Source organism: Paraneptunicella aestuarii (genome assembly GCF_019900845.1).
Taxonomy (GTDB): domain Bacteria; phylum Pseudomonadota; class Gammaproteobacteria; order Enterobacterales; family Alteromonadaceae; genus Paraneptunicella; species Paraneptunicella aestuarii.
On sequence record NZ_CP074570.1, the window covers coordinates 403,700 to 461,370 of the forward strand.

At 42.1% G+C, this 57,671-nt stretch carries 55 protein-coding genes, 1 tRNA gene and 1 pseudogene (2 of these 57 running past the window's edge); 36 read left to right on the forward strand and 21 right to left on the reverse strand.

Features of this window, described 5'->3' with window-relative positions:
- On the forward strand, nucleotides 1-1,637 hold the 3' portion of the coding sequence (locus tag KIH87_RS01700; RefSeq protein ID WP_232359813.1) for a methyl-accepting chemotaxis protein. 55 nt of this gene lie to the left of the window's left edge; only the last 1,637 of its 1,692 coding nucleotides appear in the window; the start codon falls outside the window, past its left edge; it ends in the stop codon at nucleotides 1,635-1,637.
- Nucleotides 1,638-1,792: 155 nt separating this feature from the next.
- Here the strand turns inward: KIH87_RS01700 and KIH87_RS01705 are convergent, their stop codons facing one another.
- Nucleotides 1,793-4,312, reverse strand: coding sequence for an Ig-like domain-containing protein (locus tag KIH87_RS01705; RefSeq protein WP_232359814.1), 2,520 nt, complete (start codon nucleotides 4,310-4,312; stop codon nucleotides 1,793-1,795).
- Between the two features lie 2 nt (nucleotides 4,313-4,314).
- Nucleotides 4,315-4,833, reverse strand: a complete 519-nt coding sequence (gene yjgA / locus KIH87_RS01710; RefSeq protein WP_232359815.1) for a ribosome biogenesis factor YjgA — start codon at nucleotides 4,831-4,833, stop codon at nucleotides 4,315-4,317.
- A gap of 84 nt (nucleotides 4,834-4,917) precedes the next feature.
- Between yjgA and pmbA the strand changes: the two genes are divergently transcribed.
- Nucleotides 4,918-6,252, forward strand: coding sequence for a metalloprotease PmbA (pmbA, locus tag KIH87_RS01715; RefSeq protein WP_232359816.1), 1,335 nt, complete (start codon nucleotides 4,918-4,920; stop codon nucleotides 6,250-6,252).
- An 83-nt stretch (nucleotides 6,253-6,335) separates the two neighbouring features.
- On the opposite strand, the gene arcA is transcribed toward pmbA, so the two are convergent.
- Together arcA and KIH87_RS01725 are read right to left on the reverse strand one after the other, a co-directional pair.
- Nucleotides 6,336-7,040, reverse strand: coding sequence for a two-component system response regulator ArcA (gene arcA, locus KIH87_RS01720; RefSeq protein ID WP_232359817.1), 705 nt, complete (start codon nucleotides 7,038-7,040; stop codon nucleotides 6,336-6,338).
- A 298-nt stretch (nucleotides 7,041-7,338) separates the two neighbouring features.
- On the reverse strand, nucleotides 7,339-8,982 hold the full coding sequence (locus KIH87_RS01725; protein WP_232359818.1) for a sensor histidine kinase: 1,644 nt from the start codon (nucleotides 8,980-8,982) through the stop codon (nucleotides 7,339-7,341).
- Between the two features lie 185 nt (nucleotides 8,983-9,167).
- Between KIH87_RS01725 and KIH87_RS01730 the strand changes: the two genes are divergently transcribed.
- On the forward strand, nucleotides 9,168-9,578 hold the full coding sequence (locus KIH87_RS01730; protein ID WP_232359819.1) for a DUF3293 domain-containing protein: 411 nt from the start codon (nucleotides 9,168-9,170) through the stop codon (nucleotides 9,576-9,578).
- Nucleotides 9,579-9,652: 74 nt separating this feature from the next.
- Here KIH87_RS01730 and glgA read toward each other — a convergent pair whose 3' ends face one another.
- The 4 genes from glgA to trmB form a co-directional block, all read right to left on the reverse strand.
- On the reverse strand, nucleotides 9,653-11,086 hold the full coding sequence (gene glgA, locus KIH87_RS01735; RefSeq protein ID WP_232359820.1) for a glycogen synthase GlgA: 1,434 nt from the start codon (nucleotides 11,084-11,086) through the stop codon (nucleotides 9,653-9,655).
- Nucleotides 11,086-12,324 (reverse strand): glucose-1-phosphate adenylyltransferase, encoded by a 1,239-nt coding sequence (glgC, locus tag KIH87_RS01740; protein ID WP_232359821.1) that lies wholly within the window; start codon nucleotides 12,322-12,324, stop codon nucleotides 11,086-11,088. Before glgC ends, glgA begins: the two co-directional genes overlap by 1 nt.
- Before the next feature lie 192 nt (nucleotides 12,325-12,516).
- Nucleotides 12,517-13,572 (reverse strand): 16S rRNA (guanine(1207)-N(2))-methyltransferase RsmC, encoded by a 1,056-nt coding sequence (gene rsmC, locus KIH87_RS01745; protein ID WP_232359822.1) that lies wholly within the window; start codon nucleotides 13,570-13,572, stop codon nucleotides 12,517-12,519.
- Nucleotides 13,573-13,591: 19 nt separating this feature from the next.
- Nucleotides 13,592-14,311: a tRNA (guanosine(46)-N7)-methyltransferase TrmB gene (gene trmB, locus KIH87_RS01750; RefSeq protein ID WP_232359823.1), complete on the reverse strand. Its 720-nt coding sequence runs from the start codon at nucleotides 14,309-14,311 to the stop codon at nucleotides 13,592-13,594.
- Nucleotides 14,312-14,452: 141 nt separating this feature from the next.
- Between trmB and mutY the strand changes: the two genes are divergently transcribed.
- From mutY to KIH87_RS01765, 3 genes are all read left to right on the forward strand, one after another.
- Nucleotides 14,453-15,526 carry an A/G-specific adenine glycosylase gene (gene mutY, locus KIH87_RS01755; RefSeq protein ID WP_232359824.1) on the forward strand — a complete coding sequence of 358 codons (1,074 nt, stop codon included), beginning with the start codon at nucleotides 14,453-14,455 and terminating at the stop codon, nucleotides 15,524-15,526.
- Between the two features lie 31 nt (nucleotides 15,527-15,557).
- On the forward strand, nucleotides 15,558-15,830 hold the full coding sequence (locus KIH87_RS01760; RefSeq protein WP_232359825.1) for an oxidative damage protection protein: 273 nt from the start codon (nucleotides 15,558-15,560) through the stop codon (nucleotides 15,828-15,830).
- A gap of 166 nt (nucleotides 15,831-15,996) precedes the next feature.
- Nucleotides 15,997-16,072 (forward strand) — tRNA-Phe (locus KIH87_RS01765).
- A gap of 972 nt (nucleotides 16,073-17,044) precedes the next feature.
- Here KIH87_RS01765 and KIH87_RS01770 read toward each other — a convergent pair.
- On the reverse strand, nucleotides 17,045-18,178 hold the full coding sequence (locus tag KIH87_RS01770; protein ID WP_232359826.1) for an Abi family protein: 1,134 nt from the start codon (nucleotides 18,176-18,178) through the stop codon (nucleotides 17,045-17,047).
- 519 nt (nucleotides 18,179-18,697) lie between these two features.
- A complete protein-coding gene (locus KIH87_RS01775; protein ID WP_232359827.1) occupies nucleotides 18,698-19,324 on the reverse strand; it encodes a hypothetical protein in 627 nt (208 codons plus the stop codon).
- A 101-nt stretch (nucleotides 19,325-19,425) separates the two neighbouring features.
- On the opposite strand from KIH87_RS01775, the gene KIH87_RS01780 reads away from it, so the two are divergent.
- Nucleotides 19,426-19,743 carry a hypothetical protein gene (locus tag KIH87_RS01780; protein WP_232359828.1) on the forward strand — a complete coding sequence of 106 codons (318 nt, stop codon included), beginning with the start codon at nucleotides 19,426-19,428 and terminating at the stop codon, nucleotides 19,741-19,743.
- A gap of 5 nt (nucleotides 19,744-19,748) precedes the next feature.
- Nucleotides 19,749-20,612: a hypothetical protein gene (locus KIH87_RS01785; RefSeq protein WP_232359829.1), complete on the forward strand. Its 864-nt coding sequence runs from the start codon at nucleotides 19,749-19,751 to the stop codon at nucleotides 20,610-20,612.
- Between the two features lie 84 nt (nucleotides 20,613-20,696).
- Here KIH87_RS01785 and KIH87_RS01790 read toward each other — a convergent pair whose 3' ends face one another.
- Together KIH87_RS01790 and KIH87_RS01795 are read right to left on the reverse strand one after the other, a co-directional pair.
- Entirely contained in the window at nucleotides 20,697-21,737 is a 1,041-nt protein-coding gene (locus KIH87_RS01790) for an IS481 family transposase (protein ID WP_232359830.1), read from the reverse strand.
- Nucleotides 21,738-21,861: 124 nt separating this feature from the next.
- Complete coding sequence (locus KIH87_RS01795) at nucleotides 21,862-22,752, reverse strand: site-specific integrase (RefSeq protein ID WP_232359831.1); 891 nt, start codon at nucleotides 22,750-22,752, stop codon at nucleotides 21,862-21,864.
- A 1,118-nt stretch (nucleotides 22,753-23,870) separates the two neighbouring features.
- On the opposite strand from KIH87_RS01795, the gene KIH87_RS01800 reads away from it, so the two are divergent.
- From KIH87_RS01800 to KIH87_RS19470, 10 genes are all read left to right on the forward strand, one after another.
- Nucleotides 23,871-24,218 (forward strand): hypothetical protein, encoded by a 348-nt coding sequence (locus KIH87_RS01800; protein WP_232359832.1) that lies wholly within the window; start codon nucleotides 23,871-23,873, stop codon nucleotides 24,216-24,218.
- A 3-nt stretch (nucleotides 24,219-24,221) separates the two neighbouring features.
- Nucleotides 24,222-25,904: a conjugal transfer protein TraG N-terminal domain-containing protein gene (locus tag KIH87_RS01805; protein WP_232359833.1), complete on the forward strand. Its 1,683-nt coding sequence runs from the start codon at nucleotides 24,222-24,224 to the stop codon at nucleotides 25,902-25,904.
- A gap of 275 nt (nucleotides 25,905-26,179) precedes the next feature.
- The gene (locus tag KIH87_RS01810; protein WP_232359834.1) at nucleotides 26,180-26,614 is read left to right on the forward strand and encodes a hypothetical protein; all 435 of its coding nucleotides are present in this window, start codon (nucleotides 26,180-26,182) and stop codon (nucleotides 26,612-26,614) included.
- A gap of 13 nt (nucleotides 26,615-26,627) precedes the next feature.
- The gene (locus tag KIH87_RS01815; RefSeq protein WP_232359835.1) at nucleotides 26,628-26,993 is read left to right on the forward strand and encodes a hypothetical protein; all 366 of its coding nucleotides are present in this window, start codon (nucleotides 26,628-26,630) and stop codon (nucleotides 26,991-26,993) included.
- An 81-nt stretch (nucleotides 26,994-27,074) separates the two neighbouring features.
- Entirely contained in the window at nucleotides 27,075-27,641 is a 567-nt protein-coding gene (locus tag KIH87_RS01820; RefSeq protein WP_232359836.1) for a hypothetical protein, read from the forward strand.
- A 92-nt stretch (nucleotides 27,642-27,733) separates the two neighbouring features.
- Nucleotides 27,734-28,261, forward strand: coding sequence for a hypothetical protein (locus KIH87_RS01825; protein WP_232359837.1), 528 nt, complete (start codon nucleotides 27,734-27,736; stop codon nucleotides 28,259-28,261).
- Nucleotides 28,262-28,985: 724 nt separating this feature from the next.
- Nucleotides 28,986-29,237 (forward strand): DUF4224 domain-containing protein, encoded by a 252-nt coding sequence (locus KIH87_RS01830; protein WP_232359838.1) that lies wholly within the window; start codon nucleotides 28,986-28,988, stop codon nucleotides 29,235-29,237.
- A gap of 14 nt (nucleotides 29,238-29,251) precedes the next feature.
- Nucleotides 29,252-30,280, forward strand: a complete 1,029-nt coding sequence (locus KIH87_RS01835; RefSeq protein ID WP_232359839.1) for a tyrosine-type recombinase/integrase — start codon at nucleotides 29,252-29,254, stop codon at nucleotides 30,278-30,280.
- A 402-nt stretch (nucleotides 30,281-30,682) separates the two neighbouring features.
- Nucleotides 30,683-30,883, forward strand: a complete 201-nt coding sequence (locus KIH87_RS01840; RefSeq protein ID WP_232359840.1) for a type II toxin-antitoxin system Phd/YefM family antitoxin — start codon at nucleotides 30,683-30,685, stop codon at nucleotides 30,881-30,883.
- A complete protein-coding gene (locus tag KIH87_RS19470) occupies nucleotides 30,870-31,139 on the forward strand; it encodes a type II toxin-antitoxin system RelE family toxin (protein ID WP_408635778.1) in 270 nt (89 codons plus the stop codon). The genes KIH87_RS01840 and KIH87_RS19470 overlap by 14 nt, the downstream gene beginning before the upstream one ends.
- Here the strand turns inward: KIH87_RS19470 and KIH87_RS01845 are convergent.
- The 4 genes and pseudogenes from KIH87_RS01845 to KIH87_RS01855 all read right to left on the reverse strand — a co-directional run.
- Nucleotides 31,134-31,307, reverse strand: a pseudogene (locus tag KIH87_RS01845) (transposase); the annotation flags it as partial. The gene KIH87_RS19470 and the pseudogene KIH87_RS01845 overlap by 6 nt on opposite strands.
- 33 nt (nucleotides 31,308-31,340) lie before the next feature.
- Complete coding sequence (locus tag KIH87_RS01850; protein ID WP_232359842.1) at nucleotides 31,341-31,616, reverse strand: helix-turn-helix domain-containing protein; 276 nt, start codon at nucleotides 31,614-31,616, stop codon at nucleotides 31,341-31,343.
- Complete coding sequence (locus tag KIH87_RS19475; RefSeq protein WP_408635780.1) at nucleotides 31,600-31,734, reverse strand: type II toxin-antitoxin system RelE/ParE family toxin; 135 nt, start codon at nucleotides 31,732-31,734, stop codon at nucleotides 31,600-31,602. Before KIH87_RS19475 ends, KIH87_RS01850 begins: the two co-directional genes overlap by 17 nt.
- On the reverse strand, nucleotides 31,695-31,916 hold the full coding sequence (locus KIH87_RS01855; RefSeq protein ID WP_232359843.1) for a hypothetical protein: 222 nt from the start codon (nucleotides 31,914-31,916) through the stop codon (nucleotides 31,695-31,697). The genes KIH87_RS19475 and KIH87_RS01855 overlap by 40 nt, the downstream gene beginning before the upstream one ends.
- A 434-nt stretch (nucleotides 31,917-32,350) precedes the next feature.
- Here KIH87_RS01855 and KIH87_RS01860 point away from each other — a divergent pair, with 434 nt between their 5' ends.
- The 18 genes from KIH87_RS01860 (at nucleotide 32,351) to KIH87_RS01945 (ending at nucleotide 53,500) form a co-directional block, all read left to right on the forward strand.
- Nucleotides 32,351-33,448, forward strand: a complete 1,098-nt coding sequence (locus KIH87_RS01860) for a nucleotidyltransferase family protein (protein ID WP_232359844.1) — start codon at nucleotides 32,351-32,353, stop codon at nucleotides 33,446-33,448.
- 26 nt (nucleotides 33,449-33,474) lie between these two features.
- Nucleotides 33,475-34,173 (forward strand): acylneuraminate cytidylyltransferase family protein, encoded by a 699-nt coding sequence (locus tag KIH87_RS01865; RefSeq protein ID WP_232359845.1) that lies wholly within the window; start codon nucleotides 33,475-33,477, stop codon nucleotides 34,171-34,173.
- Nucleotides 34,163-35,470, forward strand: a complete 1,308-nt coding sequence (locus KIH87_RS01870) for an N-acetyl sugar amidotransferase (RefSeq protein ID WP_232359846.1) — start codon at nucleotides 34,163-34,165, stop codon at nucleotides 35,468-35,470. Before KIH87_RS01865 ends, KIH87_RS01870 begins: the two co-directional genes overlap by 11 nt.
- Before the next feature lie 3 nt (nucleotides 35,471-35,473).
- A complete protein-coding gene (hisF, locus tag KIH87_RS01875; RefSeq protein WP_232359847.1) occupies nucleotides 35,474-36,232 on the forward strand; it encodes an imidazole glycerol phosphate synthase subunit HisF in 759 nt (252 codons plus the stop codon).
- On the forward strand, nucleotides 36,233-36,880 hold the full coding sequence (gene hisH / locus KIH87_RS01880) for an imidazole glycerol phosphate synthase subunit HisH (RefSeq protein WP_232359848.1): 648 nt from the start codon (nucleotides 36,233-36,235) through the stop codon (nucleotides 36,878-36,880). It abuts the gene before it with no gap.
- A gap of 68 nt (nucleotides 36,881-36,948) precedes the next feature.
- Complete coding sequence (locus KIH87_RS01885) at nucleotides 36,949-38,862, forward strand: acyltransferase family protein (RefSeq protein ID WP_232359849.1); 1,914 nt, start codon at nucleotides 36,949-36,951, stop codon at nucleotides 38,860-38,862.
- A gap of 73 nt (nucleotides 38,863-38,935) precedes the next feature.
- On the forward strand, nucleotides 38,936-39,922 hold the full coding sequence (locus KIH87_RS01890) for a phytanoyl-CoA dioxygenase family protein (protein WP_232359850.1): 987 nt from the start codon (nucleotides 38,936-38,938) through the stop codon (nucleotides 39,920-39,922).
- Nucleotides 39,923-39,969: 47 nt separating this feature from the next.
- Nucleotides 39,970-41,298, forward strand: a complete 1,329-nt coding sequence (locus KIH87_RS01895; RefSeq protein ID WP_232359851.1) for a flippase — start codon at nucleotides 39,970-39,972, stop codon at nucleotides 41,296-41,298.
- A gap of 94 nt (nucleotides 41,299-41,392) precedes the next feature.
- Nucleotides 41,393-42,160, forward strand: coding sequence for a sulfotransferase family 2 domain-containing protein (locus tag KIH87_RS01900; RefSeq protein ID WP_232359852.1), 768 nt, complete (start codon nucleotides 41,393-41,395; stop codon nucleotides 42,158-42,160).
- A gap of 27 nt (nucleotides 42,161-42,187) precedes the next feature.
- Nucleotides 42,188-43,759, forward strand: a complete 1,572-nt coding sequence (locus KIH87_RS01905) for a hypothetical protein (protein WP_232359853.1) — start codon at nucleotides 42,188-42,190, stop codon at nucleotides 43,757-43,759.
- The gene (locus KIH87_RS01910; RefSeq protein ID WP_232359854.1) at nucleotides 43,716-44,597 is read left to right on the forward strand and encodes a hypothetical protein; all 882 of its coding nucleotides are present in this window, start codon (nucleotides 43,716-43,718) and stop codon (nucleotides 44,595-44,597) included. Before KIH87_RS01905 ends, KIH87_RS01910 begins: the two co-directional genes overlap by 44 nt.
- A gap of 44 nt (nucleotides 44,598-44,641) precedes the next feature.
- Nucleotides 44,642-45,619 carry an NAD-dependent epimerase/dehydratase family protein gene (locus KIH87_RS01915; RefSeq protein WP_232359855.1) on the forward strand — a complete coding sequence of 326 codons (978 nt, stop codon included), beginning with the start codon at nucleotides 44,642-44,644 and terminating at the stop codon, nucleotides 45,617-45,619.
- A 32-nt stretch (nucleotides 45,620-45,651) separates the two neighbouring features.
- A complete protein-coding gene (gene neuC, locus KIH87_RS01920; RefSeq protein WP_232359856.1) occupies nucleotides 45,652-46,806 on the forward strand; it encodes a UDP-N-acetylglucosamine 2-epimerase in 1,155 nt (384 codons plus the stop codon).
- A 31-nt stretch (nucleotides 46,807-46,837) separates the two neighbouring features.
- On the forward strand, nucleotides 46,838-47,911 hold the full coding sequence (neuB, locus tag KIH87_RS01925; RefSeq protein ID WP_232359857.1) for an N-acetylneuraminate synthase: 1,074 nt from the start codon (nucleotides 46,838-46,840) through the stop codon (nucleotides 47,909-47,911).
- Nucleotides 47,912-47,933: 22 nt separating this feature from the next.
- Nucleotides 47,934-49,949, forward strand: coding sequence for an acyltransferase family protein (locus KIH87_RS01930; protein ID WP_232359858.1), 2,016 nt, complete (start codon nucleotides 47,934-47,936; stop codon nucleotides 49,947-49,949).
- A 109-nt stretch (nucleotides 49,950-50,058) separates the two neighbouring features.
- On the forward strand, nucleotides 50,059-50,763 hold the full coding sequence (locus KIH87_RS01935) for a hypothetical protein (RefSeq protein WP_232359859.1): 705 nt from the start codon (nucleotides 50,059-50,061) through the stop codon (nucleotides 50,761-50,763).
- Nucleotides 50,764-50,872: 109 nt separating this feature from the next.
- Complete coding sequence (locus KIH87_RS01940; RefSeq protein WP_408635781.1) at nucleotides 50,873-52,777, forward strand: M1 family metallopeptidase; 1,905 nt, start codon at nucleotides 50,873-50,875, stop codon at nucleotides 52,775-52,777.
- A gap of 138 nt (nucleotides 52,778-52,915) precedes the next feature.
- Nucleotides 52,916-53,500, forward strand: a complete 585-nt coding sequence (locus tag KIH87_RS01945) for a hypothetical protein (protein WP_232359860.1) — start codon at nucleotides 52,916-52,918, stop codon at nucleotides 53,498-53,500.
- Nucleotides 53,501-53,509: 9 nt separating this feature from the next.
- Here the strand turns inward: KIH87_RS01945 and KIH87_RS01950 are convergent, their stop codons facing one another.
- The 5 genes in view from KIH87_RS01950 to pqqB are tightly spaced (at most 43 nt apart) and all read right to left on the reverse strand, a layout consistent with a single transcriptional unit that may run on beyond the window.
- Complete coding sequence (locus KIH87_RS01950; RefSeq protein WP_232359861.1) at nucleotides 53,510-55,087, reverse strand: insulinase family protein; 1,578 nt, start codon at nucleotides 55,085-55,087, stop codon at nucleotides 53,510-53,512.
- A gap of 43 nt (nucleotides 55,088-55,130) precedes the next feature.
- A complete protein-coding gene (gene pqqE / locus KIH87_RS01955; RefSeq protein ID WP_232359862.1) occupies nucleotides 55,131-56,285 on the reverse strand; it encodes a pyrroloquinoline quinone biosynthesis protein PqqE in 1,155 nt (384 codons plus the stop codon).
- Complete coding sequence (gene pqqD, locus KIH87_RS01960; RefSeq protein ID WP_232359863.1) at nucleotides 56,278-56,562, reverse strand: pyrroloquinoline quinone biosynthesis peptide chaperone PqqD; 285 nt, start codon at nucleotides 56,560-56,562, stop codon at nucleotides 56,278-56,280. Before pqqD ends, pqqE begins: the two co-directional genes overlap by 8 nt.
- A 15-nt stretch (nucleotides 56,563-56,577) precedes the next feature.
- On the reverse strand, nucleotides 56,578-57,342 hold the full coding sequence (gene pqqC, locus KIH87_RS01965; protein ID WP_232359864.1) for a pyrroloquinoline-quinone synthase PqqC: 765 nt from the start codon (nucleotides 57,340-57,342) through the stop codon (nucleotides 56,578-56,580).
- A gap of 35 nt (nucleotides 57,343-57,377) precedes the next feature.
- On the reverse strand, nucleotides 57,378-57,671 hold the end of the coding sequence (gene pqqB / locus KIH87_RS01970; protein WP_232359865.1) for a pyrroloquinoline quinone biosynthesis protein PqqB. 678 nt of this gene lie beyond the right edge of the window; only the last 294 of its 972 coding nucleotides appear in the window; its start codon lies off the right edge, out of view — the gene reads right to left on this strand; it ends in the stop codon at nucleotides 57,378-57,380.

Sequence of the window (57,671 nt, forward strand, 5' to 3'; positions counted from 1 at the left end):
TCATAGCTGTGTCAGCTGGTGGTCTGGTTGGATTTGTTCTGGATGATTCTCCCGGATGGATGGTCGGTGTTGTTAGTGTGATACTCGGCTTATGTATTAGCTTAATACCTATCTATAGCCGCTTCCTGAAGCCTTTATCTGAAGTTGCACCAGTGATGTTACAAGGGTTTCAAGACTTTAAACCTTATAGTCAGGACAAAGAACGGTCTGCTGGCGTTTATGCGCCAATGATGGCATCTGCTCGAAATTGCCTGAGTAGTTTTTCTACGGCAGCTCAAAATCTTGTGAAGGATGGAGACACTCTGTCTGTTGGCGCGGCCAAGGTGTCCCATTTCGTTGATGGTTTAAAGGTGACTATTAATGATCAGGTCAGAATGGTGACTCAAATCGCCGCAGCGGCAGAGGAAATTAATCAGACTTCAGATCATGTTGGCGTGAGCGCTAAAGAAGCCATGCAGGCTGCCAGTGATACACGCGAGAACTGTGCCAAGGGGCAGGAAGTGTTAAGGCGTACCATTAGTGAAATCAATAAAGTCAGCGACAACGTAGCTGTTACTTCTGAACAGATTGCTTCATTGAAGAAGATGTCTGAACAAATTCAGGGTATTACCCAAGTTGTAAACAATGTTGCAGAGCAAACTAACTTATTGGCTCTGAACGCAGCCATTGAAGCCGCTCGTGCCGGAGAGCATGGAAGAGGTTTTGCGGTCGTAGCTGATGAAGTCAGGCAGCTGGCAACCAAGACTACGGCAGCGACCAGTGATATTAGCCATATGCTGGATGAAATGGAAAAAGGCACCCTGAGTTCTGTAAAAATTATGCAAGAACTGTCGGGGAATGTTAACCAGGCAGTGTCTACCACCAATGAAATCAATAGTACCTTTGAGAGTATTATCGATAAGGCGGGGCAGTCAGAATATAAGATTCAACATATTGCTGAATCGTTGGAGTCGCATATTGCTGCCACCAGCGAAATTTCCAGTTCTATTCATCATATTCAGGAAACGTTAGAAGAAACCGAAAAAAAGGCACAGGTTTCAAAAGATCAGGCTGCGTTTTTGGCCAAAGTAGCTGAAAACATATACGAATACCTATCCCCTTTTAATCTGGATACGGTTCATGATCGTATGAAAGGCATTTTGTTCGATTTATCCAGAGCCTTCGAGCGCGAATTTAACCGCGCGATTGCCAATGGTGAAATTACCGAGCAAAAGCTATTTGACCAAAATTACAAACGGATCCCCAATACGGATCCACCCAAGTATCACAGTGCCTACGATGATTATACCGACAGAGTTTTCCCCGGTATCCAGGAAAAGGCTTTAGCGGATTTTCCCGATTTAATTTACGCGGCGGCGTTGGCAAGAGATGGCTATTCTCCTACGCACAATAAGAAGTTTTCTCAGCCATTAACGGGCGATTACGAGAAAGACATGATTAATAACCGCACCAAACGTATTTTTAAAGATCCGTTTGCTGTGCGGGTTTGTCAAAGCACAAAGCCGTTTTTGCTGATTACCTATACGCGAGATACAGGGCAAACATTCCATGACTTGTCTGCACCTATTTATTTGAACAATAAGCATTGGGGAGCCATTCGGATTGGCTATGCAGCGCGTGAAGATAAGATGAAGTAGTGCATACTCGCATCAACCTTCTCCTTCAAGGGGAGGGGCTAATTTCTCTATTCGCCATGCTGGTGAATGTCAGCCTCTCCCCAAGCGCTGAAAAATACAAAAAGCCCTGAAATAAGTTCAGGGCTTAAGTGATAGTGTTTCTATCCGTGAGGGGACTAGGGATCCAAAGTGACCTTAAAACTCACTTCTGTTTGATTTCCTCTTGGGGTTTGGATGCGATATCGGTACTGCACCTCACCCGGGGTTGTATTGGTAATATTATCCAGAGTCGTTGTACTTCCAGGGACTCTTGAATCTTCGCGACGTGTAGAGTTAGATACCCTGTCAATAATCAGTTCAACGTTACCTGTTTGAGTGTTAATAATGCCTACTTCTGTACCAGAGGGCATGACTTGCTCTGCGGTATCATAGTAAACCAGTGTAAGATCGGAGGTTTCGCCATTTGCGAGCGTTAACTTGTTTGGTGAATTAATATCGGGATCATTATCAAAGACCACATTATTAATGTTACCAACATCACCGTTATACACTCTCCAATAAGCCGATGAGCTACTCATCACTATCACTAGAGATTTACGCACATGTAAGGTTGTGCCTTCTTCCTGACCGCAAAGTGTAGCTGATTGACACTGAGGCCCATTAAACAAACCGTCGGCTTCGTTGAATGTGAGGTCACTGTTGTAGTCAATAAAGAGTTCCGATGGATCTTTTACGCCGTTTTCATTATCGTCACGCCAGGCTTCTGAATGATCCACAAAACCTGTTTGAGCTGGTGTTGATACGGCTAATCCATTGTCGTTTCCATCCGAGATGGGGCCGCCATCATTGTCGTCAAAGATATTGTTACCATTGGAGTCAATGAGCGTTTCATGCCCTATGGCTGTTGCCAAAATAGTGATGCGGTGATCACTGGGGCGAGGGTTTGAAGATGTCCAGGTAACGCTACATGTACCGGTATTTGGTAATGTGGGGTCAATATCCCCATTGGCATCTTCTCCTGTAACACAGCTAGGTTCTATCGTTCCACCTTCGGTTGTAAAGCTGACGGTTGTGCCGTTAGGTACGGGGTTGTTAAAGCTGTCCGCTAATCTGGCTACAATGATTGCTGTTGTGCCATCAACATTGAAGGCTTCTGCGTTTAATAGAGAGGAAGATAAGCTGAAACTGTTTTGATCGGGCAGACCTGTGTTGACAGATAACAAATCTGACTGCGTGCGGATAATTTCTCCGTCAGCGCCCTCGGTACTCGCCGTTACTCGCACTGCAGTTGGTACGTTACCAGCACTGACTCGAGTGCTTACCTGACCCTGTGAATTCGTTAAACCTGAGAGGGGCTCAATACTTAATCCACCGGTACTGGTGTTTAAAGCGAAACTGACTTCCTGCTGTGCTAACGGATTCCCAAGTTCACCATTTACCTGAAAGGTTAGAGTAGATATTGATTGGCTGTTTTGCCCGCCAGTGCCTTGCAAAACAATTTCACTAGGTGCGGCGGAAACAAATGAAATTGAACCTATTCCTTCTGGCTGAATGGTAAGGGCGCGGTTGATGGTGAAAGTGGTGTTGTTGATCACAACTGAGGCAATAACCTGGTCGGAATTGCCGGTACTACCTGCACAGCTAATGTCTTCATAAGTGGCAGATGCGACACCGTTGATGGTTGTCACAACGGCATCAATGGTTGCTTGTCCACTGCTGACACAATTGGAGGTGAAACTAACAGGGGTGGGTGTTTGAATTCGTTGCCCGGTTTCATTAACCAATGCAACTGAAAAGCCTGCTGTCGCGCCTGCGCTGATAATGACATTACCGTCGCTGTTTTCAGCCGTTGAACCAATGCTGCCTTCAACAAACTGTCCATTGTTATTGATATAGCCAAACAAGGTTTCGCCTTCATCAACAATGGTGTCTGCTGCTTGAATTTCAAAATTAATGGCATCGCTAATTGATAGGTTGTTCACTGTCACATTAGCTTGTGCGGTAAAGGCTCCTAAGTCTGTCGAGGCTGTTTCCAAGGTGACTTGAGTAATACCATTAGCGTTGGTTAACCCTGAGTCTGGTGTTAAGGTTGGGCCGTTTCCTGATACTGAAAAGCTAACAATAGAATCCATTACAGGTTCGTTGTTAGAGTTCAGGAGCTTGGCCTGTAGCTGCACTTCTTCGCCTGCTTTAAAACGACTTACAGGCTCGCCATTTTTATAAATATTGATATCTAATTGGGGATTTGGGTCTTCTGTAAAGGGCAGGGAGATATATTCATAGCTTGCGCTGTCTGTCAGCTCACCATAGGTCGCGGTTAAGGTTGTTGCCCCAATCTCCAAATTGGGATTGGTGATCCTGACTTCTGCAATGCCACTGCTATTCGTTAATGCGGTAGCAGTGGATAAGCCTCCTAATTGAGAAGCTGTCGCAAAATTGACCACTTCATTGTTCAGTGCTGCGTTGTCACTGGTGAGTGTGGCTCTAACACATAGGCTCTCATCTGCGTCGAAGCTGGCTGTGACCACTTCTTGGCACTGACTGTTTAAAATATTCAGTTCAAGCGCAACAACGGGGGGAGTATCACCACCACCATTAAAAGGATCCGAACCATTTGCTCCCGAGGTTCCACCACCACATCCGGTCAGGCTGAAAATGCCTAGTGCGCCGAATAATAAGACTGACAGTCTTTTCATTGTTATTCCTTATCTAATTCCGATCGTAAATATTTAAACAACTCTCTTGCTGCTGTAGGCGGTTTTCCCTGCTCTTGTTCTTTCTTGGCCTGACGTAAAAACTGTCTAAGCTTTTGTCTTTCCAGACCAGGGTGCTCTTCAAGTGTAGCTTGAATGGCCGAATCACCTTCAGATAAAAGTTTATCTCGCAGAATTTCCAATTTGTGAAAACGCACATTGGCAAGTTGATGATGGTTCTTCAATTTGTTTAATGCGTCATTGATTGGATCTAAATCGCGGCTACGAAGTAACTTGCCAATAAATTGCAGTTGGCGACGATAGCCTTCTTTTTTCTTATTGATATCGCGCGCTAAAATAATCGCCTTGCTTAATTCTTCATCAAGAGGAATTTTCGCTAACGCTGCACTACCCAGGTTAACCAGTTCTTCCCCAATCTTCTGAATAGCGTGCATTTCTCGTTTTAGTTGGCTCTTGCTTTTTAACTCTTCGTTAAGTTCGTCGTGTTCTTCATCGAAACTCATAGTAATTCAACATCCACCTTTTAGGTTTTAATGATAAGATTGTAACCATAGCCAGTGCCTTATAATAGCGAGAAACATAGATTTATGCAGGTGGACAAACAAATACCGGAAATCCAGAGCATTGTTGCTGAAGTTTTAGCCATGGCGAAAGCAAAAGGGGCGACTCAGGCTGAAGCGAGTATGAGCAAAGTGCAGGGAATTTCTGTCAGTACACGTATGCAAGAAGTAGAAACCATCGAATTTAACAATGATGGTGGATTAGGCATCAGTGTTTATGTGGGATCCCGAAAAGGGAGTGCATCTACGGCCGATTTGAGCAAAGACGGCTTGGCTTTGACGGTCGAAAAAGCCATTCAAATTGCCAAGTATACCAATGAAGACAAGTATACCGGTTTGGCTGATGCCGAAATGATGATAGAAAATCCAATTGATCTGGAACTTTACTATCCTCAGGAAATGGACACACAACAAGGTGTGCAGTTAGCGATTGCGGCAGAGCAAGCGGCTTTTGAAGTTGACCCTGACCGAATTAAGAACTCTGACGGTAGTTCTTACAATATGAACGTAGGTGCTCGGGTTTATGGTAATAGTCATGGTGTTAACGTAGGTTTTCCGAGTAGTCGATATAGTCTTAATTGTGTGATGATCGCTCAGGAAAACGGTGAAATGCAGCGTGACTATGCCTATACCGTTGCGCGTGATTTTGCGGGTTTGAAAACGCCAGCCGAAGTGGGTGTTGAGTCAGCCAAAAATGCTTTGAGTCGATTGGGTGGTCGCAAGTTAAACACAATGAATGTACCGGTTCTGTTTCATCGTGAGTTGGCATCCAGCCTGTTTGGGCATTTTATCAGCGCCATTAGCGGTGGCAGCTTATACCGTAAATCTTCTTTTTTGATGGATAGCTTGGGAACAAAAGTGTTGCCTGACTGGATGAACATCTATGAGCGACCGTTGATCAAAAAAGGTTTGGCGAGTAGTTCGTTCGACAATGAAGGCGTGCGCACAGAGGACATGGATATTGTCACTGGTGGTATTTTGAATCATTACTTGTTAACCAGCTATTCTGGTCGCCGTTTGGGTATGCAAACCAATGGGCATGCTGGTGGTATTCATAACTGGTTGATTCAAGACACCGGACAGAGTGACGAAGAGTTATTGCGCATGATGGACAAAGGTGTACTGGTGACTGAGCTCATGGGACACGGTGTTAATACGGTCACGGGTGATTACTCTCGTGGCGCAGCTGGCTTCTGGGTTGAGAACGGACAGATTCAGTATCCGGTTCATGAAATTACGATAGCCGGGAACTTGAAGGATATGCTTTTAGATATTCAAGCCATTGGCGCTGTTCCTGAAACCAGAGGCAGTGTTCAGACGGGGTCTATTTTGCTTGGTAATATGGCGATTGCCGGAAATTAGTAGAAATTTAAGTCCATAAAAAAGGAGCACTTAATGTGCTCCTTTTTAGTGTCTAGAATCGATTTTTCAGATCGTCGAATCAATTAATCGACTGATCCGCAAAAACGGTAGCCTTCACCGTGAATGGTTACAATCAAATCTGTACCAGAAGGGTGAGATTCGAAATGTTTACGTATACGGCGAATAGTGACGTCTACGGTTCTGTCGTTAGAGCGTAATTCACGTCCAGTCATTTCCTGGATTAACTGTTCTCTGGTCAGGATCTTGCCTGGGTTGCTCAAGAAAAGGTGTAACGCTCTAAATTCGCTACGCGGCAAGCGGAACTCTGTACCTGATGGAGAAATCAGGCTACGGCTGTCTCCATCCAACACCCAGCCGTTAAAGCTGACTTTGCTGGGAAGATCTTCATCATCGTTGCTATGTAATGTGCGCGACAGCAAGTTGCGAGCACGAATGGTTAATTCTCTTGGATTGAAAGGCTTGGTTAGATAATCGTCGGCACCAATTTCTAATCCCAAAATACGATCAACGTCGTTATCACGGCCTGTCAGGAATATGAGCCCGACGCTTTTCTTGTCTCTGACTTCACGCGCAAGGATAAGCCCGTTTTTACCAGGCAGATTAATATCCATAATGACGAGGCTAATATTATGATTCTCGAAAATGTCGTGCATTTCTTCGCCATTCTCGGCTTCATGTACTGTATAGCCTTCTGCTTCAAACAGGCTACGTAATGTGGTACGTGTTACAACCTCATCTTCCACAATGAGCACGTTTGGAGTTTGCATAATACTCACCTTTCTTCTCGTCTATTATTGGTGTCTACAATCTTTACTGTGGTTATCTTGCTACTTTTGCTTGCAACTATGTAGCGATATAACTTTTTAAGCTGACATTGGCTTCCCTGGTCGGCTTTTTGCCTGAATTATCTTAAGAGTAGGCGACTCGTTTAAGTAATCCAAAAAATTTTGCTAATTCAACCACCTGATATGAGGTAATACTGTGAAATTTCAAGCGTTCACTCAGGTTAAATGATTTGAATTTCGTTATAGCAAATTCCAGCTTCTTTTGCGCGGCTTTCTGCTTTTATATCCGGTTCAGTTTCTTTTCCGGCTCCACGACATGGATCGGGAACGTAATAACAAACTCAACCCCTTCGCCTTCTTCACTATTGATAGTAATTGTGCCGTTAAGAGCCTGAGTGACCAAATTGTACACCAGGTGCATTCCCAAGCCACTACCGCCTTGTCCGCGCTTGGTTGTAACAAACGGGTCAAATATGCGTTTGCGTATTGTCTCCGAAATGCCTCTGCCATCATCTTTATAGTTAATTTGCAGCTCATGATTTTCATTCAGAGCAACGGTGATATTGATATTACCTTGCTCGATGTCTTCAAAGCCATGTATGACCGAGTTCATAATCAGGTTGATTAAGATCTGATTTAGTGGCCCGGCTTTCGTTTCGATGGGTTTATCCAAGGCGCATTCAAAATGAATTTGATGTTTGAGCATCTTAAGCCTTGGTTTGAGAGAGAGTAATACTTCATCCATTAATTGTGGAAACAGGAATACTCGGTCTATCTCTGATGATTGATCGACAGCAACCTGTTTGAAGCTGGATATCAGTTCTGCTGAGCGGTTTAAATTGCGATAAATGATATTGAGGTTTTCTTCACCCTCGGTAATGAACTTCTCCAGGCTGCTTGCCTTTAGTGATTTGTTCTCAAAGTCTTCTTTAATTTTTGCTAACCTGTCCAACATCATGGTAGATGCCGTAACGCCAAGACCAATTGGCGTATTTACTTCATGCGCAACACCAGCAACCATATCGCCCAAAGATGCCATTTTCTCGTTTTCGACCATTTGGCGTTGGAACTGATGCAGTTTCTCTAGCGTTTGAATGAGTTCCTGGTTGGCTTCTTTCAGCGCTTGAGTACGTTGATTAACAGTTTCTTCCAGATTGGTCGCTAAATTACGATACTCTTCTTCTGCCTCTTTTTGAGCCTGAATGTGATCCTGAATTCGGCCAATCATGATATTGAAAGCCCGGATCAGAATATCTAACTCTCTTACCTGGGTTTTCTTGGCTCGCTGTGAATAGTCCTTGCGTTGCGCGATGATGTGAACAACTTGTACAAGGTTTTCTATTGGATCTGTGACCATGCGCTGTAAGCGCAAGGTGATAAAGAGACAGATGGTTAATACTGTGGCAATAACCAACAGCATGATAATGGCTGAATTAATTTGCAGATTATGTAGTGATTCGCCTGACATTCGAACATAGATGTAAGCGATAACATTACCTTCATCTGTGATAGGACGTATGACTTCAATGGTATTGTTTTCATCCATGACAGGATTGTGGAGTTCTTGAACTCGTTCGTACATCGCCTGTATTGGAGGTTGCCCCGCACGGTTATAACTGGCAAAAAAGCTGATTTCGCCATTGTCTTCAACGTAGTAAATATGGGCATTAAGAACGTAGTGAGCGGCGTTTAAAACGTTGAGTTTTTCTGTTTCAGCAATCTTATCGCCATTGAGTACACCTTGCCGAGCGTTTATGCCTAACATGACAGTAAGGGTGGTGGCTCTTTCCAGAAGGTGTTGTTTATAGGTAGTCATTTGAGAATAAAAGAAAATGCCGGATGTTAAAATCAAGGCAAGCGAAGCTATACCCATCACAACCCAGACGAATAATCTTTTAATGGAGAAAGAACGCATTTTAGACATGGGTTCTATCTACTACCCCTTTCATTTTGGCCTTCGGCGATTAACAGTGCAAAGCAGACATATTGATATAATCTGGAACAAAATGAAACAGAGTAAGATAAATAAGTGAATTTAATAATGTATTACCTACTTGAAATTTATCGTCAGGAACTATCGTTTAAAGAGTTTAGGTTAAATATCCAAAAATGACCGATTCAGAACTTTGGAAAATCTATCAGAAAATCGTTTTTTATTGGCATGAGGCAGAGCTGACAGATGGCGCTTTTGCCATTATTACCGCGTTTAATCCGCATGGTAAGCAATTAACCGAAGATGAGAATAAATCTGCTCATGAGAAGCTGAAACAACAATTGTTGAGAAACACCGGGTTGGTTTGTGAGATCTCGGGTTGTAGCCGCGATTTAAGTTATCAGGAACTCAGCTTTGCGATACAGGTATCCAGAGAAAAGGCAATGCAGCTGGCTAAGCAATGGCAGCAAAATGGATTTTATTATGTGACACAAGAGGGGCGATTATGGCTGGTTCCTTGTCTTTTGAATGGCATGGCAGAAACGGATATGGGATGGTTTAAAGACTATTTGGTGACGTTGCCCTAAGCTACAACCCTAATGAAAAAGGCAATCTATCAAACAAGAACAATTAGTTTTATTTGATAGATTACCAACATGGTTTAAGCAGACAGCGCTAATTGATACAGTTCACTATATTGCTTTGCTGCTTCCAGCCATGTGAATTTAGTATGCATAGCTCGTTGCTGCATAGCTCTAAATTTCTCAGGGCTTTCATATCGGTACAACAAAGCTCGATAGACGCCGTTTAACAAAGAACTGCTATCAGGATGCTCAAAAATAAAGCCAGTGGCTTGATCGGGGTTATCTTGAGGATCGATTACCGTATCTTTCAGACCGCCAACGCCACGCACAATTGGGATTGTGCCATAAGCCAGACTATACATCTGATTCAAACCACAGGGCTCAAACAGGGATGGCATCATGAAGAAATCACTGCCGGCTTCTACCGAGTGCGCAAGCTTGTCACTAAAGCCTTCTTTGAAAGCGAGCTTGTCTGGAAACTGTTGAGCACATTGTTTCAATGCATCAGAAATAGAGGGATCGCCGGTACCTACAATGATGACCTGAACTTTGTGCTGCAATAAATTCCATAGGGCAGGCACCAGATAACCAAACCCTTTCTGTTCGGTTAAGCGGCAAACCAAGCCTATAACTGGAATGCTATCATCCTGTGGAAGCTGAAATATAGCTTGTAGTGAGCACTTACATTTGCTTTTAAGTTCCAGAGAGTCACTATCATAATTCGCTGCGATATGTGGGTCTTTTGTGGGATCCCATTTCGTGTAATCACAACCATTTAAGATGCCAGACACATCACGTTCCCGGTACTTCATTTCACTAAACATATTATGGGAACCTAAAGGTGTTAAAAGCTCATAGGCATAGTGAGGGCTTACTGCATTAATTTTATCAGCGAATTCGATGCCAATTTTCAAAAAGTTGATGGCGCTATGATGGTCGAGTCGATGCTTAAGCACTTCGTAGGGATGTAAGAACGGAATTTGAGCAAAATTATGAATGCACTGATAAGCGCCATTATGAATGGTAAGTAATGACTTGCTCTTATTAAAGAAGCCGCTATTATCCTGCTTCATAAAGAAAGGCGTTAAAGCCGTGTGCCAATCGTTGCAGTGAACAATGTCGGGTTTGAAGTCGATGGCAATGCTCGCGCTTAGGGCTGCCATAGAGAAAAAAGCAAAACGTTCAGGGTTATCCTGATAGGCATGATAACCATCGCTATAGATGCCATTTCTGTCGAAAAACAGTGGCATGTCTATGCCGTAGATAGTTAATCCATGAAAACTCATTTCCCGAATTGAAAATGGGTAATCACGATCATGAGCATGCAATTCTTGCTTATCTGCAATGACCGTGGATGTTATCTGATCAGCAATATGTTTATAAAATGGAATGATTATTCTTACGTCATGGCCTAATGCTGCCAGTTCAACTGGTAAGGCTCTGCCTACATCTGCCAATCCCCCTGTCTTAACCAGCCCCTCAACTTCCGAGACAACAAAGAGAATGTTCACTAATAACCGATCTCCATCATTTTGGGAATAACAACAATACCTTCATCGGATACTGTCAAACCTCGAGACTTATCCAACTCCAAATCCACACCTATTTGAGTGTTTGGAGCAATTTTAACGCCCTTGTCGGCGATAACTCTATTCAATACGCAATTCTGACCTATGTCACAGGTTCCGAGAAAGATGCTCTCTTTCAGGTGAGAACCTGCGCCTACCTTCACCTTAAATCCCAATACCGAACGTTCAACATGAGCTCCGGTAATCTCACATCCAGAGGCAATCATGGAATTAATTATCGTACAGTGATTGCCTTGCGCGTCTGCCATGATATTGGCAGGGGGCACTGGCGGATGGTAGCTGCGTAAAGGCCACTTACTGTTATATAAATCAAATTCTGGGGCATCAGCCAATAAATCCATATTGGCTTCCCAGAAAGAGTAAATAGTACCTACATCTCGCCAGTAACTCTGGTTCGCCGTGGGAGATTCGCCCGGGATGATATTTTTATGGAAATCATAGACATAAACGGGCTGACCATCGCCGCACATCTTGGGAATAATATCGTGACCAAAGTCGTGGGAAGACATTTTATCTGCAGCATCTTTGGTTAGGTAGTCATAAAGCGCTTCGCTTTTAAAGACGTAGTTACCCATTGATACTAGCGCCAAATCGGGTCTACCTGGCATGGTTTTGGGGTTTTCTGGCTTTTCCTCGAAACCTATCATGCGATAGTTTTCGTCAACCTCAATCACGCCGAACCTTCCCGCAGCTTCGCTAGCTAAAACCGGGATAGCACAGACAGTGAGTGCCGCATCCATCTTCTCATGGAAGCGAATAACCTGACGTACATCGATTTTATAAATGTGATCGCTACCAAAAATACAGACATTGTCTGGCTCATGAATTTCAATGAAGCGAATGTTTTGGTAGATAGCGTCTGCAGTCCCTTCATACCAACGTTTACCCATGCGCATCTGAGCGGGGATAGCATCAATGAAGTTACCGGTCAGTCCAGATAAATACCAGGCTTGCCTTAAATGAATATTAAGGGACTGGGATTTAAACTGAGTAAGGACATAGATTTTCAGCAGATCTGAATTAACGAAGTTATTCAGAACAAAATCAATTAACCTCAATCCACCAGCAAAAGGTACTGCTGGTTTGGTACGCGTTTGCGTTAAAGGAAACAAACGGGTTCCTGCTCCACCCGCTAAAATTACGCCAAGGTTGCGAGACATAGATCGCGCTCCTGTCAGTCAGTGGTTAAGTCGAGTTCAGAGTAGTCAGGGTAGAAAGCGACTTCGTACCACCCAGACTTAATAGTCAACATGACTTTTCTGACAAATTCAACCAATTTAATGGATGTGTTTTAAATTGATGTGACGAACTGGATCTCTGGTTCACTTTAAGGGGGTAATTGGCTATTCACATTAACGGTTGTGTGATTGATAAACACTAAAGCGCGAGTTTTGATTAATCACTTCAACGTTACCAAAATGAGCTTGTAGTAAATCCGGATATTTCAGGAATCTATTGGCTACGAGGCGCAATTTGCCACCAGGTGTTAAATGCGCTTTGGCATCTTTAATGAATTGCTCCGTAATAGAATAATCAGTCTTTATTCCACTATGGAAAGGCGGGTTACTGACAATAACCTGAAACTTGCCTTCTATTTCTGCCATACCATCACTTGCAACAATTTTGGCTTTATCTTCACTGATATGATTGCTTGCGAGATTCCTTTTGGCACACAGCATGGCGAGGCTGTTTATATCGGATAGTGTCAGTTTCAGTTGAGGATGGTGTTTTGCGATGTAAGTGGCTATTACACCATTACCGCAAGCAAAATCTAATACTCTGTTACCCGAAGACAGATGGTTGAATAATCCATCAATATCTTGCAGTAATAACTGTGTTCCTTCATCCAAAGCATCGGCACTAAAGGCACCGGGTAAGGTTTCAAAGGTGAGCTTGTTTGTGTTAGCCGAAAAAGAATAACTGTTCACCCAATCGGTGGAGTTGAATGATTTAGCGGGTTCTACGAGTTGTGTTCCCAGTAAGGTGCAATGTCTGGCACTATCGATTTTATTGAAGTTAAAGCCTATTTTACTCAGTGCTTTGTCCGCACTTTTAATGCCGCTTTTATTGTCGCCAACAATGAGTAGATGCCCTTGGGCTTTGATTTTTGTAGCGATATGCTGGCATAACATCAAGCCATGCTGCTTGGATTTAGGCCAGTAAATAATGGCGCCATCAAAGCTTTTCTCATCATCGTAAAAAGCAGAGAAGATGTGTTGGCCATTTGCTGTTTTTCTGGCACTTGATTTTTGGGCACTTAAGTAACAATCGTAAAATTGGTGAAATCCGACAACGGTGTCGCCAACATGGGAGAAGATCTCATCGTCCGTAGCATTGACCAGAAGCCAAGCGCCAGTGTTAACTAATTCTTTATTACGTAAGATGACTTCGCTCTCGGGGCTCAACACTTTTATTCACCTAAATATTTTAATTGGAGCGCTCAAACAACAGATCCCACACACCATGACCCAGGCGTTCACCACGTACTTCAAATTTGGTGATAGGGCGATAGTCAGGGCGAGGGCAGTAGGTTTTATCTTTTGAAAGATTGTTAAAGCCATCAGCTTCGGACATCACTTCCAGCATTTGCTCAGCGTAATGTTCCCAATCAGTCGCCATATGGAAAACACCGCCAGTATTAAGTTTTTGACGGACTAATTGAGCAAATTCAGGCTGTACAATACGGCGTTTGTGATGACGCTTTTTGTGCCAAGGGTCTGGGAAATAAAGCTGGACTCTATGAAGAGAGTCATCAGGAACACAATGTTTCAGCACTTCTACAGCGTCATGTTCCATCACTCGCAGGTTTTGAATTCCCGACTCATGAATATCTGCAATACACGCACCTACACCCGGCTTATGTACTTCGATACCAATATAATTGTGGTCAGGATCCTTACTTGCCATTTCAACAAGGCTTTTACCCATGCCAAAACCGATCTCAATAATGACAGGATTGTCGTTACCAAAAATGGCACTGAAATCTAAAAAAGCATCCTGATAATCAATACCTAAAGTCTCCCACCAGGACTCGATCGCCGCTGCTTGACCTTTGGTTAATCTACCTTCGCGAATAATAAAGCTGGTGACTTTACGAAGTTGAATGCCCGCTGCTTCTGCTTCTTCTTGAGACTTGTACTTGCCCACTGAAATTAGAACCTGTAACCGTAAAAATGTTATCAAAAAATAATGCTGCGGTATTATCCTGTGAATTTGAAATAACTCAAGCTTGGCTTGAGGTTGCTGGTTCATTACACTGGCGCAAATTTTCAGTTTGGTAATTATCGTTTGTCAGTTCAATCGCATCCTAAAGACACAATCTCTAACGCCATTTTGCAATGGTTCGACAAATATGGTCGCAAAGACCTTCCCTGGCAGCACAACAAAACGCCCTATTCCGTTTGGATTTCGGAAATTATGCTGCAACAAACTCAGGTTGCGACTGTGATCCCCTATTACCAGAAATTTATGGCGCGTTTCCCTGATATTCAGGCATTGGCGCAAGCGCCTATTGATGATGTTCTTCATCATTGGACTGGCTTGGGTTATTACGCCAGAGCGAGGAACTTGCACAAGGCCGCTTGCGTAATGCAGGAAGAATATAACGGTCAATTCCCCACAGATATAGAAAGTGTTATGGCCTTGCCCGGTATTGGTCGTTCAACCGCAGGAGCAGTGTTATCGCTTTCCCTTGGGCAGTCACATGCGATTTTGGACGGAAACGTTAAGCGCGTATTAGCTCGATACTACGGCATTGAAGGGTGGCCTGGAAACAAGACAGTGGAAAACCTGTTGTGGGAGCAAGCTATTCATAATACGCCCGACGAACGGGTCGAAGATTACAATCAAGCCATGATGGACATGGGCGCGACGCTCTGTACTCGTAGTAAACCCAGATGTACTCTTTGCCCAATTGTTGAGAATTGTGCTGCTAATGAACTGGGAAGACAGAGCGACTTTCCGGGCAAGAAACCCAAAAAAGAAACACCAGTAAAGACAACCTTGATGCTTTTACCTGTATGGAAAGGAAAGGTGTTTATGTACCAACGTCCGCCAAGCGGTATTTGGGGGGGGCTTTGGAGCTTTCATGAAGTGGCAAACAATGAAAGTATTGGTGAAGAACTTGGAAAATGGGGAATTCACCAATATCACTCTCAAGAGTTAAAAGGTTTCCGCCATACTTTTAGTCACTTTCATTTGGACATCACCCCAATTTTGATAGAAATAAATGAAGAACCCCAAGGCTCAGTACAAGACTCAACCAATATGTGGGTTGATTATAATGACATGCCTAACTTTGGCTTATCTGTGCCAGCCTCTAAATTACTGGATGTGATACGCCAGCAAAAACATCTACAATAACCCTATTAAAGAAAAAAGAAGAGAACCTGAAATGAGCCGCACTGTACATTGCCATTTTTACGACAAAGAAGCCGAAGGGTTGGAATTCCAAATTTATCCGGGGGATTTAGGCAAGCGCATTTATGACAACATTTCCAAAGAAGCCTGGTCAGAATGGCAAAAGCGCCAAACCATGCTGATTAATGAACATAAACTCAACATGATGGATCCTGAAGCCAGACAATTTTTGGAAGAACGAATGCAAGCGTATCTGTTCGATAGAAAAGAACCTGAAATTGAAGGTTACACGCCACCGACCAAGTAAATTAGGCTGAAAACGAGTTAAAAAGGTACAACCTGGCGAAATTACCAGCAAAGAAAACAAGCTATTAAAAAATGTGTTGACTTGCCTTTCGATAACTCGTTTAATACGCACCCGCAGAGGCAGTAAGCTTAAACAAGCAAACTTCCAAAGCAAGCACTTCTAAAGTGCCCAGATAGCTCAGTCGGTAGAGCAGGGGATTGAAAATCCCCGTGTCGGTGGTTCGATTCCGCCTCTGGGCACCATCTTTCTTAGCTTCCAGACGATTCCAAATTTTAATTTCCCTACGTTCCTACGATTTCCCTACGGAATTCCTACGTGTTTTCGCTCCAACTTTGGAGTTAGTCCCCTATGCTAAAAATTTCTATGGGCTAGAAACGAAAAAACCGAGCTAAAAGCTCGGCTTCGTGGCTAGCCTGAATCAAGATTCAGGAAGACATATTTTGAAATCTGTCGTTGGCGCGTTCAGATTTAAATTTCAGCTTAATTCTGGCTGAGGGGTATCCCTTTGTCAATCAAAAAGTCTTCCGATTCCTTAATCCAATGCTGGCCAGCTAGCCCCGCCCATCACTCGTAAATCTTTACCAGTTATCCATCCCGATAAATGTCTGGTTGTAAAACTGTCGGGCGAGTGAGGAATGGCGTGGGTGGTAGGAAATGTGACGACTGCGCGTTGTTCTGCAAATAGTACCTACAGTGGGTTCCAGCAATAGGTACGTGGGAGAATTGTCGAACCATTGGGAGCGTAAATTGGGGTAACCCTTGCGTTGTTAAACTTGGTTTGGCGCAGAATCCCGCTGGGTGGCGAAGACATCACGGTTTGGCGAACCGTGGCCAATAATCTGCGCAACGCTTGATGCGTTTTCCAGGCAGGCGTCCGACTGGAAGCGATGACCGGCTCCATACGAGCATATCGTTCAGTTGGTAAGGCATACTGGGGATTGAGTTCCTTAGGGCTTGTCTTGCCAACATTCCGCTCAAACCCCACCACCGAGCATATAAAAAATTTAGAGTGTTGCTTGTTATTGTTACCACGAACTGCGTGGTGTGATTTAGTGTGGTAAATCTGGTGTAGTCGTTGTGTGTCAACCTGTGGGCAATACTTGCTTGCAAGTTTGTCCATCGGGTTGTCCACTTACGAATGCACAGTGTTTTCCACACGGTAGCGGCTTGCCGCTAAAATCATGCCTTTAAGCTGTGAGTTAGAATCAAAATCATTAATATTGACGATGAGCTTTAGTTATGACTCCTAAAAATTCATCGGGCTTTCTTACTATTATGTAGTTGATACCTTTGACCTTAAAAGTTTTTCTAGCCTTATAAAGGCTCTCCTCCGCACTACACTCAATGAAGTTATTTTTGATACTATTGTGTGCAATCACATCCGAAAGACAATAATCGGAGAGGCTCACTAATAAACTTTCATTATCTTTTTCAACTTTTGATGTAAGGAAGGTATATAGGTGTTGTTTTTCTATTATTGAAACGGGATCTTTAGATTCATCATGGCAGATGAAAAATCTTTTACTTGGTAGAGTTGATAAATTTGTGTCTACGGGAATAAGAGCGAAGTCATTGTCAGCTCTTTCAGAAAAATGAGGCTTATCTTCACCTCTTGCACTTGGAGATGTGCGGAGTATGGAGTTAACGGTTGAATGATGCCTAACCCAATCTTTTGTATCGGTGCATAACCAGCCAATTGTATCGATAATTTCTGTGTGTTGTACCGAGATATTTAGTTTGTGGATGGGTTCATGATGAGCTATTCGGTTTCTAAATCTATTTATATTTTTGATATTGTGTTGAAACTCTTTTCTCGTTTTAGCGACATGTGGAAGCAAATCAACCATGCTTGACTGCCAAAAATCCCTATCATAGTCATCTCTGAACAGGTTAGACCAAAAATCAAAGGTAAGTGTAGAAACAATATCAGGAGTTGTATTTTTAGGACTCCTGGCAATAGCTTTTGTTAAAGATGCTGTACTTTCTTGGTTCAACTTTGAAAGGAACTGATGTTCTGTGTGCCAGCCTTCACCGAACCTGGTTTGGAATATATCATTAATGCGATTTCTTAACGTAACTTCCAGAATATGAAGCGGAAAAAGAAAAGCCTTTGCTAATCGAGCATTGTACAAGTATAGGTTAAATGCGTAGGTTTTATCATGGCCAGCTTTGAGCAAATATGGCTTGAACCTTTCTTCAGAAAGGCTTAGTTCAATTTGTTCCGCACAGCCTGCATAATCATATCGTTCTTGACTTTCTGCCATTTTTCCATCATATTTAGTGGTGAGCAGCTGGTGTAGCCCTTCTAGTATTGCAATATAAAAATGCTCTACACGCGCTCCCAGCAATCAAATTAGAGCCCCGAGACAGACAATGGTCCCTCTCGGGGTTTCGCTTTTCTACGGCACTAAAAAGTATTTTATTCAGTGTTTATCAAAACCTAAAGAAATATTTCTTTTTCTTTTGCTGCAACACGCGCTCCCAGCGCGGTATCCATTCATCCTTGAATCTATAGCTGTAGTTTGTCGAAATTATGCGGGGAATCGTTCCAAACGATTCCTGTTAGCTTTTAGCTTTTAGCTTAAATGGTTTAGCAGGGCGGCGCATATCCTTATATTTAAGATCTGTTGCTGGCAGCTTCCATGCTGCCAGGTTAAGTATGGAATTATTATTTTTGAGTTGGGAGCAATGTAATTGAATTAGGGTAATAGGGTATAAATAACCCTAATACCCCATTATTAATCAAAGCTATATCGATTTTGACCAAAGCTTGCACTGTAAGGTGTGGGAAATTCGGATGTTCATTATCTTGGACAACTGGATCGGAGTGGGTTACTTGTTCAAAATATTGGACAAGTAAAAATGGGCTATTCGAACTCTACTCCAATGTAACCTAGCTGGTTTTCCAAATGTTTGTCTGCCAGTCGATAAACATGATCGCGTTCTTGGATAAAGGCTGCTTTAACTTCTTCTATTGTTGGTGTGATGTAATGGCCATCCGTATCTCGTCTTTTAGATAGGTGCTTTTTTACTCTTTGGTATATGCGCTCTAAAGCAAATTTCTCATCGACGTATTGGGCCAGTTTGTCATACAGCCCTCTTTTTAACAGCTCTTCTCTATGTTGATTAGCCGCATTCTGGTATTTTCCCATATCGCACCTGAAATCATTATGCCCATATATGTAGTCTTTTATTTGGCGACAAAATATTTCAAAGTTGTTTTCAACATGAACTTGATGATAGGGAAAGTATTGTTCAAGTGGAAAGTCATCAGAGAGCGGGTCGTACTTAAATGATGAGAATTTATCAACATACTTCTTCTGTAAGCTGGTCGCTAACCCAAGAACCTCATAATCCTTCAAGTCATGGGCTATTTGAGTGAACATCCTGATATACAAGTCAAAAGACGTGTCTACTTCTCCTTCAAGCTCAATATTCATCTGTATGAGTTTACCCATGACGTACTTACGATAATCGAATTTATTTTCATTCATATGCTTAATTTCAGTTAGGTTTTTACATGGGTTAGTATACTAACCTATATGGAAGGGCCCTAAATGCGGCTTGAAACTTTTTATTTAGCAGGGGCGATATAATGAATGAAGATTCGGAGTATCTAAAAAGAAAGCTTTATGCAAAAGAACACTATTTAGAAGGTGCCGTCGAGTCTCTAGAGCGAGTGGGGAGGTACTGGAATGGTTCAATTGCTAGAGTAATGGTGAAGCCTCTTCAAGAAGCTATTGAAGAGGAGGGATATGAAGTATTTGTAAGAGAGATCCCGCCGATTTGGGAGCATGTATTCTATTTGGTCGACAATGTCGAGGCTGATTATTCAAATAAGTTAGAGGAAATAGCTCTTAGAAGGTCAGTACAGTTAGAACAAAACATTTCTAAACCGTTGCTGGAGGAATAAGTAGTTTGGATACTTTTGTATTGGTATTGGATGAATCGGGAGCTAAAGGTTACTCGAATAATCAAGAAGTGCTAGAGAATGAATTTGGCGTTATGGCTGGCTTTATTTTTTCTGATAAAAATTTGAAGGGAAATTATTGTGCGTGTGTGCAAACATTTTCTGATTTTGCTTCTGAAGGAAAATTGCATATTACTGAACTAAGTCCAGATAAACAGAAACAAGTTAGAACGAAATTCTTCGAAGTTATGCAGGCTACGCGACTAAATTGGTCATATGAAGCGATAAAAGTACAAGGGTTATATGAGTCTGAAAATATCCGTATACCGAGTGAATTCACTGAAAAGGTTTTGCTTCATGAAAGGCTTTTCATAGGTTTAGTTCTGAAAGTTGTAAACGAATTAAATTCCTCTGAAGAAAAAGAAATTAAGTTAAAAATCATCACTGATAATATTGACCGCCCTATCGTTGAAAGGTTTTGTAAATCAATTGATGAAATTATTAAGCTTTTAACTGACAAGAAACTTGTTTATCAATACAAAAAGTCAGATCCAATAGCAAAGAAGTCTCAAATTCATCAATTTGAAATTAATGTTGACTATAACAAGAATTTTATTTCTATCGGTAAGTTTGATTATTCGATTAAGTCGGAGGATAGTTGTTTAACTTTTATGGCTGATATATTGGTAAATTCGGTTTATCACCATTTGAAGAAAAAATTAGAATCCGATCCTGACTTGCAGTTAAATAGTTCGAGCGCAATACAAGGGTATCCCTTAGCAGAACTTGTTGGCGGGTGTCGAGATGAAATTGAAGGAGAAATCACATCATTTTCTGACTTTCTATATCGCAGAGAGGCACCAAAAGAATAGGTCGGAACTAATTCAATTCAACTAATATGTACTAGCTCAGACCTGATCTGACAGTTACCCAGTTTTTCTGGTGCCAGTGTCAGATTAGATTTGAGCCAAATTCTTTTCAGCCCAAACCCGTTTTCCATCAGTTAATGTTTCCATTGGTGTTCTACCGCAGCACATTTTACCCTGATGAGTCCGTTCATTGTTGTAATAATCCAGCCAGTCGTCCAGATCTTTCTGCAACATTTCCAGAGAATCGTAGAGCTTTTTACGGAACGTCACCTGATAAAACTCATTCAGGATAGTTTTGTGGAAGCGTTCACAGATGCCATTGGTTTGTGGGTGCCTCGCTTTGGTTTTGGTGTGGTCAATATCATTAATTGCCAGATATAGCTGGTAATCGTGCTGTTCAACCTTCCCACAATACTCCGTGCCTCGGTCAGTTAAAATCCGTAGCATGGGAAGCTGTTGAGCCTCGAAGAACGGTAATACACGGTCATTCAATACATCAGCCGAGGTGATTGGTGTTTTTGTTGTGTAGAGTTTAGCGAACGCAACTTTGCTGTAGGTATCAACGAACGTTTGTTGATAGATCCGGCCAATGCCTTTTAAATTCCCCACATAAAATGTGTCCTGTGAACCAAGATACCCAGGGTGATGCGTTTCAATTTCACCACACGCTTCATCGTCTTGCTTTTTCTTTTCCAGTGCAGCGATTTGGTCTTCGCTCAGAATAATACCTTCCTTTTCTACCTTGTTTTCCAGTGCTGACAGGCGTTTTTTGAAGTTCTCCAAGTTATGGCGAAGCCAGATAGAACGAACTCCGCTACCAGATACAAATACACCTCGTTTACGCAATTCGTTGCTGGTTCTCGCTTGCCCGTGCGCCGGAAACTCGACAGCGTATTTAATGACTGATTGCTCAGTTTCTTCATCAACACGATTCTTGAAATTAGGAGTTCGTCTGGACTGACTAATCAGTGAATCAATTCCACCTTCTTCTACCAGCTCCTGATAACGGTAAAATGTATCTCGCGATACGCCCATGACTTTACAGGCCTTCGATACATTACCGAGCTCTTCTGCCAAATTGAGTAAACCTGCTTTGTGTTTAATGATTGGATTGTTAGTATGCAACATGAGAGTTACCTTGTGTTTGTTTAATAAAGATTCGACACCTTTATCAAACTGGGTAACTCTCAACTTTTCAAGTAGATGTGTCAGATTAAGTCGAGACTAATACAACTAATACGTTGTAAATGTACTATCTCAAATAAGTTTCAGTAATTGATGCTCTGAAATGCCCCATTTCTTGAGAAACGGTTTCCAGTGCGTCTTTATAGTGAAGTCCTTGTTTTTTAAGTTCGTCCATCCGTTCCTGGGCGTAGCTATGTCGGACACCGTGAGCCCCAGTTGACCAGCCTACGGCTCTTTTGGAAGCTTCAGTAAATGAGTTAGACCAGTTTTTTCCTCCACCAATGTTGTAGTGTGTTTCGTAATTGATGTTCCGGTCTTTCACTTTCACCGGTTCATCCAGTCTTAGCTTTTCTAGTTGTTCTGAAAGTTTGCCAGAGATAAGCACTTCTCTAACCAAGCCTCCTTTACCAATTACGGTGTATCGTTCTCCGTTTCTCCCTAAGAACTTAGTTTCAAGTATCGGTTTGTCGTCTCGTTTATCAGCGTTGCGTTCATTTGCAGGTAGCAATGTAAGTAGCTCATGGGCTCTTAGCCCTGCTGAATGAGCTAGGGCTGTAGCGATTGAGTGTTTTGGTGATTGGTGTTCGGATACCATTTCAGCTTGGGCTGGTGTATAAGCTCGGGAATTTAGAATCTGCTTTTGTTCAGATTTAACGATTTTGAGCTTTTCGTTTTCCTGTAATTTATGGGTGACATGTATCATCATGGCTTGAATTGCTTGCCTGTCCATGTCTAGTGCCTTTTGCCCTACTTCTTCGGATCGCGCGTCTAAATACTGAATGGCTTTCTCTATGGTCAGTTCTCGTAAACTTCCTTGTTTACTGTCCGCTAACCAGGTAGAAACGTTCTTTAAAGATTGCTGGTAATTCCTTGCTGTTCCAACAGATTTTATTGCTGTTGTCTGGAGCACTTTCATTACTGAAGCTGCTTGTTTATTTGGAGAGGCAAACTTAGCCATTCTTTTGAACCCACTTCCAAACCGTTGAATAATGTACTTTGCAGCGGTTATTTCGAAGAAAACGGTGTAAATCGGTTATGGGATGCCCTTTTTTATAAAGTCCTAAAAGGGTGGAGCTAAATCTGTCTAATCGTGACTTTTTAGCTGAATAGTATTGTCTGCGGTTTTTACGTTTTAGCTCTTTAAGTTTGTGAGACTCTTCTTCAATATTAAATTCCCTCATTTCTGTGCCCTCTTTATATCTAGTCTTTTCAGTTGGTTACCACGTAAGAACACCTGACTCATGCGAGTTCAGCGATATTAGCGGTTAGCTAACACCTATTCGCCCCTGTTTTAACTGTAACGTCAGCTTTGGTTCGGACTGTTCTCACCAATTACGAATCTAAATTTAAAGAGTGGATTAATCTCTAACCGTTAACGCTGGCTAAACGTTTTTGAAGGTTTTCCTCCTGTTTTTAAGTGTTAAAAATAGAATAAAACGGAATACAGAAATCCCAAGGATTTGCAGTAAAACCATTGATTTAGATATAAAGGTACGTCTTCGCTCAAAAGAGCAAATTTCAGTCACGTTGTACTCAGGTTGACCTGAGTAGTCATTTTGAAAAGACTACCGCCAATGTTGTAAACAACACCTGGTAGTTAGGCATGAGCCCCGAATCGAGTTCGGGGAAAGGGTTCCGGCTTAAACCGGATAAGGGTCCGATTTACCTATCGGAAAGGGGTCTGAATTATCAGAAAACCGAGTAAATCTTATTCGCTGAAATATGCAATTGCAAGCTATGAAAAGACTATGTGGCTGTTCAAATTTACTGTGATGTTTTTACCAAATTGCCCACGAAGCTAAGCCCCACGCTATGTCCAACGCATTTTAAATGCGCGGACATAGCGTGGGGCGTGATGCAAATATTTTCGGTGAATTTTTATCTTGTTTGGGACGGGATTTACTGCCAAAATTATAGCGTTGGTTCTAAAGATCATACCCGAACCAACGCCTCCTCTGAGTTCTTCTCTAAGAGAGGTGATCTTAATTCAATTTAAAGGTGCTTTGTCCGGCGGCCTCGCTCTAGCCGTGGATAGTGGCACCTTCATTTCAGGTTTTAAGATCACTTGGAGAAGAAATGAAAAAATTTATCAGATTAGTTGGCATATTCGGTTTGTTGTTCGCCGTAGTATTTGCCGTTGCAGGTTGGATTGTTTTTAACGCTAATCTCGCAGACTTACACAACGTTTATTCTTTTACCTCATCACTAAGAAGTGAAAATCTAGCATGGATAACCAGAGCTGTATTTTTCCTACTTCTAGTGATTTATATCCCCGCCTTTATACAAAGATATCAAGGAATCCAGCTGACCAGTAGTTCTAAGACGGTAATTAGAATTCAGTTGGCGTTGATTTTATTACTCGTTGAGCTCTTGATCATTCAGGACGGAATTATTCAATTCTTTAATCTCTCAGTGGGAGGATAAGAAATGGGCGGAGGTTTAGTTGTTGGCTCTTATTTAGAGCTGTATACCCAGTTTTTGGGTTGGGCTGTATATAACAATATTTGGTTCTTGATTAAGGAGTCAGGGTTAATCTGGATTCCCTTCTTAGCCATCTTGTGGGATGGTTGGTTATCTAGCCTTGAGAAGAGTTCGTTTGAGTCTGTGGCAGCAGTAAGTTTTAGAAAGATTGTCATGGGGAATGTTGTGGCAATGTTTGTCATGATTTTTGCAGCGGAGCCGGTTCTACCTTTAAACCCGTCCATAGTGAAATTGAACAAACCAGAGTTGCAGGTGTTTGGTTTGGGTAATGTGCTTGGTAGTGGTGAAGTGACGGTCGGGGATACGGGCACTACGTATGATAATGCATTTTCAGAAAGTGTTGATCTAGTAGAGGCTCAGATACCTGATTTGGGAATTCCTGTTCTGTGGGCTCATGTGATGAATTGGGGCAGTGGTTTTAGTTATGCGTTAATTGCTGGCTTGCCAAAAAAGGAAGACTTACGATTTTTACAAAATTACATGCAATCAGTGTTCATCGATGATCCTATGTTATCTAATGAGGTAAGCCGATTCACGGCAGAATGCTATGCCCCTGCAAGAGCCAAGTTTTTTAGAATTAAAGACCAGATACCAGCCAGGTTAAACACGGAGATGGTGAATGATATTTTGCTCCGATATCCTAATGACCTAAATTGGATGGGTTCAATGGTACTTTCCAAATCACAAGGCTTGTATGCAAAGTCAGAGAATATGGGGGTTGTTTCTGACGGCTATAGAGCTCGGAATCCAGTGGAAAGATTTATTGATGATGATGAATCGAGAGGAAGACCATACTGTGATGAATGGTGGGAAGAACTCAGAGGTTCAATACTGAGTATTGCCCAATCTGAGTCTTTTTTAGGTAATGGCGGCGTTTCAAATTTCGATGTATTGAATGAAATTATATTAAACTCCTTTGACGTTGCAGCCAGTGAATATGTTTCTCTGAATGAAGTCACTGAAAACTACATTGTTGAAACCTACCTCAAAAACACTCGTCAACGCCTGGATATAGTTCACGATGATTTGGCTTACTTAAACACTTCTTATACACCATATGGTGATCCTGTCAGCTCTGGGTTGGCTTATGGAGTGAAGGGATTCTTGTCTTTTCTTGGTAGCGCGAAAGAAGGAGCTGTTTGGTCGGTAAAGTTCTACACAATTTTATTAGCTTTACCAATGATCCAGGCTATCGTTATTTTCAGCTTTATCATTTCACTTCCGTTTTTACTGATATTTACAAAGCTTGGCGTAAAAGGCGTGGTTTATGGGTTTTTAGGATTCTTTTCTCTGAAGCTATTAACTGGACTTTGGGGAGTGGCCAGCTGGTTAGATACAACACTTATCGCGGTAATGTATCCTGATGAATCAGCAGTTGGTGCATTCCTCAGTGGTGCCAATAATGATGGAACAGAAAGAATTCTCCTGGATATGATGACCACAGGGATGCATATCGTATTACCAATGACGTTCCTCTACATCGTAACCGTAGCCGGTTTCCAAGTTGGCAATGTGATTAGCGGTTCTGTTCAATCATCGACTGATGCTTCCGCAAAAGCTGGTAGCACTGGGGGAGAAATGGGAACCAATGCTGCTCAGCAACAGATATCAAATTTTAGAAGAGGTTAGTAGTTTATGTTTTGGCAGAAGGCTTTCGATGGAAAGCCTAGCCTTATATAGCTTGGGAGAAAAATCGTCTGTTGTCATTAATACACCAGAGCATGCTTCCACACTTGCTTGCAGAGATATCTTAATAAGTAGTTTGTATTTCAAAGTTTCTCATTTCTATCATTCGATAAAAATAATACTCGCAGTATAATTGAATTCTAAGTAAAAGCGGATAGAGCACAAATGTTCATTAATAAGCCGTTTGAAATTCAAATTACCCAGAAATAGGAATATTGATGAATAGTGATGCCATTACATGGTTAGGAACTGTAATAACTGCAATAGGAACAGCGGTTACATTGTGGCAAGCATATAAAGTTAAACGTTATAAAGACCAAGTAGCATTCGATCTTAGAAAAATATCAATTTCAGAAGCTGGAGAAATACTGAGAAGGGGGCAGGAGGATTGCCGAAGGCTTCTTAAATCAGGTAGCCGCGGTCAAAACATCACTAATATTTGTGACTCTGTCCAAGAACGGCTGGATCAGGCAATGAATAGATTTAATCAGAAGTCTCAAGATTCGGATATAAAGGAAAAATTATCATTGGCAAATAATTTATTGCATGAGGTGAGACTGGGAAACAAAACGAGCCGAAATAGTAGCGACCTTCATGTTGCTTTTCAAGAAGCAATTCAACTGTGTAACGAGCGTCTAACGGAAATCAATTAAGAGAAAACAATGTATGAAAGATTTAGAGTTACAGATCAATAAACTTAAGTATCAAATGAGTTTAGTGGGTGAATCTCTTGATTCCCGTGAACACCCTATTGCAACCCTTGTCATAGCTATGGATTGGGACGATAAAGACTTAGACCGAGCGCACGACATATTCGAGAAGTTTGAAGGAATAATTGAGTCGGGAGAGGAACCTAACTGGAACGAATTCGAGCATGATTTTAACCAGCAGTTTGGGATAGGATATCAGACATTGAAAATGGTAGTGCTAGCCTTTCATCGGAACTTTCAGTGGACTCATGTTTGTGAAGTCTATGCTAATGCGAAGGAATGTATGGAGTTTCACGAAATTACGAGACCCAAAAGTTTTTAGCTAGTGCATTTTACGGTTGTTTTTCCTCAGACCTTTAAATTAGTTGTGAATGCGAGTTTTATTAGTTTATAAGGAATTCATGTGGCAATCCAAGACAATAATCCAGAAAGACGTAACCTAATGATTATGTCCTTAAGTATTATCGTTTTCTATCTGGCTGGAGGAGAAGTTACAGATCATAACATTCGACTTCAGATCGTTAATGTTCATTTTACTAAGCCAGAAATTTTAGGTTATTTTGTTTGGATATTACTCGTGTGGTTTGCTTTTCGCTACTGGTTAGTTCACCAAGGCTCATGGGTAGAAGAGCATTATCGAGATTTGGCAAATATTCCTAAGTGGCTTTATGAACATCATGCGATTAAAAAGTTAAACCTTGGAAATGATTATTCGAACTCGTATTACGAAGACAGGCATTGGATAACTATTAATGTTAGTTGGCAAGGAATTACTTTATCCAGATTATTCAAAAACGAAGATGGTACTCAGGGAAGAGAAGACTATGAAGTTAAATCACCAGTACGACATATACTGATGTTCGCCGGAACGGTCTATATATTATTTAAAAAGCCTAATTTGACTGGCTACTTCGCTCCTTACATTCTATTTTTCGGTGCAATTTGGATAGGGTTAAGTCATGAGCTATAGGCAGTCATAAATTATCTCACTATTGCTCCAAAAGGTATGCTAACGGCCTGTTTCTTATGGAGGAGTTAGGTGTACAAAAGGGGGCTTAATTTATGCCTACAACACTTTCAGATATTGTCGATACAGCAGTAAAAATTGGTTTAGGTGCCCTCATTTCGGGTGTTGCAACATATAGTGTTACCAAGCTAAATCATGACAAAGATATAGAGAAGTCAAAACAGAATAGGAAGAGAGAGCTATTGGAAGATGTGTCCTCGCAAGCTGAAAAGTTTTCTACCTCTGTATTAAAATATTGGGCATATATGGTTGAGCATGTCCGGTATGTTGAGCGTGAAAAAAGTACACCAGATGGTTTAGATGCAAGGATTGATGGGGCGGCTAAAGAGCTATTTGATACATTTACTCATTTAGCTAGCGCCGAGGGCAAGCTCATTTTAATTGGTGCAGAGAGAGCCCAAGAACTTATTCGAGACTATGGTGAGTATGTTAAAGAATTTCGTCGAAAAACTTGGCAGGGAAATTTATCATTATTTGAGGCAGAACTAGAGGATTACCGTTCGGAAATACTTTTAAAGAGTAAAGCTCTTTATGAAGAGCTTCGGTTTTGGTATTCAAAATAAGCTTAGTTTAGATTATATGGTCATCTTGTCTTTTGATATCCGAAGTGTTCAGGCCAGTACCTGCTTTACCTGTTGAAAGATCAATATGAGTAGGGCCGCATTTTGTTCCGGCTCTCCAGTTGGAGTCGTTTGATTGTTTTGTTCCTGAGGTAGGAGCGATGATATCTAGGACTAGATTTATTAGGTTTTTAATCACTACTTTCTCCTTGAACCAAAGAAAGACTAAGCAGGATGGCATCGAGTACCACCCTGCTTTTTTTAATCTTCGCTCTATTCATTCTCTCTTCAATAAGGCACGAAGGCGATTTATTTCTAAGAGAACACGACCAATTATATTTCCAGAGTGTAAAAATACAACAGATAAGTCGATTTATTTGGGGGTTGAAAGTTGCCTTTATAGAAAATATCCGCAAAAACTAGGAATTCTGTTGAAAATAGGCAGAAAAACCGATATCTATAGAAAAATGAATTACAAGGATTTTTGCACCATGAGTATGGTGAGTATCTTAAAGTTGGATTCGAACTTTAGGAAATTTGGGATTAAAGCGAGTGGAATTCCCGCTTCTGAGCGTTCGTTATGCTCCTTTCAATTTTAATGTCACTTTTATAGTGATATCTCCTCTGGTTTCTATAGCCAGAAGCCTTCGTGCATGAACAATTTCTTTAATTATTCTGGAATGCTATTGCCAGCGTTTAAGTGTTGCTGGTGATGTGGAGGCATAATATGGCAAATCAAAATGGCCAAAGCATGTTTTTAACTGCTGACGAGGTATCACAGTTAACGGGTAGACGCCAAAAGTCGAAGCAGGTTGAGCAACTTCAAGCGATGCAAATCCCTCATACGGTGGATTGTTTCAACCGCCCGAAGGTTCTTCGCTCTGTTGTACAAATGGGACTTTGTGGCATGAGTGCTGTCGGCTTCGATAAGTCCGCAGAAAAACAAGCTAAGATAAATACATCCCCAATGCCACAGTAAGAAGGAGGGGAAGTATGTCTAAAACTGTATTACCCAAAGGAATGTTTCTAAATAAAAAATCAGGTATTTACTATTTGCGCAGGGCTAACCAAAAGGATCTAAATTTAGGGAAAAACTACCAGCAGGCGTTAATAAATTATTATGCCTGCTCTGATGTGGATTTTCGTCCAAAGAACGTGGCCGATATGATCGCTCGCTATATGCAAGAAGTGTCGCCACAAAAAGCAGAAGAGACACATAAATCCAATCTAAAGTCTGCAAAGTTCTTGAATCATCATCTTGGCCACTTAGTGCCGGAAAGCTTGAACCCTCGAATCTGCCGCCAATATCTACTCGAAAGAAGTAACAACGGTGCGCCAGTTAGAGGGAACCGGGAAATGAGTTTACTTGTGGCTATTTGCACTGAAGCAATCGATTGGGGAATTTACGATTTCAATCCAATAAAAGGAGTAAGGCGCAATAAGGAAGAGCCTCGTGACCGAGAAGTAACCCTGGAAGAAATTGTCATCTTCAAAAAGTTTTGTCCTGAGTGGCTTCAGGAGTATGTGAATATAAAATTGATGACCGGCATACGCCAGGCAGATTTATTGAAGCTGGATTCGACCAAACTTCGCAAGAATGGTTTGTTTGTTAAACCAGGTAAAAAGGGACGTAAGATCGAGTTTGAATATGAAGGTGCTTTAGAGGCCTGTATTAACAAACTCAAAGAGTTAAATGGATATGCTTTGCATAAGTCAAAGAGTGGTATGGAAAGAGTGCCGCTTAGCCGTTGGTTTCTGTTTGCGACTTCAGACAGAAGGAAGCTAAAAGCGTATACGCCTGACGGTTTCAGGACAATGTGGCACAAGGCTATGAAGAAGGCTTTGGAAAGTGGAGAGTTGGAAGAGCGCTTTCAAGAACGGGATTTGAGATCTGTAGCTGCTGATTTATGTGAAACCTTGGAAGAAGCTCAAGTTCTTCTAGGCCACATGGATTCAAGAACGACTCAGCGCCATTACCGTAGAAAAACCATGAAGGTGAAGCCAAATAAACTAAAAATTTAGACAAGAGAGTGTCTTGCAAGTAACAGGAAATTGTGAGAACTTCCCATGTTGAATTAGTATGTATTGGCGGGGTAACCCGCTGATACAGTTACAAAAAGCGAAAACTTGTTAATTAACTGCGAAACCTGTAGGAAACTACAAAGGTAAAATCGTTTAAAAACAGTAGGTTAAGTTATCGCTGGAAGTCGATTGAAAATCCCCGTGTCGGTGGTTCGATTCCGCCTCTGGGCACCATCTTTCTTAAGCTTTTCTTACTTTTCCATCAACAATATTTAATTTTCCTATTACGTTTTTCAAAAAACATCATTTCAGCTTGTTCCCAATAGTAAAGATAATAATTTTCATTGTGCAATTATTGCTCTATGTTAATCTTTTAACCGAGTAGTAGTTGGAGTTTTGGATATGAACAACCCTCAGGCTATACACCCTCAATACATCACGACAGAAGATGGCACTAAGACTTCTGTAATTCTTTCTATTGAAGAATATGAAAGTTTAATGGAAGACATTGCGGATTTGGCGGCTGTAGCTGAGCGCCGAGAAGAAACCTTTGTTAGTCATGAAGACTTACTTAAAGAACTAAAAAAAGATGGATCCATATAGAATTGTTTGGAAGAAGTCTGCAAGTAAAGAATTGCGTAAACTAGAACGAAAACATATTTCCTCCATAATCACAGCAATCGAAGGACTCGCTGCCAATCCATTTCCGGCTGGAAATAAAAAGCTAATTGGAAGTGAACATACCTTCCGAATTCGAGTTTTAAACTACCGGGTTATCTATTCCGTTGAAAACAATGAATTGCTTATTGAAGTGATTCGAGTTGGTCATAGGAAAGATGTGTACAGGGTTAAGTCATGACTCTTGAATGAGGCAGCAGCATTCATTTCGTGTTCGATTAATTATTCCATCCCATCCACAATGGGTCATCACTCTTAACCGATAATTCTCAAAATTCCTGAAACCGTACGCTCTTCTCGATAGCATTTCCGTTTTCGTATGGAAATCTTCAGTTATGCCATTGCTTTTTCTAACTGCTGTTACTTTTCGGGGGGGATTACATTACCTACCAATACTAATCTCTAAATGCCCACCAAGCGCCTCAGCGTAGCGACTCAATGTTTTAATTGTTGGGTTGCCATTGGCGCTTTCTAACCGAGCGACAACGGATTGTTTGGTATTCATGCGTTTGGCTATTTCAGATTGGCTCAAGCCTGATTTTTCTCTTGCTTGTATGAGCACTTTGGCAAGGTTAAATTCGGCTTCAAGTTTGTTGTACTCTTGCTTGTACTCGTCGTCTTTTAGCCATTCTTTATGTAATTCAGTGATTCTGGTCATGTTTCACTTCCTTAGCGCGTTCTAGCGCTAATTTGATTTCTTTACGCGGCGTTTTTTGAGTCTTTTTGATGAAGGCTCTTAATACGATAATTCTTTTCTTGTGGGCTGTGATGTACAAGGCTCGTGATATGCCATCTTTGCCTTTAATTCGATATGCTTTATGTGAGGCTCTCGTACGTTCTCTAATCCCACAGACTCGATAAGCTCAACGACTCGCACAAAACGTGCTTTCATATCCTTGGGTAGTGAAGCAATTTCTTCATCTACCAACTCATTCAATGTTTCGACTATCCATTTCATAGGTTCTACAGTATAGCATATATGCTATATTCTCAAGTTTAAAATCAAAACGCATTGTTGCCCCCTGCCGGGGGCGCAGTTCTCCCAAATCCGAGTGACGCTGAATTGTTGGCTCGATGAATTTCTCGCTTGTTACGGCGAGGCGGGGAATTCTCCTTCACACGATGACGGTGGAAGCCCTGCGAGGCATAGGTTGCGAACCTTAGGACGTGCAAACTACCACCGCCACGGGTGACCAATTCGTGGAAATGCGCTTGCACTCGGGAGCGTAACATGTCTATCTTTCATTAAGTTGTTTTTAGTTTCCAAAAGGATACTTTTCACTTTCTTGTATACAAGCTCTGAGAGCATGCTTAGGCATAACCAATACTTTTTCTTCAACAGGATGAATTGCTTTCCTAAGAGATGTACTATGCTAGTTACTTACCCAAGTGGTGAGTGCAGTATTAGCAGTATCAAGAGAAGCGATAATAAGAATGATAAAAAATTGGAAAAATGCGCTGGTATTTCCCGATTGTTCTATTAGAGAAGTCGTCAAAATTATCGACAGGGAGTCAATGAGGGCAGCTTTCATTGTTGATCAAGAAGAGAAGCTGCTTGGCGTTGTAACTGATGGCGATGTACGGCGTGCTCTACTAAAAAATATTGATTTTGACACGCCTGTACAAGAGATCATGAATTCTCGCCCTTTGACTTGCACCCCATGCCAAAGTCGTCAAACCATCAAGTCTATTATCGAGCAGCATAAACTATTGCACATGCCTATTGTCAGTGATGGCAAGATTGTTGATGTAGTCACTCTCGAAGATTTTTCGGCAATGGCACGGATTGATAATCCTGTTTTTATCATGGCGGGAGGGTTTGGTTCTCGATTAAGTCCCCTAACTGATGATTGCCCTAAACCTATGCTAAATGTAGGCGGCAAGCCCATTCTTGAAAGTATTATTTCGCGCTTTATTCAGCAAGGCTTCTATAAGTTTTATATATCGGTTTATTACAAGTCCGAGATAATTACTTCATATTTTGGTGATGGCAGTTCCCTGGGGATTGAAATTCACTATATTAATGAAACTAAACCATTAGGTACGGCAGGCGCTTTAGGTCTACTTCCTGCCAATTTGCCCAGGTTACCTATGATTTTGATTAATGCTGATATTTTAACTTTAGTTAATATCCAGCAGTTACTTGATTATCACACTCAAAACCCTGCCATTGCTACTATGTGCGTTCAGCAGTATGAGTATGCCATTCCTTATGGTGTCGTTGAGTTTAATGAAGGTCAAGTAACGTCAATTAAAGAGAAACCTTCTTACAGTGTTTTTGTTAACGCCGGTATTTATGTATTGGAGCCAGAATTTATTCATAGCGTTGAGCATAATAAACATATTGATATGCCAGATTTGGTAAATCGTAAAATTGAGTCTGGTGAACAAGTGAATGTGTATCCTTTGCGTGATTATTGGCTTGATATTGGCAGAAAACAGGACTTTGAAAAAGCGCAAATTGAATACTACCAAGTCTTTGATGAATAAGATTATTTCTCTGGATCCGTATTGATATGATTGCTGGAAAAAAGGTGTTGGCAGTGATTCCTGCTCGTGGTGGTTCGAAAGGATTGCCAGGGAAGAATATAAGGGAATTGCATGGTAAACCTCTAATTGTGTGGTCAATTGAGCTGGCGAATCAGTCAGCAACGATTGATAGGGTTGTTGTTTCAACTGATGACGAACATATAGTCAGAATTGCAGAACAAGCTGGAGCGGATGTGCCTTTCCTGCGTCCCGCAGAATTGGCAACGGACTTTTCTCCCACAAAAGATGCGTTGGTACACTGCCTTGATAATCTGCCGGAGTCTTACGATATCCTGGTTTTGCTCCAACCCACTTCTCCTTTACGAACTCGAAAAACTCTAGAGGCTTGCATTTCATTATGTGCCGAATCCGATAAAACCGTTATTTCAGTCTCAAAGAACAAAAAAGCGGTGGAATGGATGTTCTATCGTCATGAGAATGGTTTGGAATATGTATTGGGGGATGCAAATCGACCAACGCGAAGGCAATACTGTAAACCAGTGTATTACGTTGATGGCTGCGTTTACTGTATGCCCGTTGCCGGGTTTAAAGATAGCACCGTTATTTTTGATGAAAACTCACTTACCGTTGTATCAGAAGAACAAGAGTCGGTGGATATTGATAGCATTTCAGATTTTGAATATTGCGAGTATTTGTTTAAGAGGAAAGAGTTGAATGACAATTAAGGCGCCAAGTCAGGTTGATTATTCAAAATTTGAGCCCGAAGCCGAGATTACGGAAACCAAATATGGTTTGCCATTAGAGGTTAAGTATTGCAAACGTTGTGTCATCTCAAATCAACGACCTAACTCAGCGCTTGAATATAAACACAATAAAGACTCTAAAAAGAAAACCATCAATTTTACAGAAGAGGGTATTTGTGAGGCTTGTGTTCAGGCTGAGCGCAAGAAAAAGATCATCAACTGGGAAGAGCGTGATCAGCAGTTAAGAGAATTATGTAATCGCTATCGTAAGCATGATGGTAGTTATGACTGCCTGGTTCCCGGCTCTGGTGGCAAAGACAGTTTCTATGCCGCTTATAAATTGAAGTATGAGTATGGTATGAACCCTTTAACCGTAACCTGGGCTCCGCATATTTATACCGACTGGGGATACAAGAACTTTCATGCATGGATTAATGCGGGCTTCGATAATCAACTGGTTACACCGAATGGGCGAATTCACCGGTTGCTAACCCGTTTAGCGGTTGATGTTCTGTTTCACCCATTCCAGCCTTTTATGTTAGGGCAGAAATTCCTCGCACCTAAACTGGCTGCTCAGCTCAATATTCCATTGGTCTTCTTTGGTGAAAACGAGGCGGAATACGGCAACCCCATTGCCGATAATGACTCAGCTTTGCGTGACAAGCGCTATTTCACTACAGAAGATCGTAACAAGGTCATGATTGGTGGCGTCAGTGTGCAGGAATTGGAAGAGGAATTTGGAGTCACGAAGAACGAACTATCTCCTTATATGCCTGCTGATCCTCAAATTATCCATGATGCTGCTGTTGAAGTGCATTATCTGGGTTACTACCTGAAATGGCATCCGCAGAGTTGCTATTACTACGCTGTTGAACATGGTGGATTTCAGGCTTCACCGGAGAGAACCACAGGCACTTATAGTAAATACAATAGTATCGATGACAAGATCGACGATTTTCACTACCACACATCCGGCGTTAAGTTTGGTATTGGCCGTGCGACCTATGATGCTGCTCAAGAAATTCGCTCTGGCGACATTACCCGTGAAGAAGGCGTGGCACTGGTTCACCGGTATGATCATGAATATCCAGAACGTTTTGCTGATGAAGTGTTTGATTATTTATCAATAAAAGAAAGCGAATTGCCTGCGGCCTACAAACAATTCGAAGAACCTACCTTTACCCGGGAATATTACGAAAAACTGGCTGACAGCTACCGTTCACCACATTTATGGATGAAAGAAAATGGAGTGTGGAAACTCCGCCATACGGTGAAGTAATTGATGAGAAATATACGTGTTATTGCGCGTTTGGATGTAAAGGGGCCGAACCTGATTAAAGGCATCCACCTTGAAGGTTTACGAGTTGTGGGCGATCCACATGCCTTCTCAAACGATTATTTCAATCAAGGCATCGACGAGATCATTTATATGGACGCCGTGGCTTCTTTATATGGTCGCAACAGCCTGACTGAAATTGTTGAGAGCATGTCTCGAAATATCTTCATTCCTATTACTGTCGGTGGTGGTATTCGTAGTGTTGATGATGCATGGGCTTTGTTCCGTAGTGGTGCTGACAAAGTTGCTTTGAATACGGCTGCCATCGCTAATCCGGAATTAATCACTTTAATTTCCCAGCGTTTTGGTAATCAGGCTGTGGTTGTTTCCATTGAGGCAAAAGCCAAGCCTGGCGGTAAGTGGGAAGCTTATGTGGATAATGGTCGTGAAAAGACAGGCGTTGATGTTGTTACATGGGCAAAAGAAGTCGAGCGTTTGGGCGCTGGTGAGATATTACTGACTTCTGTGGATAAAGAAGGAACTCAACGAGGCTTTGATTTGCCGCTTATTAAAAGCGTGAGTAATGAGGTGAATATTCCTGTTATCGCAAGCGGTGGAATGGGTTCTCTGCAAGATTTTAAAGCCTGTGTTCTTGATGCCAATGCCGATGCAGTCGCCATTGCTCATATGCTGCATTATAAGAAGTTGTCTGTGAGCGATATTAAAGCTTTCGCGTTGTCCAACGGCATTCCAGTGAGGCCATAAGTGAAGGCGTTTGAGCAAGAAAAAGCATCAAGTCGAGTGACAGTGATTGACTATCAGTGTGGCAATCTGAGAAGTGTCGAGCAAGCGTTGCTTCACTGTGGCGCAGAAGTAGAAGTAACGTCTGATCCTCAAAAGGTGTTAAACGCAGATAAATTGATTCTACCCGGTGTCGGCGCTTATCCGGTCGGAATGTCGCATTTGAAAGACTTGGGATTGGTAGAACCGATATTGCATAAAGCCCGGCAGGGAACGCCTTTATTGGGGATTTGCCTGGGTATGCAGTTATTGTTCGAGCATAGTGGAGAACATGGTGGAGCCAATGGGCTTGGTTTGATTAAAGGCCAGGTAAAGCGTATTCAAGCAAACGAGACCAGAACCGAGACCAGAACAAAGCTGCCGCATATTGGTTGGAATGAGATCACCATTCAGAAAGATAATTGCTTACTTTGTGATACCGATTATTTCTACTTTGTTCATACTTATGCTGCTATTCCCGAAGATCCTGAGGCAATTCTGGCGTCTTCAATGTATGGCGATGTTGAATTTTGTGCAGCCGTTTCCAGTGGTAATGTATGGGGAATGCAATTTCATCCAGAGAACAGCTCCACACAAGGTTTGAGTATTCTGTCTCGTTTTGTGCAATTGTAATGACCTCATGAGCGATACTTTGAATCCAGTCCTCCAACATTTTGTAGATAGTTTTTGTGGCTGCTTTTATGGAATATAGAAAAGAGATCGATGGGCTAAGGGCGGTTGCGGTACTACCTGTTGTCTTTTTTCATGCTGGTGTGGGAGGCTTTAGTGGTGGTTATGTTGGCGTTGATATATTTTTCGTCATTAGTGGCTATTTGATAACCTCCCTGATCTTAAGCGAGTCATCTCGAGGGACATTTCGATTCTCAGAGTTCTATGAACGTCGGGTTCGCAGAATATTACCTGCCCTTTTTTTCGTTATATCTGCTTGTATTCCGCTTAGCTTCATATTGATGACTCCCGCTCAGTTGGAAAGTTTTTCAAGGAGCATTGTTTCATCTGTCTTTTTCTCCTCTAACTTCCATTTTTTTATCGAGGATGGATATTTTGCGAGCGCATCGGAAACAAAGCCTCTTTTGCATACATGGAGTTTATCCATTGAGGAACAGTTCTATATTCTGTTTCCTGCAGCGTTACTGATGTTAATCTCATTCTCAGGTAAAGCGCTCCCCTGGATAATTGCTTTCGTTGCCTTTTTAAGCCTTATATTTGCTCAATGGAGTGGCAATTTAATTGGTGAGCCACCCTTTATAGAGAATAACCTTCGATGGTTTGATCAGTCTTTTTTAGCGTCGTATTACATGCCTTTTGGGCGAGCGTGGGAATTACTATCTGGAGCGTTACTGGCAATCTATTTATCACGTTCCAGAGAATATTCCAAACCAGTACAGAACGTGGGTTCTTTATTGGGATTCTCATTACTATGTTGTTCTATTTTCCTGTTTGATAAGAACACACCTTTTCCCAGTTTTTACACATTGATTCCTGTTATTGGAACCATGCTGATTATTTGGTTTGCTAGACCTGATACCTTCATTGGCAAAATGCTATCGAGCAAGTTATTTGTGGGCGTTGGATTGATTTCATATAGCTTGTATTTGTGGCATCAACCTATTCTGGCGTATGTCAGGCTGATTTCTCCAGACTGGTTGGAATCCCATGCCACCTATACCGTATTGGCCTCATGCTTGTTGATTAGTTTTGTTAGTTGGAAATATGTAGAGGCTCCTTTTAGAGATAGAAAACGAGTTTCAAAGAGAGTATTGATACTTGGGTTGTCCTCTATCACCGCTGTCAATATCACTTATGCAACGATGGCTATCACTAGTGAGGGGTTTATCAGCCGATATCCTTTAGAAGATCAAAAGTTGCTGGCAATGAATGAGAAGGAAATGGCCTCTTATACTCCCAAGTATTTCAAAGAGTATAGATTGCAAGACTTTGACGAGGGCAAGTACAAACTGTTTTTGATCGGGGATAGTTTTGCCATGGACTTTCTTAATATGGGTATGGAAAGCGGTCATTTTTCTAATGTCTCAATTTCTACACACCATATTGAGCGCCAATGTGGAATAGTGTTTTCTGAGAAAGCTATTGCTGAAAATGTTGCTGCAGACGACAAAGTCTATTGCGATAGGAGAGGACGTTTTGAAGCATCAACAGTGAAGTTGTTACTCAATCAGGCTGATATGGTTATTCTTGCATCTCGATGGAGTGACTGGGTATCCGATAATCTGGAAGATACGCTGGAAAACCTGAAACTGCTTGGAGCTAAAAAGGTGGTTATTTTGGGAAGTAAAAACTTTGGTAAGTTTGATGTGAGAACATTTTTGGATACTTCTTTGGATTACAAAATTAACTTTAAAAATACTACTGATAGTAGAGAAGTTAGTATTATTAAATCGATGGCAACGGAACTTCGTGATGATGAGTTTGTTGATGTTCAAATGATGATTTGTGGTTCATATTTGAAATGTCCGCTGTTCACCACTGAGGGAGAGCTGGTGACATTGGATGGAAGCCATCTCACTCAACAAGGAGCCCGATATTTTGGCAATGCTGTTTTTGAGTCAGAGCTTTTAAAGCCGTTGAATTAAAAAGGTTATTCTTGCTGAGTATGGCAGGGTATGTGTTGAATTTGAAATTGCCCCTAATTTAAGAGCAACCAGTATGAATCTACAGAAAATAAATAAGCTGTTAAAAGACCCGATTGGGATTGGCTTATATTTTCTGTTTGAGAAATGGCGTACTCAAGATGGTCGAAGAGTGCTAAGCACTAACCTGTACAAGAAGCTAGCCAAGCGCATAAACCGTAGAAAATATTTCCGATTCCAACCCGCTCGGGACCGGTTTTTAAAACAGTTTCTCGAACAACATCCAACCGAATATCCCAACAATTTCATGCAAGATGGATGGACGCTCTTTGAGCAGGATTACTTTCCCCATACTGCTGACGTGGTTCGATTGGGAAAGGAAATGTTTGAAGCTCGTGGCGCTGATGTCAGCAGAAAGGTCATGCCCTATTCCATCGCTCACTTTGATGAACTGTTGAACATTGACGCTTTTTATCAATTCGCCTTTTCTGAAAAAATGATTGCCCATGCGGCTAAATATATTGGTGAGTATCCGGTATTGGTGAGCATTGAATTATTACGAAGTGATCCAAAACCAGAACAAGCCTGGATTGAAAGCCAACAACTTCACCTTGATGTGATTGATTCAAAAGTATTTCGGGTTGTTGTTCTGGTCAGTGATGTGGATGAACAAAATGGCCCCTTCACTTTTTATCCTGCTTCGGTGTCAGACAAAATTAAACGGGATAAAAAGATCAAATATGGTTCACCTCTTTCAAGCATGAATATAGAGGATGCCAGAATGGGGGATTATGCTAATGAAGATATTGTTGAAATTAGCGGGCAAGCCGGGAAGGTTCTCACGGTCGACACCTGCAACTGTTTTCATTATGGTTCGCGAGCCAAGTCCCGTTCTCGTTGTGTGCTGATGCTAAGTTACGCTTCTCCTGCTTTGGAGAATTTACGCGGTAGTATGAAGTTGGATTTGATCCCGGATATTCGTGCTTCTGATCCTGAATTTGTGAAGCTGGTTAAGGATAAGGAATATATGCCAACCGAAGCCCCTTCGATATTGCAGGATTAAAGCCATGGTGAGCCAAATAATATGTTCTTAGCCGATACAAGTAGAATATGACAGCTTCTTTACCCAAAAGAATTTTCAACAATATCAATTGGATATTGGTTGAAAAAGTCAGTAAAGCTGGCTTGACTGCTTTAACCAGTATACTCGTCGCACGGTATTTGGGTGCTGATGGCTTAGGTGCGATTTCTATTGCTTTGACCCTTTACTCCATTTTTGCAGTATTTGGTACGTTAGGATTGGAACGTTTTCTGCTGAAAGAGCTGGAAACGCAAGATTGCGTACCGGAGAAACTCATAGGCGGCTCTCTTCTATTAAGGCTTTTCGGTGCCTTTCTAGCCTCTGCGTTAATGAATTTTGTAGTGCCATTTGCTTATCCTGACAATAGCCAATTGCAGTTGATGGTGTTTGTTTTGTCATTTGCCTTTTTCATCGCAGTTGGCAACGTTTTCGAAGTATTTTATCGACACCAACTACGTTCAAAATATGTCACAGTTGTTCGGGTCTTGGGATTGTTCGCTTCGGCATTTTCCAAGTTGTTGATTATCTGGCTTGGATTAGATGTCGTCTGGTTCACATTGCCGGTATTACTTGAGACTGCGGTTGTCAGTATCAGCTTTATGTTTCTGCGTTATCGGGATCCTGAATTAGCGCTGGACAAGTTACAGTTTCAACTTACTGAATCCAAGAGAATCTTAAATGCTTCCTGGCCGTTATTTTTTAGTGGTTTGGTGGGAACATTATATTTTCAATTGGACAAAGTCGTTATTTATCAATATCTGGATGAAGCCTCTTTGGGGCGCTATACCTTGTTGTTTCAGTTGGTTTCTATTCTGACGTTTTTGATTCATTCCATTAATCTGTCTGTTACGCCTATGCTCAATAAACTGTATTTTGAGTCTGTGGAGCGTTTTTGGCAGAGATATCGGGAGGTCACTGCACTGAAAAGTATATTGGCTTTGCTGGTGGGAATTGGGTTAGTTGGGCTTGGTAACATAGTGATCCCTTTTCTTGTGGGAGACGAGTTCATTTATTCAACGAGTTTGTTTTTGATATTTGCTTGTTACTTTGTGTTTGTCAGCATCGGCTCGTTGCAGGCTGAATATTGTGTGTTGATAGGTGTGGTTAAGCCTTTGTTTTATCTTCGTGTTATTACTTTAAGTGTGAATCTGGTTCTAAATATCATACTGATACCAATTTGGGGATTGGAGGGAGCGGCTTTTGCATCTGTGGCGAGTTACTTTTTAAATCAATTCATTCTACCTTGCCTGATTAGAGAAATGAGGCCGATGATAAGGCACAATATTGCTGCGTTGAATTTACTTATAGACGGCAAGTTTTACCGTGACATCTATGTAAAAAGTAGAATGTTGGTTTAGTCAAAATTTATTATTGTTATTCATTGAAGCGATGCACACTCGATATATTTTTCTTCATCAAGTCAAAACCGCAGGCAAAACCTTAGAGAAGTTTTTGCTCAGAAAATATGGAGAAGCATTTTGTAAAACCACGCTGGTTTTTCAAGAAGAGTCTTTAGGTAATATTTACGATATTTTGCGCTCAAAAGATCATGACAAGATCGCTACTGTTAATCAGGCAAAACTGGTAACAGGACATTATCCATATGGGATTCACTCTATGCTGGAAGGGGAGTCTCGATACTTCACTTTACTGCGAGACCCGGTGGATCGAATACGTTCCTACTATGTTTATTCGCTTCATAATGAAGGCTCAAAAATTGGTTTATATCTGAAACAGAACAAGATTAGCCTGGAACAGTTTGTTCAATTAGAGAGGAAGGATATTGAAAAGTCAGGTGTTCACGAATTGAATTACGTACTGGAAGATGGGCAAGCAAAAATCATCGCTGGTGACGATATTTTAATTGGCGATAATTATGGTCAAGAGTTGAGAAGTAAAGCTGAGGATAATATTGCCAGAGACTTTGATTTTGTTGGTGTAACTGAGCTTTTCGATGAATCATTTATTGAAATATGTAAATTATTGGGTTTCGGTGCTTTTAATTTATACATTACTCACAATAAAGCCGTTACCAGTGTTGATGTTTCTGATAACGTTAGACGAATCGTTTTAGAGAGAAATCAGATTGATCAGCAAATGCATCGTCAACGTCTTGATGCAATGCGAGCGAATTCGGGTACTTTTATGGATAAGCTTGCTCAAAGCTATCTAAAGTGCGGTACTTCGTTAGTCGATTTTTACGTGAAAATGAGAACGTGACAGTTAGCTTATATGTCCCTCAATAATATGAATAATAAAAGACTATTGGTTTGCAGCTATCAACCCTATTCCGTTCTTACCGTTCAAAAATTCACGCAAGAATTGAATTGGCAACCTGCTGTCTGGTTTGTTGCGGATGAAAACCGTGAGTTGGTCAAACAGCACTATCCAAACGCCTTGCAATATGATTATTTTGATGTGGTTAAAGGGATCCTGCCTAAAGGCGTGTTGCTATCAGATATTACTCCTCCTTCCCCTGACGAGCTTGAAAGGCTCGCCAAATATGAACACAACTTTCTCTATATGTTGCAGCGCAATGACTCGAATGATTCCGCTTTTGAGTATAAAGAACGTTTGGCTTTTTATTACCATATTTTGGGACTTTGGAAGCACATCATTCGAAAGTATGAAATTGATTTGATCTGGTTTGAGGAGGAACCTCACCAAGCTGCCGATTATGGCCTTTATCTGGTCGCCAAATTGCTTGGTATTCAGACCATTATGACCACACGCACCATCTCGGAGCTGGGTATTTTGCCTTATCACGACTTTGAAGACGGTTTTCCTGAGTTAAATCAGCGTTATGCCGAGTTGGCTGAGCGTTTTTATTCTTCAGAGGAGAAAATAGAGATTTCCCAGCAGATTGAAGCCTATTTTCAGAAATTGAATGCAGATTATCAGACGATCCTTAAAGAGCATCTTTGGGATCAGGTAGACGAATACAACAAGTTAGCATCGAAGAAAAAGTTTAATCTACCTTCTTTGAAGACTATTAAGAAAACATGGGCAACAGCATGGAATGTGGCTGCGCGCTTTATCAAAAACACAGCGATTCGTTCAGATCAGTACAAAGCCGGACATACCATGATGAGTTCCCACTATTCTTATCGGGAATACATCATTAATAAGCTCAAGGCAATCCATACAAAACGCAAGATTAAACAGGTTTATGAGCGCTTTGCGGTGACAGATATGAATACTTTACCCAAAGGGAAAAAGTTCATTTATGTTGCGTTGCAATACCAGCCGGAAAAGTCCACTTGCCCGCTTGCGGGGCGTTTTGTTGATCAGCGTTATTTGGTTAAGTGGTTGGTTTCTCAATTAGATGACTCCTGGCATATTTTGGTGAAAGAGCATCCTAGCCAGTTTATTAGCAGCTACACTCGCTTTGGCGAATGTTTTCGTGACGAGCGTTATTATCAAGAGCTGAATGATATTCCCAATGTGTCGTTAATGGGATTATCTCTGGATTCATTTAAGCTTATGTCTTCTTGCGAAGCGGTTGCCTCTGCTGGCGGAACTGTTTGTTGGGAAGCGGTTGCCAGAGGTATTCCGGCATTGAGCTTTGCTATTTCATGGTTTCGTCCATGCCATGGTGTCTTTTACATTGCAGAGCAAAATCACCTAAAAGATGCGGTACAAAGTATTGAGGATGGTTTTAAACCAGAACCTTATTTGGTGAAAGCCTACGCTCAGTTGATCAAGGATTATGATTTTTATGCCGCTATTGGCGGCGCTTCCAGCTTGAATTATAAAAATATAGATGAAGAGTTAAATGCCCAAGCTCATTTCCAGGCAATTAAACACCTTATTGCATAAGCTGTTGGCGCAGTCGATTGCGTTTAATTTGCTGCATATGTTGTATCACTACGTGAAAATTAAGGTATGGGGACGGCAGTCTATCGAGCCTGTTGGTAAATTCACTCAGTCTGGCCATAAACGGAAATTGGCCATTATCGGGTGTGGGCCAAGTGTTAATGATTTAGATGATGATTTTTTTGAGCAGCTTGGCGATTATGATGTTGCGGCATTTAGCTACGCAGCTTTGTTGCCTGTGAATATTGAGTTTTATTTTTACGAGTTGCCCAGAGGTACGTTATTAAGGCAACACCAACAGTTTTTATATCCCGAGCTTGTAAAAAAACAGGAAAAGGGAATGCTGCGGCATTTCATATTGAAAAACACTAATGCAAAAGGCAAGCAACTGCTTGAACCGTTTTCTGAATTGAAATTATCAATCACGTTTCCAATACACTTGAGATCAACCCGAAAGTTAGCGCAGTTGCTGGATATTCTGGATTTCTTTAAATTGACATCGAGATATTTTTTTCAGCCAAGAGCCTCTTTGTTTTCTATCTGTCATTGGGCGGATGCCATGGGATATGAGGAAATCTTGCTGGTGGGCATTGATTTGAATTCATCGAAATATTTCTATGAAGAAAACAGTAAATGGCTAACGGTTAAAATTCCCAATCCTTTTTCTGATGAAGAATTATCTTCCGGAGTCCATCCTGTTAACGATGAAAAAATAGGCATCAAGCTTACCGATGCCATGTTGGTGTTAAGCAAAAGATTAAAGGCCAAGGTCTATTTGACGAATCCAGAGTCTGCACTTGCTTCAATGTTTGAATGTAAAAACGAAAATAGAAAAGCCTGATATCTGAGCATTTAATCTTGATAGTTTTATTAAATGAGGAATGAATGAAGAAAGTATTAGTCACCGGGGGCGCAGGCTATATCGGAAGTGTGTTGGTCAGATTGTTGCTGGCTCAGGATTATTCTGTGGTGGTGGTTGATAATTTGAGTTTTGGTGGTGAAAGCATCGTTGAGCTGTTGAATGATCCTCGCTTTACTTTCATTAAAGGCGATATTCGTGATGCTGCACTCATGGAAGAGGTATTAACAGGTATTGATTATGTCGCGCATTTAGCGGCGATAGTGGGCGATCCTGCTTGTGCGAAAGAACCAGAACTGACCAAATCCATCAATTTAGACGGCGCTAAACAGTTGTATGACATTGCGCAGAAAGTGGGAGTGAAACGGTTTATTTTTGCTTCCACATGCAGCAATTACGGCAAGATGGATGACGAAGCGGGTTATGTGAATGAAGAATCTCCGCTAGCTCCCGTGTCTTTATATGCTGAAACGAAGGTGGCGTTTGAACAATTTCTCCTGTCTCAAAAGGGATCTGGAACAGCCTGTATTCCCACCTGCTTACGTTTCTCTACAGTGTATGGTTTATCTCCACGCCTGCGTTTCGATTTAACCGTTAATGAATTCGCCAAAGAACTGGCTTTGGGCAGAGAGTTGGTGATCTTTGGCGAGCAATTCTGGCGTCCATACTGTCATGTCGTGGATTTGTCTCGCTCCGTTATTGAAGTGTTCAATGCGGAACAGGATAAAGTGGCGTTTGAAGTGTTTAATGTTGGCAATACCGAAGAAAACTATCAGAAGAAGATGATAGTCGATGAGATCTTGAAGTTTTTGCCCGACGCTAAAATCAAATACGTGCAAAGGCAGGAAGACCCTCGTGATTATCGAGTTAATTGCGACAAAATTGCTAATGTTCTGAATTTCAAAATAACCAAGACGGTGCCAGATGGTATCGAACAAATTCTGCAAGTGGTTAAAGATGGCTTTATCGTTAACCCGGACGATGGACGTTATAAAAACATATAACCTGAATTCAGGTTCAATCAGGCGTATAAAATATGAAAGTGTGTGTCGTCACGGGTACGCGAGCTGAATATGGCCTGTTTTACTGGCTGCTTAAAGCATTGGATGCCGATCCATTCTTTGAGTTAAAGCTTATTGTGACGGGCATGCACTTGTCCCCCGAGTTTGGCTCCACTTATAGAGAGATCGAAGCTGATGGCTTCATTATTCACGACAAAGTAGACATTCATCTATCAGGAGATTCTCCTGTCGATGTCTCAAAGTCTACTGGTTTAGCCTTGGCAGGAATCGCTGAAAGTTTCAGAAACTTGCAACCCGACCTGGTGATTTTATTAGGTGATCGGTTTGAAGCGTTAGGAGCCGCACAAGCCGCCATGTTTGCCAATATTCCCATTGCACATTTACACGGTGGAGAGGCGACTTTTGGCGCTATGGACGAGTCGATCCGACACGCTATTTCCAAGTTGTCGCATATTCATTTTCCTGCGACAGAGACTTACCGAAAGCGTTTAATTCAAATGGGAGAGCTGCCAGAAAACGTACATCATGTCGGAGCGTTAGGCGTTGAGTCTGCGACGAAAACTGAACGAATGAGCTTGAGTGAATTGGAGGCGTCTATTCAGTTTGATTTAGGCGAGCGCTTTTTTCTGGTGACTTATCACCCAGTGACGTTAGATGCAAAAGGGCAGCAAGAGGGAATGGAGTCTTTGTTGAATGCTCTGGATTGCTTTCCTGATGTGAAGGTGTTGCTAACTTTTCCCAATGCCGACACTTATGGTCGTCAGTTGATTAATAAGGTGAAGGAGTATGCGCAGAACAATCCGGAGCGAGTTTACTTGACCGAGTCCCTTGGGCGAGTTCGGTATTTAAGCGCGTTGGCTCATTGCGGTTGCGTGATTGGTAATTCATCCAGCGGCATTATTGAAGCGCCATCATTTAAGGTGGCGACGGTTAATATTGGCTCTCGCCAACAGGGGCGGGTATGTGCGAATTCAGTGCTTCACTGTGATAATACGCAGCACGATATTGAAAGTGCGATTAAAGAAGCTATGAAGTTAAGGGCCTCGGGCGAACTTTCGTCACTTCAAAACCCTTATGATGGTGGCAGCAGTAGCGAGAAAATTGTGTCGGTGCTTAAGTCTGTTTCATTGTCGAGTTTAACGAAAAAATATTTTTATGATTTGCCTTAAGCATTAATCAGGACTTGGAAGGTTTAAAAGAATGAGTACATTTATCATTGCAGAGGCGGGAGTTAATCACAATGGAGAGCTCGATAAAGCTTTGCGGTTGGTTGATGTGGCTGTTGAGGCTGGCGCTGATGCTGTGAAGTTTCAAACCTTTAAAGCGGAAAGCCTGGCAACGGATAAAGCAGGTAAAGCTGAATATCAGAAAAAGCTGACCGATAGTGAAGAAAGCCAGGTGGCGATGCTGAAAAAACTGGAATTGCCTCACGAATACCATTTCAAGTTAAAAGCATATTGTGAAGAGAAAAACATTGAGTTTATGTCGACGGCATTTGACTTCGGCAGCCTTCAATTCTTACTTGCTGAAATGGATTTGAAGCGTTTAAAAATTCCATCCGGTGAAATCACCAATCTGCCACTTATTTATGAACACGCGAAAAGCGGTTTGGATATCATCCTTTCAACAGGTATGGCGACAGTCGGTGAAATTGAGCAGGCATTGATGGTGATTGCAGGTGGGTATCTGGATAATCTGGGACGAAATATTCAGCAGAATTGGAAAACGGCTTATTTCGATGAAGGAGCCCGAACGTTATTAAAAAGTAAAGTGAGTTTGCTTCATTGCGTTTCCCAATATCCTGCTCCAGCAGAGTCGTTGAATTTAACCGCAATAAAGCGCTTACGTAAAACTTTTGGCTTGAATGCTGGGTATTCTGATCATTCTCTTGGTATTTGGGCACCGATTAGCGCAGTGACCATGGACGCGACCATTATTGAAAAACACTTTACGCTGGATAGGAATTTGCCAGGGCCTGATCATCAAGCGTCTCTTGAACCTCATGAACTAAAGCAAATGGTTGAGGCTATTCGTAATGTTGAAGCGGCTATTGGTGATGGCGTTAAGCGACCTGTTGCATCTGAGTTGGTGAATTTAGAACCTGTTCGAAAAAGCCTGGTGCTTGCAAAGCCGATTCGAAGAGGCGAGGTGATCACAGAACAGCACTTGGCGATTATGCGCCCAGGAACCGGAATGCCGCCTTCAAAGTATTGGGACATGATTGGAGCTACGGTCTCTCAAGATTATGAAGCTGGCGATTTTTTGTGTGAGTAATTTAAAATTTTATTGAGAATCAATGCAATACCGACCTGAAATTGATGGGCTGCGAGCGGTTTCGGTTATTCCCGTCATACTTTTTCATGCTGGCTTCCCGTTCATTTCTGGGGGATTTATTGGTGTTGATATCTTTTTTGTCATTAGCGGATATTTGATTACCTCAATTATTGCCAACGATGTTGAAAGAAACACATTCCGATTAACCGACTTCTACGAAAGAAGGGTAAGGCGTATTTTACCTGCCCTGTTTTTCATTATGGCTGTCACTGTGCCCCTAGCCTGGATGTGGTTGCCGCCGGATGAACTTAAAAACTACTCGCAAAGTTTAGTGGCAGTAAGCACCTTTTCTTCAAATATTCTGTTTTGGTTGGAGAGTGGATATTTCGACACGGTAGCAGAATTAAAGCCTTTGCTGCATACATGGAGCTTAGCGGTAGAAGAGCAATATTATATTGTTTTTCCTTTAATTATCATGGCGTTATGGAAGCTGAGTTCGCGGCTTTTTTTCGTGATGTTGGCAGCCACTTTTTGCCTTAGTTTGGGTTATGCGCACCTTTACTCATCACAGTTTCTATCCAGTTCTTTCTACTTGTTACCATTTCGAGCCTGGGAATTGTTAATGGGCGCGTTGGCTGCTTTTATGTTGCGAAACAAAAGCCATATTAAACTTCCCGGATCTGCAAATGAACTTCTCTCGATGTTGGGCATAGTGTGCATCGTTGGAAGCTTTTTCCTGTTTGAGGCAAGTACGCCTTCTCCGAGTTTATATACCCTTATCCCAACCTTGGGCGCTTTGGTTGTCATACTCTTTACGACTCCGGAAACGAGGGTTTCCCGATTGTTGTCCAGTAAAGTGTTTGTGTTGATTGGATTAATTAGCTATAGCGCTTATCTTTGGCATCAACCTCTATTTGTGTTTGCTCGTAGTTATAGTCTAGAGCCCCTTTCACTCGCCTTAATGTTGGCTATGTGCTTGCTGAGCTTGGTGCTCGCTTTTGTGACCTGGAAATGGATAGAAACACCATTTAGAAGCAAAGAAAAGATAAAGGCTTCTGTTCTGTATATTGTTTGTTCTGTGTTTGTGTTCTTGTTTATCGCCATGGGTTTATACGGGCATTTTAAGGTTAAGCCAACGACGGAAATCCAGCTCGATTCAGAAATTATAGCGATACCCAAGGCGTTTATGGGAATACAGCATGAGGGTCGAAACTGTAGTTTCCCTGATATTGCAAAGGGAGAGGTCTGTGAATTAAAAGGAGATATTGACGCGCCTGAACGAACCGTGTTTGTTCTGGGGGATAGCTTATCCAGAGTGCTCAGTGAAGCAGTTTACGAAAGAAAGCAGATGTATTCAACCATGGTCGATTTGTCTTCCAGTGGTTGCCCTTTCTTGATGGGCTTATCCATCTATGTGGGTCGAAGTAGCTCTGACAGATGTACGCCTGAATATCAGCAGCAAAGGCTTGACTATATTGCTCAGCATCCTTCTCAACATAAAATCGTTGTACTGAGTGGACGATGGTTAGTGGCTTTTATGGAAGATAGCTTTGACAACACATTAGGTGGTGTTAGCTATGACCAGAATATTGTTGCTACCAAGCGGCTTGGCGCCAGTGACGAAGAGATTCAACAGGATTTCTTTGAATCATTTGAGCGTTCTTTGGCGGCGTTAACGGATGTGGTGGAGCAGGTTGTCATTATTATTCCCGGATATTCAAATGGATGGGATCCTGTTGCAAGAGCCGTGCGTATTGCCAAGCGTTTTGATGATTCCCAATCCCTGTTTGAGCATTTAGAAATTCCTCTTTCGGCAGTCGATAACAGAACGGCTGTTTTTGAACAATACATCCAGTCACATATTCAGGGGTTAGATAAAGTCTCGGTGATTAATACTAAAGACGTTACCTGTGACCGCAATAAGGGCGTTTGCTATGGCGGGAAGGATGGTCAGTTTTATTTTACGGATGATTTGCACCCATCTTTGTACATTAACCGAATTTTGGTCGAGCTTATGTATAAAGCTCTGGTTAATTAAAGCGTTGTGAAAATTAGCTCTTGGTTTTGTTATGGTTGAATTTTTAGTCTATCCTCATCGTTTGGCTTGACGCTTAAGTGAGAAACGAAAAATGTTGCCACGAAATAAGATGCTGAGTAATCCAGTGACTGGTCGTCGGATTATTGCTGATGAGTTAGATGCTGCGCGCTTGGTGAAAAGTCCGACAGTGACAGGAAGAGAAAGATTGGATGCATCCAGAGTTATGGGGCGCGGCGACAAATTATTTCATCCATCGGGTCGTCTCATTCGGGGACAAGCGGAAGCCACTGACATTATGACGAGGGCATATTCAGCGTCAGGTTCTGAATTGCATGCAATGGCAAGAGATCACGAATTGGATATGAACTTATTGCATGGCAACACTCCGCATTCCGTATTAAGAGATCATGCCCAGCTTCTATATACTGCTGCTCGACATGATCCTAATACTCGTATTCAAACGCCTTTAGTTAAAAGTGGTGATCCTGATTTAAGCTCTACTCCCTACAATCCAACTAACCGAGGTGGGGGATTTATTGCAGAGGAAGTTCGAACTTCGGTATCAAAAGGAGCGATGAAAAAATGGGAGAATAAGGGCAAGAAAGGGCCACAACCTCAACCAGAGACAAGGCCAACTGGCAGGGATATTGAATTTCACCCACCGGCTCCGGGAGCTCTGCATAATCCAGGACAATTTGGACAGCTAAAAGGTTCATATTATCGTCCGGCTACCCAACCTGGTCAGAAAAAGACGAGAGAACGTACATTGAGCGTTGGTTCTGCAAATTTGGATCTTACGGGGCACAAATTGTAGTGAAAATGGCTTGTAATACTTCCAGATAAATAAAATTGGTTTAGCTTTCCTGCTCACATCGCTTGCTGTTTGCGTTAGAATGTTGCGCGACAGATTTTGAGGAAGTGTCATGATAAATAGAACAACTCTGCTTGCGATGGTTTCCTGCGCTCTATTGGCTGCTTGTAACCCGCAAACAAAACAAACGACAGAATCGGCTACAGAGCCAAAATCCCAAACAACGGCGACTCAGTCCAAAGATATTCAATCGGGTAAGGACTATCATTCCTACGGTAATCCGGAACAAGTTAAAGTCACTCACATCAATTTAGACTTAAATGTTGATTTTGATGCCAAAGTGATGAGCGGCACTGCGGAGCTGCAATATGAAAAAGTAGCATCTGATGCAGATAAATTGATTGTTGATACTCGTGATTTAACTATTAACAGCATCACTGCCAATGGTGAAGCCGTACCATTTACCTTGCGTGAAACGGAATCTCACATGGGTGCAGCGTTGGAAATTATGCTGCCAGCAAAAGGCAACAGCGTGACCATTGATTACGCTACCAGCCCCAATGCATCGGGCGTACAGTGGTTAACTCCAGCACAAACGGCGGGTAAAAAACATCCTTTCCTGTTTACTCAAGCTCAGGCTACACATGCGCGTAGCTTCATTCCATTGCAGGATTCTCCTAAAGTGCGCGTCACTTACAATGCCACTATTCATACGCCAAAAGAATTGCTGGCTGTGATGAGTGCCGCGAATGATCCAACGACACCTCGCGATGGTGAGTACAACTTCACCATGCCGCAACCTATCCCTTCTTATTTAATCGCGTTAGGTGTGGGTGATTTGCAATTCCAAGCCATGGGTGAGCGTACTGGTGTTTATGCTGAACCTTCCATGTTGCAAGCTGCTGCGAAAGAGTTTGAAGATACGGAATCCATGTTGATTGCCACCGAGAAAACCTATGGTGCTTATAGCTGGGATCGTTACGATTTATTGATTTTGCCACCTTCATTTCCTTTCGGTGGTATGGAGAATCCGCGTTTAAGCTTTATCACTCCTACCGTGATTGCAGGTGACAAGTCTTTGGTTTCTTTGATTGCTCATGAGTTGGCACATAGTTGGTCTGGCAACACGGTAACCAATGCAACCTGGCGTGACTTGTGGTTGAACGAAGGTTTTACCACGTATTTGACTTACCGCATTATGGAAATCGTTTATGGCACAGAGCGCTATGATCAGGAATCTGTTCTTGGATATCAGGATCTACAGGAAGATGTCGCTGCATTGCCTGAGAAAGATGAAATTCTGGCCATTGATTTGCGTGGACGTGATCCAGACGATGTTTTTTCTGATATTCCTTACGAGAAAGGGGCGTTGTTCCTGCGTGAAATCGAGCAATCAATCGGACGTGATAATTTCGATGCTTTCCTGAAGCAATACTTTAAACATTTTGCCTTCCAAAGTATTACAACGGATCAGTTTATTGCTTACTTGCAAGAGACGTTGTTGCAGCAATATCCAGACAAGCTCAATATGGCTCGTATTAATCAATGGGTGTTTGAGCCGGGCATTCCAGAAGGCGCGCCAGAACCACAATCCAATGCATTCGTGATCGTTGATGACGCACGTAATGCATGGTTGCAAGGTAAGCTGGCTGCGGCAGATATTGATACGTCTGGCTGGACTGTTCACCAGTGGCTGTATTTCCTGAATAACATGCCTGAAAAGCTGACAACCGAACAAATGCAAAAACTGGATGCTGCGTTCATGTTGACTCAATCGACCAACAATGAGATCGCTCATGCCTGGTTAATGCATGTTGTACATAGTTGGTATGAACCCGCATTACCACGCCTGCACAACTATCTGGTTAGCATTGGTCGTAACAAGTTAGTGAAGCCGCTATATCGTGAGTTGTCTAAAACTGAACAAGGCAAAGCCTTGGCTCAAAAGGCTTTCGAGCAGGCCAAGTCGGGCTACCATCCGCTAACAGTTAAAGCCAATGAAGACTTTGTTCAATAATCGTTTTTTTAAGGATTGGTTGAACTAAGCACAAATATAACGGGGCTGAATGAGTAACTCTATTAGTCCCGTTTTTACATGCCATTTGGGTCTCTTGAACAGTGCGTTTAATGTGAATAGAAAAGAGGGAGTTTAGATATGAGTAATATTAAATATTCAGATCATGTTGATGTGCTTTTGGCACTGGTCACCAACCTGGCAATGACTGACAAGGCGAGCCTTACGCCGAGAAGGTTGGCTAAATACCTAAATCTGGAAGAGCAAGAAGTGTGTACTGTTTTGGATGGGTTTCCAGGGCTATTCAGAAAATCCAGAGTCAAAGAGAAGAATCCACCCGAAGGCAAGGTGGCTCAGCATTTTTATACATTACAAATTCGTTATAGCCGACGTTATCTGGAACTGAATGGTGATGACGATGACCCAAATCCGCAAGAGCCTCTGAGCGCAGAACTGTTTAATTCTTTGGTGCGATTTATTTCTGAACAAGTAAATTTAGAGCATGAAAATGATCGATTAACCAAAGAACTATCAGCCGCACATGAGAGATTCAGTAAGCAACTGGCTGAGCAGGAAAAGAGTTTAAAAGCATCTATTGATGCCCAAAACAATATGCTTAAAACCAAACTTGAAAGCGATAATGTGACCTTGAAGGTTCAGAGCCGGGTGTCAATTGCTGTTGCGTTAATTGCTGCCGTCGCTGCGGTGTTTGCTGCGATTAAATAATCAAGCGTGTTATTTCTTTATAAAGACCTTGTAAGCGACAAGTGTTTGGGCTTCAGGGTCATACTGGCATTGGCTTGAATAACAAAAGCCTTTAATTCGGCTTTTTATGATTGGTGGAGCAACACTGATTAAACGAGCGGTGTTATGCGCGCTTTCGTATTCTTGTTTTGATAACTTTCTTACTGCTAGCCAATGTTGTTTGTTCTCTATGACATTCCAACAATCTGTAGTCGAGTTGAGTAATGCTTTTTCATAGAGGTCGGTGATAAACGTTGGTAAGGCAAATGGTTTAATTGGGGGGGCGGCAACTTCGGGCTTACTTCTTAGCCGCTGAATTTCGGGAAGAATATCGTCTTCCCATGCTAGTGTAATTGCATCTATTGGCAATTTGGAATGCTGGTATGACGGGCTCTTCATCTCTTCATCTGCAATGAGCAAACTTGATCTGGAACTCATATAAGGCAGTTGGCTTAGCAGTGATATCAATTGTTCGTGAGTAGTGATTTCCGCTGCTTGTTGTGAATTATTCAATTCAATGTAGCTAATTATTAATTGCCTAATCGTTGGTGAATATTTGCGTTTGGGCAAGTAGTTATCTTGCAAATAAATGGGTTCTGAATGGAATTCCGCTTTTGCAATCCATGCGAGAAGCGCATTTTGAAAAGGAGGAATTTGAGTCGTATTCGCTTGAATACGAAAAGCAAATTGGTTGGTACTATTCAGCTCACTGATCAACGCAAGCAAGGTACAGGAATGCTCATTTGCCAGTTGTATCAGTAACTCTTCATTGGCATGTAAAAAGGCAAAGCAATCTTGAGGTAGCCACCAGCTAAATACGCTGTTGTCAGAATGGTTTTCATGTAAATAGTCTGGCTCGATGGGTCTTATAATGTGTCGTACAGAGCGGTGTTGCTTTAGATTTTCTACAGAAATATTAGCAAGCACACACTTACTTATAGTTTCTTGTGATATATCACCTGTTGTTAAAAGTATGGTGTTTGCTGGCTGATAATAGTTGCTAAAGTAAGCCTTGATATTATCCAGCTTAATGTGAGCCAGAGTATCGCTAAAACCGCCGGAATGATTAATGCGATCCGGTGAGTGATCGCCACGAATAATGGCAGACCAATCTCGGTAATGTTGGTTTTCCGCTAATTGCTCAAAACCGCTTAGTTCACGAAATATCACGCCTTGTTTTGTACTTCCGAAATGAAATACTTCTTCATGTAAATCCTGTTCTGAATACTCCGTCTGCCATAGGCCAGAGGACAGATAATCCAACGCGAGAAGAAAGTGTTCCTGATTCGTTGATTCAATATGGAAGAGCGTGATGTTAGACAATGTGGAAGCATTAATTTTAATGCCCAACAAGTTGCTTAACTGAAATAAGGTCGCAGGGTTTGGATACTTTAGACTTCTTCGGAAAACCAGATGTTCACAGGCATGTGCGAGGCCAGAGTCGTCAAAACTGGGTGTACGTAGGCCAAATACGGCACTAAACCCAGTGCTTGTCGCGTCTTCACTATGCAGATGGATGAATCCTGATTCATGTTCAATTTTTTGAAATGTGGTTTGAGGATTTATCACGCTAATGCACTTCAATTCAGGCCAATCAGTATCTTAAGGCGATTTATAGCTTAACACGCAGGATATCTCGATCAGTAAAGCCATGCTTTTTGTCTCGAGGTATTAACTCGTGAGAAGTAAAGCCTTGCAAAGCTTTTTCTCTGGCTCTTTCTATCAGGTGGTGATGTTCTGACTTCCCACAAACCGGGTCGGCATTATTCATGTCGCCAGTGAGCATGTAAGCCTGACAGCGACAGCCGCCGAAATCTTTCTCTTTTTCATCGCAACTACGGCAAGGTTCAGGCATCCAGTCAGTGCCGCGAAACTGGTTCATGGCATCGGAATAATGCCATATCTCTTCCAGTGAATGAGTTTTCACATTGGGAAAATCCAGCGGCAGCATTTTAGCGCTGTGACAGGGTAAGGCCGTGCCATCAGGTGCAATATTAAGAAAGGTAGTGGCCCAACCGTTCATGCACGCTTTTGGACGCTCTTCATAATAATCGGGCGTAACAAAAATAAACTTGGGTTGTTGTTTACCTGTTCTTAGTTGCTCTGAGCGAAACTGATTAACGTAGTTCTCGGCAGTGTCTATCTCAGCTTTTGTAGGCATTAAGTGTTGGCGATTCAGATATGCCCAACCGTAATATTGCACTGTGGCCAGCTCCACATAATCGGCATTCAGTTGGCAGCTTAACTCCATAATTTCAGGTAGCTGGTGGATGTTTTGTTTGGTGATGACAAAGTTAAGCACCATGGGGTAGCCTTCGGCTTTGATCTTCTGTGCCATTTTCAGTTTTTGCTGATAAGCACTGCCTCGGCCTGCAATGGTGTCGTTGAGATCCGGGTCGGCAGACTGAAAACTGACCTGAATATGATCCAGTCCGGCTTGTTTCAGCTTTTCAATGCGCTTTTCGGTTAAGCCGATGCCTGAGGTGATCAGGTTAGAGTAAAAACCGATAGAACGAGCATGGGTAGCAATGGTTTCTAAATCTTTTCGAAGTAAGGGCTCACCACCAGATAAACCGAGCTGTACTGCACCCAAGTCTCTCGCTTGTGATAACACCGACAGCCACTGTTCCGTGGACAGTTCATCTTGCCTGCTACCTAAATCCAGAGGGTTAGAGCAATAGGGACACTTTAACGGGCAGTCGTAGGTAAGCTCTGCCAGTAGCCATAATGGTAAGTGTTTGGATTTTGCTTGAGAGGTGCTACTCATACTGAACCCATTGCTTTTCTTGAGCTATGGCAAGAAACTCCATGACTTGTTCGCCTAATTCGCCCGCCTCGGGATACTTGGCTTGCAGTTCTGCAATGATGTCTTCGTGAGTACGCTGTCCATCGACCATATTCATGATCTCCCCGGCGCTGCCGTTTAGCTTGATCATGCCTTCAGGAAAGAGTAACACAAAGCATTCTTGTGCTTTTTCATATTGCAGACGAAAGTGAGGGTTCAAGCTGGGAATGGAAGCGTTCTTATTGATAGTGTTGCTCATGAAGATATCCAGTGCTTATAGGTTCAGGTTACGGTGATAAACCGGTTCGTCAGTAATATTGCCATAAGGGGCATAGCCCAGTTCGTAGGCCATAAGAATGGCATCTGAAATGACCCACAATACGTCCAGTTTAAACTGCAAAATATTGAGTGCGCGTTGTTGCTGTTCGTGAGTGACAAAATGATCCAGCGTTACTTGCAAACCATGTTCGACATCGCGACGAGCTTCACTTAAGCGCTTCTGAAAATACGCTAACCCGGAAGAGGCTATCCAGGGATAATGCTCAGGCCAGGAATTCAGCCGACTTTGATGAATATTGGGCGCAAACAGTTCCGTGAGTGATGAACAGACCGCTTCTTGCCAGGATGCTGTTCTGGCAAAGTTCACATAGGCATCAACGGCAAAGCGAACGGCGGGAAGCACGTAGGTTTCGGCTAATAAGTCTTCTCGACTCAGCCCTACGGCTTCACCTAATTGCAGCCATTTTTCCACTCCGCCTGCGGACGGTGAACCGTCGGAATTAAGCATGCCGTCCTGATCGATAATGCGTTGCATCCACTCTTGTCTTACCGCTCTGTCTCGGCAATTAGCCATAATGGCTGCGTCTTTCATGGGAATGCAAGCGTGATAATAAAAGCGGTTTGCTACCCAGCCCTGAATTTGTTTTTTACTACATTCGCCATTGTGCATCTTTTTATGCAGCGGGTGATGAATATGGTAGAACTGGCCTTTGGCAATGAGCTGGGCGCGAAATTCGTCTTTGGAAAGTCCAGATGTCATAGGCAACAACCTCTATTCTATGCACTTCAATAAAGTTAGATATTAAACACCATGCCGTCTTTAGCGACGACAATATCCCGTTCTTTGAGGAATAAATGTTCTTTGGAAGTTTCATCAAGAATGGGGTTGGTGTTGTTGATATGTATCAGTATTTTGTGTTTCAGGTTAAATTTTTCCAATAGGCTGACTACGCCCGTGTCGCCACCTACGGAAATATGACCCATGTCTTTGCCGGTTTTCTCACTAAACCCGTGATTGATCATTTCATCGTCTGTCCACAGCGTGGCATCTAAAATGGCGCAATCCACTTCGGCAAGAGAGGCTTCGAC

Coding starts and splice junctions, on each gene's coding strand:
- KIH87_RS01775 (WP_232359827.1), bottom strand. CDS start 19,324: ATGAATGAAAATAAATTCGATTATCGTAAGTACGTCATGGGTAAACTC.
- KIH87_RS01885 (WP_232359849.1), top strand. CDS start 36,949: ATGGAATATAGAAAAGAGATCGATGGGCTAAGGGCGGTTGCGGTACTA.
- KIH87_RS01870 (WP_232359846.1), top strand. CDS start 34,163: ATGACAATTAAGGCGCCAAGTCAGGTTGATTATTCAAAATTTGAGCCC.
- KIH87_RS01930 (WP_232359858.1), top strand. CDS start 47,934: ATGCAATACCGACCTGAAATTGATGGGCTGCGAGCGGTTTCGGTTATT.
- KIH87_RS01895 (WP_232359851.1), top strand. CDS start 39,970: ATGACAGCTTCTTTACCCAAAAGAATTTTCAACAATATCAATTGGATA.
- KIH87_RS01890 (WP_232359850.1), top strand. CDS start 38,936: ATGAATCTACAGAAAATAAATAAGCTGTTAAAAGACCCGATTGGGATT.
- pmbA (WP_232359816.1), top strand. CDS start 4,918: ATGCAGGTGGACAAACAAATACCGGAAATCCAGAGCATTGTTGCTGAA.
- pqqC (WP_232359864.1), bottom strand. CDS start 57,342: ATGACATCTGGACTTTCCAAAGACGAATTTCGCGCCCAGCTCATTGCC.
- yjgA (WP_232359815.1), bottom strand. CDS start 4,833: ATGAGTTTCGATGAAGAACACGACGAACTTAACGAAGAGTTAAAAAGC.
- KIH87_RS01760 (WP_232359825.1), top strand. CDS start 15,558: ATGAGCCGCACTGTACATTGCCATTTTTACGACAAAGAAGCCGAAGGG.
- pqqE (WP_232359862.1), bottom strand. CDS start 56,285: ATGAGTAGCACCTCTCAAGCAAAATCCAAACACTTACCATTATGGCTA.
- KIH87_RS01840 (WP_232359840.1), top strand. CDS start 30,683: ATGAACAACCCTCAGGCTATACACCCTCAATACATCACGACAGAAGAT.
- KIH87_RS01855 (WP_232359843.1), bottom strand. CDS start 31,916: ATGAAATGGATAGTCGAAACATTGAATGAGTTGGTAGATGAAGAAATT.
- neuB (WP_232359857.1), top strand. CDS start 46,838: ATGAGTACATTTATCATTGCAGAGGCGGGAGTTAATCACAATGGAGAG.
- neuC (WP_232359856.1), top strand. CDS start 45,652: ATGAAAGTGTGTGTCGTCACGGGTACGCGAGCTGAATATGGCCTGTTT.
- KIH87_RS01905 (WP_232359853.1), top strand. CDS start 42,188: ATGAATAATAAAAGACTATTGGTTTGCAGCTATCAACCCTATTCCGTT.
- hisF (WP_232359847.1), top strand. CDS start 35,474: ATGAGAAATATACGTGTTATTGCGCGTTTGGATGTAAAGGGGCCGAAC.
- KIH87_RS01935 (WP_232359859.1), top strand. CDS start 50,059: ATGCTGAGTAATCCAGTGACTGGTCGTCGGATTATTGCTGATGAGTTA.
- arcA (WP_232359817.1), bottom strand. CDS start 7,040: ATGCAAACTCCAAACGTGCTCATTGTGGAAGATGAGGTTGTAACACGT.
- KIH87_RS01815 (WP_232359835.1), top strand. CDS start 26,628: ATGAAAGATTTAGAGTTACAGATCAATAAACTTAAGTATCAAATGAGT.
- KIH87_RS01810 (WP_232359834.1), top strand. CDS start 26,180: ATGAATAGTGATGCCATTACATGGTTAGGAACTGTAATAACTGCAATA.
- KIH87_RS01800 (WP_232359832.1), top strand. CDS start 23,871: ATGAAAAAATTTATCAGATTAGTTGGCATATTCGGTTTGTTGTTCGCC.
- KIH87_RS01835 (WP_232359839.1), top strand. CDS start 29,252: ATGTCTAAAACTGTATTACCCAAAGGAATGTTTCTAAATAAAAAATCA.
- KIH87_RS01915 (WP_232359855.1), top strand. CDS start 44,642: ATGAAGAAAGTATTAGTCACCGGGGGCGCAGGCTATATCGGAAGTGTG.
- KIH87_RS01705 (WP_232359814.1), bottom strand. CDS start 4,312: ATGAAAAGACTGTCAGTCTTATTATTCGGCGCACTAGGCATTTTCAGC.
- KIH87_RS01790 (WP_232359830.1), bottom strand. CDS start 21,737: ATGTTGCATACTAACAATCCAATCATTAAACACAAAGCAGGTTTACTC.
- KIH87_RS01825 (WP_232359837.1), top strand. CDS start 27,734: ATGCCTACAACACTTTCAGATATTGTCGATACAGCAGTAAAAATTGGT.
- KIH87_RS01945 (WP_232359860.1), top strand. CDS start 52,916: ATGAGTAATATTAAATATTCAGATCATGTTGATGTGCTTTTGGCACTG.
- KIH87_RS01865 (WP_232359845.1), top strand. CDS start 33,475: ATGATTGCTGGAAAAAAGGTGTTGGCAGTGATTCCTGCTCGTGGTGGT.
- KIH87_RS01795 (WP_232359831.1), bottom strand. CDS start 22,752: ATGGCTAAGTTTGCCTCTCCAAATAAACAAGCAGCTTCAGTAATGAAA.
- pqqD (WP_232359863.1), bottom strand. CDS start 56,562: ATGAGCAACACTATCAATAAGAACGCTTCCATTCCCAGCTTGAACCCT.
- glgC (WP_232359821.1), bottom strand. CDS start 12,324: ATGTCTCGCAACCTTGGCGTAATTTTAGCGGGTGGAGCAGGAACCCGT.
- KIH87_RS01910 (WP_232359854.1), top strand. CDS start 43,716: ATGCCCAAGCTCATTTCCAGGCAATTAAACACCTTATTGCATAAGCTG.
- KIH87_RS01830 (WP_232359838.1), top strand. CDS start 28,986: ATGGCAAATCAAAATGGCCAAAGCATGTTTTTAACTGCTGACGAGGTA.
- KIH87_RS01850 (WP_232359842.1), bottom strand. CDS start 31,616: ATGACCAGAATCACTGAATTACATAAAGAATGGCTAAAAGACGACGAG.
- KIH87_RS01805 (WP_232359833.1), top strand. CDS start 24,222: ATGGGCGGAGGTTTAGTTGTTGGCTCTTATTTAGAGCTGTATACCCAG.
- KIH87_RS01725 (WP_232359818.1), bottom strand. CDS start 8,982: ATGTCTAAAATGCGTTCTTTCTCCATTAAAAGATTATTCGTCTGGGTT.
- KIH87_RS19470 (WP_408635778.1), top strand. CDS start 30,870: ATGGATCCATATAGAATTGTTTGGAAGAAGTCTGCAAGTAAAGAATTG.
- KIH87_RS01940 (WP_408635781.1), top strand. CDS start 50,873: ATGATAAATAGAACAACTCTGCTTGCGATGGTTTCCTGCGCTCTATTG.
- KIH87_RS01780 (WP_232359828.1), top strand. CDS start 19,426: ATGAATGAAGATTCGGAGTATCTAAAAAGAAAGCTTTATGCAAAAGAA.
- KIH87_RS01730 (WP_232359819.1), top strand. CDS start 9,168: ATGACCGATTCAGAACTTTGGAAAATCTATCAGAAAATCGTTTTTTAT.